Source organism: Klebsiella sp. 10-1, assembly GCF_009758445.1.
Lineage (GTDB): Bacteria > Pseudomonadota > Gammaproteobacteria > Enterobacterales > Enterobacteriaceae > Klebsiella > Klebsiella scottii.
Map to the genome: position 1 here is coordinate 1 of NZ_WQRE01000002.1, position 57,671 is coordinate 57,671.

Genomic DNA, 57,671 nt, shown 5'->3' on the forward strand with positions numbered 1-57,671 from the left:
TTCTCCGACAGATAGCGGGAGGTGCGGGCATGCGCCGACTTTTTGCAGAACGGACAGTGCATCATGGCAGCAGCCCCCGCGCTTTCAGGTCAGCCTCGCGCTGACGGATTTTCTCCTGCCAGACTTTACGCTCGCCGGGTGTGCTGGCGGCGTCGTGGTCCATGTGCGGAAGCGCGACGGCCGGGAAGCCAGTCAGGGAGAGCACCGGCTCATCCGCTGGCGTGACGGAGAAGTCGCTCACTTTCCTGGTCAGGAAGGTCACCACCTGATGCATAACCTCTTTCTCCGGCTCGATGTAGCCCTGATGGCCAATGGTGTTGGCGAGCGGGTTTGCCATCACATCCGCTTTCAGCACCATCGCCCGGACCAGTGGCCCGAGGGTGTCGTTCAGCGCGCGGTCGAGCTCTTCCTTCGCATATTCAGACAGTACGGCATGATGCGCCTGGCGGAATGCCCGCGCGGTGCTGTTGCAGGCGACTTTCAGCAGGTCACGTTCAAAGGCCAGCACGTCGGTCAGATTGTCACATTCCTGCGCCAGCTCCCGGCGGGCCACGCGTTCGATATGGCCGCTTTTCAGCTCATCGGTCAGCATGGCACCCCCGGCACGGAAAGCGGCGCGCCATGTGCGGGTGTCGCTGCCGTTGTCCTGCTCCAGCTCCGCTTTCTGCTCCTCTGCGCGGGTGATGGCCGTCAGGGTGTCCTCCATCAGGCGGGCCTGTTCAAGGTGGGCCGCTCTGGCGGCGGCCAGTCGCTCCAGCGCCGGTTTCAGGTAATCAGGGATAAAGGTGGTGTCGGTCATGGCAGGTTTCCTCGTGGTTTCAACATGAGGTGATTCTGCCGGGGCACACACAACAAAACGACCTGTTGCGGTTGTGGCAGTGCTGGCACAAACAGGACATCAAAACCCGGCTTGCCAGAGAAAGGTCTCAGGAAAAGCATACTCACCGTTTGTTTTTTTACATATAACTGTTCACTACTGTTCACTTCAAATAAAAGAATAAATAATACAGTAAGTTAAGAGGTGAACAGTTGAGGATGGAAGTGTTCACCGACTGTTCACTACTGTTCACCTTTCTTTTTTTACGAAGCCTTGCTCCTTTAGTCTTTTTTGCGATTAAAAATGAAGAATATATAAATAAAAGTAATCAGTAATGGGCCACCAGTTTGCCAACGTTTACCAAAAGATGGCCAACGTTTGCCACTGTCTAAAAATCGTTCTGTTGTGTGGTGGGCCACTACAAAATGACTTGTTGCCCTAGGGGAAAATATTCACAAAATAGAGAGCTACCCGAGGCCGGACGGACACGACCGGCACTGTATGGACTTTATGAGGTAGCCCGATGCACACCGCTTTTTCTTCCCCGTCTTCTGCCCCTGCCGCGCCGCTGATGCCGGTTTCTGATGCCGTTCAGGAGCGTTTTATTCGCCTGCCCGAAGTGATGCATCTGTGCGGGCTGTCCCGCTCCACGATTTACGACCTCATCAGCCGGGAGGCTTTCCCGAAACAAATCTCCCTCGGCGGGAAAAACGTGGCGTGGGCACAGTCGGAAATCACCGGGTGGATGGCCGACCGTATCGCCGAACGCAACCGGGGCTATGACGCATGATGATGCCCGTTCTGGAAAAAGCCCCTTTTTCTGGCTTGCTTCCCTTCGCCGTTTCCAGGTATAGTTTTATCGCTGTCGCAAAATCGGCAGCCGGGCGTAGGAACCCGAGTTACTCAATGGCGACACCAGACGCGCCATGCGTCTTTTTTTACGTCGTTGCTCAGGCACACCCATTTTTCGGGCTGTGGTGTTTGTGCACGCACCGCAGCTCCGGCAAGATAATGGTGGTCCGGGCGGGGCAGCCTTCGGGCTGGCCGGTACCCATTGAGGCCGGTATTCCTACCCCCGTCCGGGTCACCACCCATGAGTGTAGGAACTCCGGTGGTGACAATAACCGCTACTCAATGGAGGCTGCCATCATGGCTACTATCCTCACCCCGTCACACCCGCAATTTGTCTTTGTGTTTGCCGCCGTTCGTCGCGCAGACCGTAAACCCCGTATCTGTATGCTCCGCGCCGTCGCCGGGGATGAACACGCCGCACGCCTTTCCCTCGTCCGCGATTACGTCCTCTCGTTTGCCGGGCGTCTGCCGGTGGCGGAGGTGCGCGCATGAAACAGCCCGCCATCACCGTCAAAGACCTCGAATGCCTGGAGCACCTGCGTAACGTCGGCCAGTTCGTCGGCGAGCTGATGCAGGTGCAGGACTGTACTTCCCTGCGTCGTGACCCGACCCAGCAGTTACAGCTCACTTCCGTGATTTACCTCATGACCGCCCAGCTCGACGGCGTGGTCGAGCGCTGCAACCACCGCTGGTTCACCGGGGAGGGCAACGTATGAAAACGCCTCTGCCACCCGTATTGCGTGCCGCCCTGTATCGCCGCGCTGTCGCCTGTGCCTGGCTGACCCTGTGCGAACGTCAGCACCGCTATCCCCACCTCACCCTCGACGCGCTGGAAAGCGCAATCGCCGCCGAGCTGGAGGGCTTCTACCTGCGCCAGCATGGCGAGGAAAAAGGCCGCCTGATTGCCTGTGCATTACTGGAAGATTTGATGCAGGCCGGGCCGCTGAAAGCCGCCCCGGCGCTGTCCTTCCTGGGGCTCGCCGTGATGGATGAGCTCTGCGCCCGCCATATCACATCGCCTGTACTGCACTGAGGGAGAAAACCATGAAAATGAACGTAACGGACACCGTAAAACAGGCGTGCGGCCACTGGCCGCGCATTCTCCCGGCGCTGGGCATGAAAGTGATAAAAAACCGGCCTCAGGCCTGCCCGATTTGTGGCGGTGATGCCCGTAGCGACCGCTTTCGCTTTGATGACCAGGAAGGGCGCGGCACATGGTACTGCAACCGGTGCGGCGCCGGTGACGGCCTGAAACTGGTTGAGAAGGTGTTCGGCATATCGGCACCTGAGGCCGCCCGGAAGGTGAACGCCATCACCGGCCACCTGCCGCCGGTGGCCCCGGGGGTGATAGCAGCCGCAGAGGCTGAGACTGAAGCCGACCGCAAAGCAGCGGCCGCGCTGGCCGTCAGGCTGATGGAGAAAACGCGCCCGGCCACCGGCAACGCCTACCTGACCCGCAAGGGCTTCGCAGGTCGTGAGTGTCTGACGCTGACCGCGCCTCACAAAACCGGCGGCGTGGCCTACCGTGCCGGTGATTTAGTTGTACCGCTGTATGACGAGTCCGGCGCGCTGGTTAACCTCCAGTTTATTAATGCTGACGGTCTCAAGCGCACCCTGAAGGGAGGACAGGTCAAAGGAGCATGTCATCTCATCGACGGGCAGAAACAGGCCGGAAAACGCCTGTGGATAGCGGAGGGCTATGCGACGGCCCTTACCGTGCATCACCTGACCGGGGAAACCGTCATGGTGGCGCTGTCATCCGTGAACCTTCTTTCTCTGGCGAGCCTCACCCGGCAAAAGCACCCGGCCTGTCAGATTATCCTCGCCGCTGACCGTGACCTGAACGGCACCGGCCAGAACAAAGCCACCGCAGCCGCTCAGGCCTGTGAGGGCATTGTCGCCCTGCCGCCGGTATTTGGTGACTGGAATGATGCGATGATGCTGAAGGGGGAAGACGCCACACGGAAAGCCATTTATGCCGCCATCCGGCCAGCAGCACAAAGCCCCTTTGACACCATGAGTGAGGCGGAATTTACCGCCATGAGCGCCAGTGATAAGGCGATGCGGGTGCATGAGCATTACGGCGAAGCGCTGGCCGTGGATGCCAACGGCCAGCTCCTGTCCCGCTATGAAAACGGCATCTGGAAGGTGATAACGCCGTCTGATTTTGCCCGCGACGTGGCCGGGCTGTTTCAGCGCCTGCGCGCCCCGTTCTCATCGGGGAGAATTGCCTCGGTGGTGGAGACCCTGAAACTGATTATTCCGCAGCAGGATGCACCGGCACGCCGTCTGATTGGTTTTCGCAACGGGGTGCTCGATACCCGCTCAGGTATATTCAGCCCGCACAGCAAATCACACTGGCTGCGCACGCTGTGCGACGTGGATTTTACCCCACCGGTGGAGGGCGAAACGCTGGAGACCCACGCGCCGAACTTCTGGCGCTGGCTCGACCGGGCGGCCAGTGGTAACCCGACAAAACGTAACGTGATTCTGGCCGCGCTGTTTATGGTGCTGGCGAACCGCTACGACTGGCAGCTCTTTCTCGAAGTGACCGGGCCGGGCGGCAGCGGAAAAAGTATCCTCGCCGAAATCGCCACGATGCTGGCCGGAGAGGATAACGCCACGTCGGCGGATATCGACACGCTGGAAGACCCGCGCAAGCGCGCCTCCCTGACAGGCTTCTCGCTCATTCGTCTGCCTGACCAGGAGAAATGGAGCGGTGACGGTGCGGGGCTCAAGGCCATCACCGGCGGCGATGCGGTGTCTGTCGACCCGAAATACCAGAACCCGTACTCGACGCATATTCCGGCGGTGATTCTGGCGGTCAACAATAATCCGATGCGCTTCACCGACCGCAGCGGCGGCGTGTCACGTCGCCGGGTGATTATCCACTTCCCGGAGCAGATAGCCCCGGAGGAGCGCGACCCGCAGCTCAGGGATAAAATCGCCCGCGAGCTGGCCGTGATTGTGCGCCAGTTGATGCAGCAGTTCAGCGACCCGATGAACGCCCGCGCACTGCTCCAGTCGCAGCAGAACTCCGATGAGGCGCTCAGCATCAAGCGCGATGCTGACCCGACGTTTGATTTTTGCGGCTATCTGGAAGCGCTGCCGGAGCCGGACGGGATGTATATGGGAAACGCCAACATTATCCCGCGCCAGCCGCGCCTGTATCTGTATCACGCCTATCTGGTGTACATGGAGGCCCACGGCTACAGGAACGCGCTCAGCCTGACCATGTTCGGCAAGGGGCTCTCAGCCATGCTGAAAGAGTACGGTCTGAATTATGAGAAGCGCCGCACAAATCAGGGCATGCAGACCAATCTCGCTCTCAGGGAGGAAAGCAACGCCGACTGGCTGCCGAAGTGCGATGAACCCACCGCGACATAACCTACCCGGACCGGCATTGCCGGTCTTTTTTTACCTGCACACCGGCCAGAGTGAACAGTAAAGTGTTCACTGTTCACCGAGCATTCACCAGATAACATTATGAAAATAAACAACAAAAAAACCGAGTGAACAGTGTGAACAGTTTTTCCAGAAAAAACTTTTTACCCTCCAAAGTGATCAGACCGCTCAGTGCCAGAAGCGGACGGTAAAAAGGTTAAGAACACTATACTTGGCGCAGCCAATGAAAATTAATGAGCGATAGGAAAAATAAGTTTATTAAATACGGTTTATATTTTATTTACATCTTCACTGCGGCTAATAGTCTATAAGTGCTACAACACAGCCTTATTATGAGCTAACGAGGTAATTATATATGATTGTTTCATTTATTAGCCCCAGAGAGACAATTAAGGCTGACTGGAAAATAATCTTAGCGTAGGGTGTTTTCAGTTTCCTGAGGGCACCTATATTCAAAGCGAACTCTATTATAGATAATGTTTCGGCCTTAATAATTAAATAATTCACCTTAAATTAATTTACAGATACCTCAAACCACGAGGTATCTGCCTCACTTTCTTTTTATAATCGATGAGTAATCAACCAAATGGTTTTTCCAGCCAGTTTCTCAAGTCATTCAGTCCTTGGGAAAAGAAATCATTAGTTGCGTTGAATGGGTCATTAATAAACTTGCGTGCATCACCATGAATTTGTAGAAAATCTAAAACATCATCACGAATTTTTGGTATAAGAGCATCATCCCCCCCAAGAGGTTTTCCATTGTAAACTTCACCTAAGTCAACATGAGCAGCTGCCATATTACCAGTCAGAAGAATAAATGGTAGCATAGCTATTCCCATCGCAATATCACTCATTTTATTCGCATCACCAATCCAATCTGGCACAGCCACTGTATCACATTTATCTTGGGCTTCCTGGGCTTTGATTTTGCTAGCATCTTTCATTTCATAAATTTTTTTCAATAAAAGCACTAGGTTTATTACTGCAACCCCACCTTGAATAGAATACCTAGTCGGGTCTCGTCCTGCTGCCACTTCTGTATCTATGAGTTTTTGAGTTTCGTTAATTCGTGGGTTATAAAATTTTTCAATATTCTCCAGAATTTTATCACCATAGGCTTTGCATTGTGAATTTGTTATTGTCATTCCACTTTCCTCTTCAAATGTACTTATGTGAAAAAATCTTTTACCAATGAGGCCAATCTATTACGATTGGAGGAAATGTTATTTTTGGCACTGGTATGTTATTGATTATATCGTCAATCACTTTTCTAGTTGTGTTTACTGGGTCAGAAATTATTTTGGCTACATCACCAGAAATTTGTAGCGTACTAAGTACATCATCTCGGATTTTTGGTATTACTGCATCGTCGCCACCAAATGTCCTTCCTTTGTAGATCTCATTTAGATCAATTTTTTCAGCCGCATAATTATTCGTAAGCAAAACATATGGTAGTATTGCTATAGCCATTGCACAATCTGTTACTTTTTGAATGTCGTTAATCCATTCGGGTGCAGCTTCTGTCAGACATTGGGCTACCCTTCGTTCAGCTTCATGTAACGCAGCATTCTTAGCTACATTAGTATCCTCAATTAGTTTGAGGTAATTGATTGTCGCTATTCCTTCGACTTGAACATTAGCAGGATCTAACCCTTGGGCTATTGCCTCTTGCTTCATTTTTTCAGCTTCACTTAATTGATGTCCGTAGAATTTTTCAACCTGCGAACGAATAGTGTTACCCCAATCAGTACATTGTGATTCAGTTGCAGTTGTCATAATAATCACCTCATCAGAAACGAATGCCTATGGATTCCAATGCTTTTCTAATGTCGTTGTTTTCGCCAAGTCCTTGTGTTATATCACTCCAGGAATTTCTTAGTATTTTAAGAATATCATTGTTATCCCCAGGCCCATTCGCGATATCATTCCAAGCAGTACGAAGTGCTTTTACTATTTCTCCATTCGGACCAAATGGTTCTTTCGAATCAAGTTCTTTTATTAATTGATCTAGTGCAATAAGAATGATACCTGTAACTGGATCTACTGAAGTACATGCGCCAGAATTGCATATTACACCTACGGCTTCGCTCATGATAACCCTCTGTATTTTATCAGTTAACTGTTCGAATTTCTAAATGTATAATTTATAGATAATTAATGCCTATTTAAAAATAAAATGATTACAGATTCAATTAATTGAGTCTCACGCTAGAAGCTAGTTTTGACTTCTATCAGAGTAATCATAGTTGAGGCAACGTTAACGTCAACCAGTACACCGTTGCAACAAACAGTGGCTTAGTTGAATAAATTATATTTGAGGTGAATCTTTCTGTAACAGGTCACAGTGTTCTGCTCCTCGTTGATTAACACGCCGCAATGTTAGTAATGCGACTATTTGGCTGTAAGATCAACTGCGAACTTCCGCTCCTCGCTCACAGCAGACTATAACGCCTGTACCTGTAGCCTGCTGAGGTGAACAGTAAAGTGTTCACTGTTCACCGGGTGTTCACGCCCTAATACATTGAAAATAAATAATAAAAATCAGAAGTGAACAGTGTGAACAGTTTTCACCAAAAAAACTTTTTACCCCCGCCATCATCATCATCGTATTGTGGTAATTGTCGCCGAAAACAGGCCAGAGATGCGCTAAGGTGAAGAGTTGACTGTTCACTCTTCACCAACTAATCACCATCTATCATTTTGATATTAAAAAGAAAAATAAGGAGGTGAACAGTGTGAACAGTTTTTCTAAAAAAAAGTTTCTTCCTTGATGTGAACTGTTCAGAAACAGGTCTGTTTAACTAAAAGAAGGAATGCAACAAACCACCATTGGTATACGCTTAGGTATACCAATAAAAGTTGAATTAATAAAAACACAATAAAAACATGCCATTAATTATTTTATTCAGACTCCGCCAGCCCAAAATTCTCCATCGGTGATTACCAGAGTCATCCGATGAAGTCCTAAGAGCCCGCACGGCGCAAGCCCTGCGGGCTTTTTTGTGCCCTCAATTTGTCTCGCGAAGTCCGAAGAGAACTAATTAAATCCGAACCTTTTAGGCCCATTGATAGGCCCAACGAAAAGCTCAATTGTTTTCGTTGGGCCTAAATGCATGGAGACTCCCCATGGCAAGAAAAACCAAGCCGTTAACCGATACGGAAATCAAAGCCGCCAAACCTAAAGATGCCGATTACCAGCAGTATGATGGTGACGGAGTGACAGCCTCAGAGATGCAAATAGCCAGGCAGTAATTTGCCAAGAAATCTGCCATTAGACCTTGAACGCCGCTTCTGGCGTTTAAGGTCTAATGTCTTGCGAACCATGAGTTAGATGCTACGCCCTTCAACGGCAGAACATTTTTCTCTTACCCTAACAATTAACACATCCATGCAGACAGGCCGCACTTCTTACCGGAATTGCGGCCTGTCTGCATTTATGCCGTAAACCACAAAGGAGTATTCATAATGAAATTAGCCAGCCCCTGCGGGCGGATTAACCAAATTCGCCGCGACCGTCCACTGACAAACAAAGAGCTGATGGCCCATGTACCCAGTGTATTAAACTAGTCAAATATGGTTCAAAAATTACCTGTAGATATTTGTATGGGTAATCATAAAAACTCATCGGCGCTCAGCACGTCTGGCAAAAAAAGAGGAGGCATCGGCCTCCTCCTGATCAAGCCAGCGCGAACCGCAGGCCTGTATCTGTATAATATTATTTAGTAACTATGTATTGAGCGACTGTGTTTTTCGCCCCGTTTTCCAGTAACGATAAATAGGCTTGGGTGATTTTCCCGACAAACTCTGCTACATGCGGCAATTCTTTGCCAAAAATAGCCTCAATGCCAAGGAGTGCTTTCACGCGAGCTTCGCCTTGCTCACTGCGGGATACCGCCTCTCTAAGCACAGGAAGCAGTGGGTCGCTAACGTCAATACTGTTTCCTCGTTCATCTACGCCGCCGACATAGCGCATCCAGCCCGCAATGCCCATCGCCAGCAGATCGAAACGACTGTGGTGCGCCAGGTGCCAGCGAACGGAATCCAGCATACGCTGCGGAAGTTTCTGGCTACCATCCATCGCGATCTGCCAGGTACGGTGACGCAGCCCCGTGTTGCTGTAGCGCTCAATCAGCAGATCAGCATAGCGTGTCAAATCGACGCCTTTAACGTTCAGCGTTGGAGCCTGCTCGTTCAACATCAGCGCGTGTGCGGCAAGGCGGAAGTTCTCATCATCCATGCATTCATTGATGTGCTGATAGCCCGCCAGATAGCCCAGGTATGCCAGGAAAGAGTGGCTACCGTTCAGCATGCGCAGCTTCATCTCTTCAAATGGAAGCACGTCGGAAACCAATTCGGCGCCTGCTTTTTCCCACTCCGGGCGGCCTGCCACAAAGTTATCTTCAATTACCCACTGGCGGAAAGGTTCACAGGCTACGCCTGCCGGATCGCGCACGCCGGTGATCTGTTCAATCTTGTCCAGCGTATCCGGGGTAATGGCCGGTACGATACGATCTACCATCGTGGAAGGGAATGTCACGTTTTGTTCAATCCAGGCCGCCAGCTCCGCATCAAGCGCGCGGGCATAAGTACCAATAACGTTACGTGTGACGTGCCCGTTTTCCGGCATATTGTCGCAGGACATGACGGTAAAGGGTGGCAGACCGGCCGCTTTACGGCGCGCCAGGGCTTCCACAATGACACCCGGTGCGGATTTTGGCTGATGCGGGTTTTGCAGATCGGCGCTAATAAACGGGTGATCCAGCATTAACTGGCCTGTAGCGGGCGAATGACAATAGCCTTTTTCGGTGATCGTCATTGAGACAATGGCTACCTGCGGCTCGCACATGGCTGCCAGCACCGTCTCCAGCCCGTCCACCTGCGCATGAAGCGCACGTTTAACCACGCCAACCACGCGGGCAGTCCAGGCGTCTGCCGACATTTCTGCAACCGTGAAGAGATGATGCTGGTTATTCAGATCGGCAATCTGCTGCTCGCCACCAATCAGATTAACTTCGGTGTAGCCCCAGTCACTGCCATGTTCCGCAGCCAGAATATCGGCGTAAACCGCCTGATGTGCGCGATGAAAAGCGCCAAATCCCAGATGAACGATACGCGAAACCAGTTTGTCGCGATCCCAGGCTGGAACGGTGGCGTTTGCCGTTAAAAGCGTATTTTGCATGTTCTACTCGCTAAATAAAAAGAGGGTCGGCAACAGACGGATTACGATCTGCTGCCGATGAGGGTTATTCGTTTAACACGGAGCCTGGGTTATTCGACTTTACGTGCTGAGCCGGTGCCGGATTCCACAGTTCGTCATAGGAATAACCGGTAAGATCTTCCACAACATGTCGGGCCTCTGGCGTCACATTTTGCTTGTGGCCATTAGCTTTGAGGCGCTCAATTTCATCGACAAAAATCTTGTGCGTGCGCTTGTTCAGATGGAAGGTCAGCGCCTGCCACAGGGCGATCATCAGCAGCGCGGCAGTGCCCACGAATAGCAGCATGGCGATGGTGTCGATGGCTTCCTGCGGCTGAACCTGGCTCCCTTTCACGAAACCGCCACTTTGCAGAAGCAGACCCACCGCAAAGGTAGCAATCGCGACCGTTGTCTTACGGGAGAAGGTCATTACCGCAGCAAACAGCCCTTCGCGACGCTGACGCGTAATCATTTCGTCGATATCCGGGATAAACGGGAATACGTTCCACGGGGTAAACTCCAGGACGCAGCGACCTACCTGATAGATCCCGGCGAGGATCACCAGCAGCATCACCTTATTGTCTGTCGGGAACTGATAGACCAGGAAGAACCCGCCGAGACACAGCATCATCAGAGTGTAAGCGAAGACATAAAGACGGGACGGGCCGTATTTAATGATCGCCATCCCTGCCGCCAGTGTGACCGGCAGCCCGACAATACTCATCGACAGCAGCGTACCCGCCAGTGAGGAGGAAACATTCAGGCAGTAGACGCAGAAAAATACGAAAACGGTGTTGTAAACGTCCTTGGCGGTAAAGGAGAAAAGATAGATTGCCAGGTGTTTACGGAACGCGCGAACCTTCAGTGTTGAGGCATACTCCTTAAACAGATTGCCAAAGGCGGCCAGTTTCTCAGCGGTAGTTTTTGCCTGTGGCTCTTTCTCAATCTCCGCCAGCATTTCCGGCGTTAGCTCACGTTCCCAGGTCACTTTCCAGGAGATAAATACGCAGACGGTGAACATCACGGCAAACACCACACCGTTGATCAGATAAGCATCGGCATTGTTTTCGCCCAGCCAGCCAATCAACAGGCCCGGAATAAAGGTCGCAAGGAACGTCCCGGACGCCGACAGGAACATGCGGCAGGTGGACAGTTTAGTTCGCTCGTTGAAGTCTTTGGTCATCTCGGAAGGCAGCGTTTCCCACGGGATCAGTACCATTGCGGCGATAACCTCAAAGGCCAGATAAACCGCAAGATAGAACCAAAAATTCATCCCGTTCAGCCACAGCATGATGTAAACCAGCATCAGCGGTGCACCGATCAACAGGAAGAAGCGGCGACGACCAAATTTCTTACCCAGTTTATTTTTATAGAAATGATCCGTAAAGCTGCCCATAAACAGGCTGACGATAGCATCGACAATACGGGCGATAGCGACGATTGAAGCGGCTTCAATCGGTGACAGACCCACAAATGTGGTGTAGTAAAAAAGCAGCCATGCACCGATAACGGTAAAGGCTCCGCCACCCATAATATCTGTCAGACCGTAGCCGATACTGACAGGAATGGTGACTTTTCTCTTTTTAAGCGACATGGTTTATCCCTGTATCAGGCCTGAGCAAAACGGAAATAACGACGTGCGTTGTCTACACAGATGCCACGGATCATCGTGGCAAGGATCTCTTCGTCATTCGGGACTTCGCCTTTTTCTACCCAACCGCCAAGCAGATCGCAGAGGATCCGGCGGAAGTAATCGTGACGGGTATAGGATACGAAGCTGCGGGAATCGGTGAGCATGCCAATAAAGTTGGCCAGTAAACCCTGATCGGCCAGCGCGTTAAGCTGGTTGACCATGCCGCGACGGGTATCGTTAAACCACCAGCCGGAACCAAATTGCAGCGGGGATTTCACGCCCTCTTCACCACTCTGGAAATTGGCGATGGTAGACGCAACCACATCGTTGTAGCCGGCGTTGAGGTTGTAGAGGATGGTTTTTGGCAGGCCGTCGTTTTCAGCCATGGCGTTGAGCAGGGCATTTAGACTTTCCGCGAGATGCGTCTGATCGCCAATCGAATCAAAGCCGCAGTTGATACCTACTTTGTGGAACATAGGTTTGTTGTTGTTACGGATCGCGCCAAAGTGGATTTGCATCGCCCAGTTTCGCTGCTTATACATTCTGGCGAGTGCGACAAAAATAAGGCTATCCCATGCCTGGAGTTCATCTTCCGTCAGTACCTCACCGCCCAGTCGGCGCTGGAATAGTACATCCTGCGCGGTTGCATCAATGTGGCAATAACGTACCGCCAGCGGCCCGTGATCGGAAATACGGCAGCCTGCGCTGTGGAAGAAATCGATGCGTGATTCCAGAGCTGCCAGGAACTGTTCCAGCGACACGATCGGCGTTTCGGTTTTTTGAGCCAGTCGTGAGACAAAGGTCAGGAAGCGCTCCGGATCTGTATCGAACAGTTCATCCGGGCGGAAGGTTGGCAAAACGAGGGTGGAAAAGTCATGGTTTGCTGCCAGTTGCAGATGGAAGTGCAGATCGTCGAGCGGGCCATCGGTGGTACACAGCGCTTCAACATTTGAACGACGGATTAATGCTTGAGGTAAAAAATCACTCCCGTGTAATTGTTCATTACAACGCTGCATAATTTCACGCCAGTTTTTGCTATTTAGCGTGTCGTCGATATCAAAGTAATGTTTAAGCTCGAGGTGGGTCCAGTGGTAGAGCGGGTTGCCAAAACTGGCTTCAACGGTTTGCGCCCAGGCTTCGAATTTTTCTTCTGCACAGGCATCACCGGTAATTTTCCGTTCAGGAATACCATTCGCACGCATCGCACGCCATTTGTAATGATCGCCTTCCAGCCATAGCTGGCTGATATCAGCAAATGGTTTATTTTCCCAGATAGCCTTTGCATCAAGGTGGCAATGATAATCAATAATGGGTAACGTTTTAGCCAGTTCAGAATAGAGTTTTTCACCCGTTATGCTATTGATCATAAAACTATTATTTATTAGCGGCATACATTCTCCACGAAAGCATTTGTCGTAGGCTAAACACCGTCTTGTTGGCAAGAACAGGTCTCTAACGCAGGGTTGATGGCATAAACATTAAACCTCTCCCGGCTCAGCAGCCTACTACCATACAAGTATAAATAAACAAATTGTGACTTGATTCATATTATTTAGATCTTATTTCCATTCGTTAAAACCATCATGAAATGTATTTATTCCGATCATTTCAGCGTGAATTTCATGCCATATTGTTACATAAGGATCTCCTTATTTACTTAATTCACAAAAAAACAACACATAACGGAAGCTCTATTTCCGGTTTGAGTTTTCCAAGCAGAGCATTACAGAGTTACACGGACAGAGGGCTGCAACTTATTTTTGTAACGGAGGGTTGATCTCAGGAAAATTACTGAATATGCTTTTTGATACTAGTATGGTACTAATTCAAAAAGTGAAAATGCAACGGTAAAGGCGGATGTAAGAATGCAGATGACAATGCGATGGTTTGGGCCGCAGGAAGATAAAATCCCTCTGGAATATATTCGACAGGTGCCTGGAGTGGAAGGTGTGGTGGGTGCTCTGTATGACGTTGCACCTGGAGAAGTCTGGCCGGTTGATAAAATTAAGGCGCTGGTGGAGCAGGCGCATACTGCGGGCCTGACGATGGAAGTCATTGAAAGCGTCAACATACATGATGACATCAAAATCGGTACGCCAGAGCGCGACCGCTATATTGAAAACTACAAACAAACCATCCGTAATCTGGCCGGTTTTGGCGTAAAAGTTATCTGCTATAACTTCATGCCCGTCTTTGACTGGATGAAAACCGACATGAACTATGTCCTTCCAGATGGTTCATTGACTATGGCTTTCGAAAAGCATGGTATTGATAAAACGCTGGAAGAGGTGGTGAAAGAAGTCCTGGATAATTCTAACGGTTTCGCCTTACCAGGATGGGAACCAGAGCGTCTGGCAAAAGTACAAGAATTATTTTCCCGTTACGGCGGCGTTGATGATGACAAGCTGCGTGAAAATCTGTTTTATTTCCTACGTGAAATTATTCCGGTTTGCGAAGAAGTGGGTGTGAAAATGGCAATCCACCCGGACGATCCACCGTACTCTATTTTTGGGCTGCCGCGCGTTGTGAAAAACCATGCCGATCTGGCAATGATTTGCGATGCGGTTGATTCACCCGCCAATGGTATTACTCTATGTACCGGATCGATTGCTGAAGATCCCGATAATAATGTGTATGAGATTCTGGCGGAATTTACCCGTCGTAAGCGTCTCCATTTTGCTCATGTCCGTAATATCAAACTGATTAAGGATAAAGATTTCTACGAATCTGCTCATCCTTCACAGTATGGTTCTCTGGATATGTATCGTGTGATGCAGGCTCTGCATGATAACGGCTTCGACGGCTATATTCGCCCGGATCATGGTCGCTTTATCTGGGGTGAAACCGGGCGTCCGGGCTATGGCCTTTACGACCGCGCATTAGGTGTTACTTATCTGATGGGGTTATGGGAAGCACTGGAAAAGAAAAAGCAATAATCCCCTGAACCGGGGAATAATGTTCCCCGGTAATCATATATTTAATTAACTCAATAATTATATAGCCAATTTCGACTCCACCAGCCCACCAATCGTCTCCATCGGTGATTACCAGAGTCATCCGATGAAAGAGGTCGCTCTCAGCGCCGTCGACGCCCCGGCGCAGAAAATGCATAAATTCAGCTTTTCTGAGGCGAACCGGTACTTACTGCGCGTAGGTGTTATTTCACCCTCTGAGCGATGGTTTTTGGCGACACCGGACGGCCATACTTTTTATAAAGATAGAAGCGTGGTTCCACGTAGATATCGCGGATGGCTACAGAGTTCTGTAACGACGCGCTGCCGCTAAGACGCTACCCCGCGGCATGAACGCGACTGAATCCGAATCGCTTAGACGCAGCCGCGGACCCAACGCCCCTCGCCAGGCCCCTTCAGCCATCCCACCCCACCCGCTAAAGGCCCACGGTGAAAATGGACTTTACGTGCCCTCCCCGACGGGGATTCCTTCTAAAAAGTCGCCTTATTTGTTATATTGTGCTTATTGATCACTCACCTCTGCGGTGCCAAAAAGAATAATATTCACCGCGACCCAGGAAGATGAAATGCTAGATTACCGCTTCCCGACAGCTTTGCAGATGGTTCTCAGCGTAGCGATGGCGGAGCAGTTGGGTGAACGTTCGACCAGCGCGATCCTCGCCTATGGCCTGGAAGCCAATCCGAGCTTTATCCGTAAACTGATGGTTCCCCTCACGCGCGACGGCATTATCGTCTCGACGCTGGGGCGCAACGGCTCCATCCACCTTGGCCGCCCGGCTGATAAAATTACCCTGCGCGATATCTACGTCTCCGTGATTGAAGACAAAAAGCTGTGGGCTTCGCGTCCTGACGTCCCGGCCCGCTGCGTGGTCAGCGCCAACGCCTGCTGGTACTTCAAGTCCATCGCCGACGAAGCCGAACAGGCATCGCTGAACGTGCTGGCTCGCCATACCGTGGCGAGCGCGCTGGAAAAGGTCAAAAAAGGCGATATCAGCGGCTGCCTGCCGCTGCCCGAAGCTGACGTTCTCGCCAAAAAAGCGCACTAAATCCGGCGCTCTGGCTCCCTTAAATAGTAAAAAACCGCCTTCAGTGAAGGCGGTTTTTTTATGCTACGAAGGTTGGGTCAGTACGTCAGGAGGGCTGAACCTCCGCTACCGACTTGCCGCGCGTCACGAACTTACGCAGCGTAACGTAAAACACCGGCGTCAGGAACAGGCCGAACAGCGTCACCCCTAGCATCCCGGAGAACACCGTGATCCCGGTAACGCCGCGAACCTCCGCCCCCGCTCCGTGGCCCAGAATCAGCGGGATAGTCCCGGCGATAAAGGCAATCGAGGTCATCACAATCGGGCGCAGACGCAGGCGACAGGCCTCCAGCGCGGCCTCGATAATCCCTTTCCCCTGCATCTCCAGCTCGCGGGCGAACTCGACGATCAGGATGGCGTTCTTACAGGCCAGCCCCATCAGCACCACCAGCCCTACCTGCACGAACACGTTATTATCCCCACCGGTTAACCAGACCCCGAACAGAGCGGATAGCAGGGTCATCGGCACGATCAGGATCACCGCCAGCGGCAGCGTCCAGCTTTCATACAGCGCCGCCAGCACCAGGAACGCCAGCAGCACCGCGACCGGGAAGACGATCATGGCCGTGTTGCCCTGAGTGGCCTGCTGGTAGCTGAGGTCCGTCCATTCAATATTCATCCCGTTCGGCAGCACCTGCTTAGACATCCCGGCCAGCGTCGTCATCGCCTGAGCGGACGACAGCACGCGGGGATCGGCATCGCCGATAAGATCCGCCGCCGGATAGCCGTTGTAGCGGATCACCGGATCGGGCCCGTAGGTGGTGGTGATATTCACCATGCTGCCGATCGGCACCATCTCGCCCTGGCTGTTGCGGGTGCGTAGATTACCGATATCCTCCACGCTGTCGCGGAACGGCCCGTCGGCCTGGGCCATCACGCGCCAGGTGCGGCCAAACTGGTTGAAATCGTTCACGTAGGACGATCCCAGATAGGTCTGTAGCGTCCCGAACAGATCGGTCAGCGACACGCCCTGAGCCTTGGCCTTATCGCGATCTACCTGCACATCCAGCTGCGGAACGTTGGCCTGATAGGTGGAGATCGGGAAGTGCATTCCCGGCGTCTGCATAATCGCCCCCGACATGGTGTTAACCGCGGTTTGCAGCGCGCCGTAGCCCAGCCCGGCCCGGTCCTGAATATAGAGCGAGTAGCCGGAACCCTGGCCCAGCCCCAGAATCGGCGGCGGCAGGATCGAGAAGCCGAACCCCTGCTGCAGCTGCGCGATCTTCGAGTTAATCTCGGCGTTAATTTCCGCCGCGGTGTGCGTACGCTGATCGAACGGCTTCAGGCCGAAGAAGACCGTACCGGTGTTCGGCGTATTGGTAAACTGCAGCGCGTTGAGCCCCGGGAACGCCACCGCATAATCCACGCCTTCGGTGTTCATGCCGATTTCGCTCATTTTGCGGATCATCGCATCGGTTCGCGCCAGCGAAGCGCCTTCCGGCATCTTCACGCCGCCAATCAGATACAGCTTATCCTGGGTCGGAATAAATCCACCGGGCACGGCTTTAAACATCACCCCGGCGGCGCAAAGCAGCAGCACATAAACCAGGAACACCGCCCCGCGTCGGCCCAGGGTTTTCGCTACCAGTCCCTGATAGCCGTGGGAGCTGCGGTTGAAGAAGCGGTTAAACGGTCGGAACAGCCAGCCGAACAGTCTGTCGATAAGCCGGGTCGGCATATCTTTCGGCGCGCCGTGCGGCTTCAGCAGCAGCGCCGCCAGCGCCGGGGAGAGCGTCAGCGAGTTAATCGCCGAGATCACCGTCGAAATAGCGATAGTTACCGCAAACTGCTTGTAGAACTGCCCGGTGACGCCGGAGAGGAAGGCCATCGGTACGAATACCGCGCACAGCACCAGGGCGATAGCAATAATCGGCCCGGAAACCTCGCGCATCGCCTGGTGCGCCGCCTGCAGCGGTGCCAGCCCCTCTTCAATATTACGCTCGACGTTCTCCACCACCACGATGGCGTCATCCACCACGATCCCGATGGCGAGCACCAGCCCGAACAGGCTCAGGGTATTCAGCGAGAAACCAAGCAGGTAGAGGATGCTGAACGTCCCCACCACCGACACCGGCACGGCAATCAGCGGGATGATCGACGCGCGCCAGGTTTGCAGGAACAGAATCACCACCAGCACGACCAGCACCACCGCTTCCAGCAGGGTTTGCACCACCGCGCGGATCGAGTCGCGCACGAAGACCGTTGGGTCGTACGGCGCCGCCCACTTCATATCCTCCGGGAAGCGCGTCGACAGCTCGCTCATCTTCGCGCGTACGGCGTTAGAGAGGTCGATGGCGTTCGCCCCCGGCGACTGGAAGATACCAATCCCGACCGCGTCTTTATTATTCAGCTGCGAGCGCAGGGCGTAGCTGCCGGAGCCCATCTCAACGCGCGCCACGTCGTGCAGGCGCACCACCGATCCGTCCTGGGCCGTTTTGAGAATGATATTGCCGAACTCCTCCTCGGTATGCAGGCGCCCCTGGGCGTTAATCGAGATCAGGAAATCGCTCTCTTTCGGCAGCGGCTCGGCGCCGAGCTGGCCGGCGGAAACCTGTACGTTTTGCTCCTGCATCGCCGCGACGACGTCAGAAGCGGTCAGGCCGCGCGCCGCCACCTTATTGGGGTCCAGCCAGACGCGCATGGCGTATTCGCCGGAGCCAAAAATCTGAATCTGCCCGACGCCCGGCAGGCGCGCCAGCTCATCCTTCACCTTCAGCGTGGCGTAGTTGCGCATATACAGCGAATCGTACTTGCCATTCGGCGAGAACAGATGCACCACCAGGGTGAGCGTGGGAGACTGCTTCTGGGTGGTGATCCCGAGGCGGCGCACGTCCTCAGGCAGGCGGGCTTCGGCCTGCGATACCCGGTTTTGCACCTGAACCTGCGCCTGGTCGGGATCGGTGCCCGGGCGGAAGGTCACGGTGGTGACCAGCACGCCGTCGGAACCGGCGACGGATTTCATATACATCATGTTTTCAACGCCGTTGATCGCTTCCTCCAGCGGCGTGGCCACGGTTTCCGCGATAACCTTCGGGTTGGCGCCCGGATACTCCGCGCGCACCTGCACGCTCGGCGGCACGACGTCAGGATATTCGCTGACCGGCAGCAGCGGAATCGCGATCAATCCGGTGACGAAAATCAAAATCGACAGCACCGCGGCAAAAATCGGCCTGTCGATAAAAAAGCGGGAAAAGTCCATACGACGGATTCTCTGGTAAGGGATCAGTTAAGGGCGGTGCTGGCGGTCATGGCGACGGTTTTCGCGTTAACCGGCATGCCCGGCATAAACACTTTTTGTAAGCCGTCTACGATGACTTTATCGCCGGGGTTGAGCCCCTGCTGCACGATGCGCAGGCCCGCCGCCAGGCGGCCAGGCGTGATATCCCGACGCTGCGCTTTACCATCTTTATCAACGATATAAACGTATTTTCGATCCTGATCGGTTAATACCGCCTTGTCGTCAATCAGCATGGCGTTGAACTCGGCGCTGCCCGGCAGGCGCACGCGGGCGAACAGTCCCGGCGTAAACAGGCGCTGGGCGTTATCCAGCACCGCGCGCATGCGGATCGTGCCGGTACTCGGGGTGAGCTGATTGTCGAGGAAATCCACTTTGCCCTGATGGGGATAGCCCTCCTCTCCGACCAGGCCAATTTCCACCGGCAGGGCCAGATGACTGCTGGACGCCCCCTGCCCGCTGCGGGCAAGGTTTTGGTAGTGGAGATAGGTTGATTCATCCACGTCAAAGTAGACGTAAACCGTCTTCTGCGACACCAGAGTAGTGAGCACGCTGGCGCTGTCGCCTGCGGTGACGAGGTTGCCGCTGGTGATCAGCGCGCGGCTGGCGCGGCCGTCGATAGGCGCGGTCACTTTGGTAAAATCAAGATTCAGCTGCGCCGCGTCAACCGCCGCCTGCGCCGCCCGCATATCGGCCTGCGCCTGAACGGCGGCCGAACGCCGCTGCTCCCACTCTTCTCGGGAGACCACGTTGGTGTTCACCAGCTTGTCGGTACGGCCGGCTTCGCTGCGGGCCAGGCTGGCCTGGGTTTTGCTGCGCGAGAGCTCCGCCTGCGCCTGTTCGAGCGCGGCGCGGTAGGTTCTGTCGTCGATGGTGAACAGCACCTCGCCTTTTTTCACTTCCTGGCCATCGGTGTAGTTCACTTTATCGATATAGCCGGAGACGCGCGGACGCAGCTGGACGCTCTCTACCGCTTCGATTCGGCCGTTAAAGCTATCCCACTGGCTGACGGGTTTGACCACCACGTCGGCTGCGCTGACGGCAGGCGCCTGAGGGGCGGCATTTTGCGCGATGCCGTTGTCGCATCCGGCAAGCAGCGCCGCGAGCAGCGCCGTCCCCAACAAACGCCGATGAAAGTTAACCCAAGGTTTTTGCAGGCTCATTATTTTTATTCCGCTGGTTGTTGTTGCCGCCGAACAAGACGCTGCGGGGGACGCTGCGCCACTTCCTTTGTCCGGGCTGGCTGAAGGCCATTTGTGTCGCTCATCGCCACAAAATATGTATCAATTACGAGTACACTATCGCGGGGATTGTAGGGAGGCGCTAAATTAAGTGCAAGAATAATTGTTGCACTTTATGTGCTATTCGCGGAGGTGAAGTATGACCATTTGTTAAGGCTCGTTGTTTTTTCTGACTTTACCGCCCCCATAGCGCCCCGGCGGCGCATCTTTCGGCGCCAGCCCGCCTTAAATGCGCCATCGGGAACGACCGGCGTCATTAGGTGAATCCCTAAGAGCCCGCACCGCGCATGCCCTGCAGCTGTTTTGTACCTGCATTCCTGCGGGACAATTTCCCTGATTCCAGTTAACCTTGTTACCCATTCCAGAAAACATCGCACTTACTGAGCTATGTCATGATTTTGACCCGGATGGAACACGATGACTGTCCCGTATTATCAGTACGAAAAGCGTCTGAAATAAGGTATAAAGCCGCATGAAAATCCCAAACAGAATCCAACCTCTGGTCGATGACGGCCTGATAGACGAAGTGCTTCAACGGCTGAAAAGCGGTAAAGAAGCCGACGTTTACACTGTTTTATGCGGTGATAAGATCCAATGCGCCAAAGTGTACAAAGAGGCGGCACAGCGCAGCTTTAAGCAGGCCGTGCAGTATCAGGAAGGGCGTAAAGTCCGCAATTCGCGTAATAACCGCGCGATGCAAAAAGGCTCAAAGTTCGGACGCAAGCAGCAGGAAGAGACCTGGCAAATGGCGGAGGTCGATGCGCTGTTCCGCCTGGCTAACGCCGGGGTTCGCGTACCTCAACCCTATATCTGCATTGACGGCGTGTTATTGATGGAGCTTGTCACTGACGCCGAGGGCGCGGTCGCCCCGCGCCTTAGCGATGTGGCCTTGACGGAAGAGGAAGCCGTTGCTGATTTCGCTACCATGATCCGCAATATCGTGCGCATGCTGTGCGCCGGTCTGGTACACGGTGATTTATCGGAGTTCAACGTCCTGCTTGATGCGCAGGGGCCGGTGATTATCGACCTGCCGCAGGCGGTAGATGCCGCGGCAAACAACCATGCAAAATCCATGTTCGAGCGTGACGTGAATAACATCACCTCCTACTACGGCCAGTTCGCTCCGCAGCTATTAAAGACGCGCTACGCGAAAGAGATATGGATGCTGTATGAAGACGGAAAATTAACCCCGGAAACGCCGCTAACCGGCCTCTTTGTCGAAGAGGTCCATGACGTCGATATGGACTCGCTGATGGATGAGATCATCGCCGCGGAAGATGAATTTTACGAACGCCAGCGCGCCGCCAAAGAACGCGACAATGAGTAGATTTACGCCTTTGAGCGGCCGTACGGTAGCGTAGGCTGAGGGGCAGAAAGCGCGCTTAACCGCGAGAAACCCCGCTCATCCCGCAGCAGAAGGGCCTGCAGCCCGAACAACCCCGGGCTGCGGCAATCTCCCCGGAGCAAGATCCGCCGACAGCAACCCTCAGCTTCATCCCCAGGCCCGAAGAGATCCCTTCCCTCCCCCGCTCAATGCATACTTTTGAACATCAAGTTAACGCTTGAATGCTCATTATCACGCCGCATCACGGCCCCACCTCTCCCGCCCGCCAAACGGTAAAGAAAAATTATCTTAAATAAAATCAACAGCGACATGCGCAGAGTCGCCGTTTAGAGCAAAGTGCGATCGGCGTCAAGGTTATGACATTACGAACGTTCTATGTTTGTTCATATGTTCAGATATCATTAAAATGTTCACAGCCAATGAAGCGCTTCCTGCACCTGGCGTAACCACGTAGCCCATACCTTAACCCCGCTCTTTGAGGAGGCAGTGATATGACAGTAACGACCGAATTGTATCCTTCAGCACACATCGCCGAGCTTTTTTTCCCGCTAGCCGGCGATGAAAACGCCGTTCTACAGGTCATCCACGAAATCGCCGGCATCGGCTATTACCGGGGATTTGAAACCGGCATTATCCATCGGCCGGAAATCGCGGCGAATATCCGCAATCTCGCTGAACAGCAGCGCCTGAATGTCACCCAGTGGCTGACCTTCGAATTGCTTAAAGACCATCTCAACCTCAGCAGCCTCGACCCCGAGCTGCGGGAGAAATCCATCCGTCGCGCCTGCGAGCTGGTCCACCTGGCGGCCGAATGCGGCACCAGTAAACTGTCGCTGGTGAGCGGCGGCGATCCCGGCGACGCGCGCCGTGAAGAGGCAAAAAAGGGGTTTGGCGAAGCGCTAGTACGTATTGGCGAAGTCGTTGGCCAGTATGAGAATATGCTTTTACAGGTCGAGCCTCTCGACCGCTTCGCGCATAAATGTCAGCTGATTGGCCCGACGGACGAGACCGTGGAGTGGATGAAAGCGCTGCGGCCGGACTGCCCTAAACTCTATCTCGCCTGGGATAGCGCTCACGTCTCGCTGAATCAGGAAGATCTCGCGGAATCGCTGGCGCTCGCCGCGCCGCTGATTTCGCAGCTGCATCTGGCTAACGCCATCCTTGACCCGCAGGCTCAGGGTTACGGTGATTATCATATGAAATTTGGCGAACCAGGGTTCCTCACCACGGAGTCAGCGGCGCATATTATCCGAACCGCAATGAGCCTTGAGCTGCCGAAAGAGCTCGGCCCAATCTCCCTTGCCGTCGAAATGCGCACCACCGAGCAGGACGATCTGTGGGATAACGAACGCCAGTGCCGTGAATTTCTGCAGAGTGCCTGGCGCGAAGCGCAAAGCTAATCGCGAGGCCCGAATAGCACAGGACTAATGCCCGCGAGTTAAACAACCGGCGGGCATTTTTTTGTCTCATCCGCAATAAAGACCGGCGCTGCCGCAATGACCCACGAGCGGTGATAAACAGGCGTAAGGCGGGGCCTTCACGCCCGCTGAAATCGGCGTACCGAAGGGGCTGACCGCCAGAGAGATGGCGGCGAGAGGCGAATAGAGACAGGAGCAAGCCCCGGAGATGGGCCGACCGCAGGCTGAAGGCAGGAAGAGGTTCCCTGCGAGAGAGCGAGGATTGTTAAGGGGGAGACGGTTATCTCCCCCTTAACCCGGTCATCTGGCGCCGATGCCGTGCGTTCGGCATAACGCCAGCAGGCAATACGCTGACATCACGCCGCTGGTACCGGCGTCAGCAGCGGCTTACCGGCATAAAACGCCGCGATATTATCGATAACCAGCTTCGCCATTGCCGCACGGGTTGCGCGGGTGGCGCTGCCAATATGCGGCGTCACCACCACGTCATCGCGGTTCAACAGCGCCTGCGGAACGTGGGGCTCGTTAGCAAAAACGTCCAGACCCGCACCGCCAATTGTGCCGAGGGTGAGAGCTTCCGCCAGCGCCTCCTCATCCACGACGCTGCCGCGAGCAATATTAATCAAAATCCCCTGCGGCCCAAGGGCGGCGAGCACGTCGTGATTAATCAGCTTCTGGCTCTCCTTCCCCGCGCTGGCGCATACCATCAGCACATCGCTATTTTTCGCCAGCTCCAGCAAATCGGGATAGTACGTCACCTCGCTGCTTTCCACGGGATTGCGATCGAAGCAGGCAATGCGCATCGCAAAGCCCTGCGCCCTTTTAGCGACGGCCCGGCCAATGCGGCCAAAGCCAACAATGCCCAGACGCCCGCCGCTGACTTTGGTTGACTGCGGGTAGGTGCCGGATTGCCAGCCGCCGCGCTCAATAAACTTCTGCGCGCCGTTAATGCGCCTTGATACGTTCAGCATCAGAGCGATCCCAAGGTCGGCAACGTCATCGGTTAAAATATCCGGCGTATTGGTCACCTGGACACCTCGTGCGGCGGCGGCGCGAATATCCACGCCGTCATAACCCACACCAAATACGGCGATTAATTTTAATTGCGGCAATTGATTAATCAATGCGGCTTCAACCTTCGACTCCCCACTGGCTAATATTACCTGGACTTCCCCGGCGATGGCATGCAATTGTTCAGCAGACAATTTACTGTATTCATACAACGTGTGGGCGAGCGCTAACTCATCCGCTAACACCTGCGGTACTTTATCCACTCGTAATATAACTGACATATCAGCATCCTGTATTTAATAGTGATTCAGCCACAGTACTAAGCGGCTATTTATTTCTGGTATGACAGCTGGCCGTTTTTCAGCGGTAATTTATTGAAGTTAATGCACAGCGTCCCGACGGTGTAGAACCCGGCGCAGACGGCGAAATAGACCAGCACGCTTTCAAAGCTACCGGTGGCTTGTAAAATAACGCCCACCAGAATCGGTACCAGTATCCCCGCGCAGCTGTTAGCCATATTCATCAGCCCGCCAACCAGACCCACGCGGTCTTTCGGCGCCAGAATGGCCGGGAAGCTCCAGTACAGGCTGCCAAACATCATAAAGAAGGCGGCGACGGAGAGCAGGCCAACCGCCAGGTCCGGATCGGTAACCGTCGACAGCGCGTACAGCACGCTCAGCCCGACGATGCCGGAGATAGACAGCAGGCTTTTCAGCGATACGTTATGGCTGACGCCTCTCTTCACCAGGAAGTCGACGAAGAAGCCGCTAAACAGGCATCCCAGCGTACCCATAATAAAGATGATAAACGTCGAGTTGCCGATAGAGGCCAGCTGCAGACCCTGCGCCTGCGCCAGATAACTCGGCCCCCAGGTCAGCAGCCCCCAGTACACCATGCCCCAGGAGGCGCGGCCAATCATGATCGCCGCCATAGTAAACCAGCTGATCCCCAGGCCCTTGGTCGGCGCGGCGTCATCGGCGTCGGTCGCGCCGTTGACGTTGCCGGCGGCAATATACGCCACCTCCTGCGGATCCACTTTCGGGTGTTCAGACGGGCGGTCGCGCAGAATTCGCCATGCCACAAATCCCAGCAGCATCGTAAAGAGGCCCACCACCACGAAGGTGACGCGCCATGAGTCCAGCAGCACGATTAAATGCGCCACGATGATCCCGCCAATCGCCACGCCCAGCGGGCTGCCGGAGTCCATGATAACCGCCCCGCGGCCCCTTTCAGATTGCGTCAGCCAGGTCGAGCTCAGCTTCGCGCCGCTGGGTGAAACCGGCGCTTCCATGACCCCTAAACCGATACGGGAAAGAATCAGGCTAATCCCGCCGCTCGCCAGACCGATAATGGCCTGGAAGAACCCCCAGCCAAACAGCGCGCCGGTGATCACTTTACGCGGGCCGTAGCGGTCGAGTAACCAACCCCCCGGCACCTGCAGCAGGGCATAGGACCAGAAGAAGCTGCTAAGAATCAAACCTTGAGTTGTCGGTGAAAGATCAAACTCTTCTTTTATATACGGCATCCCGATCGATAAGGTAATACGATCCATCAGGTTAACGGCTAATAAGAAGAACATCGTGGCAAAGATAACCCAACGGTAGTTGGTGGGTTTCTTTGTATTTGGTAATGGAGTGAGTGTAGAGTCAGACATAATTAACCTTCGATTTTAAAAGTCGTTAAAAAAATAAAACGAAATTAATCTATGAGCGTTAAGTACCCGGTGAACATTAGTTACGCTTTCTGATTACCATGAACAAAAGAGCGGCTGATGAACTTATGTTACATACATAACAACATATACGTCAGAAAGCGTGTGCGACCTTAATCACATAACATGGAAATATGCTTATAATCATTTTTATAATCCCCACAAAAAAATATCAAAAATGATATTTAGTTCATTCTTAACGATAAATAAGAACAAACCTTGAAGTTAAAAATAAAATAAATTGCGCCAGCAGCTCATACTCTTTATCTTGAATTTCAGCGGCGACGCATTTTTATTTATCAAGCGTCGACAGGGTAACCCAACCATTTTTCCAGCATCTGCCGGGACTGGATCAGCACCTCCAGGCTATACGCCGGATCGACGGGTGAAGCTCCGCGCACCGGATAGCTATCGCGCTGGCGATGCATGCGTAAAGGAATTTCCAGGCTACAGGGAATAGCGCGCGCCTCCAGCTCTTTTAGCATTGGCACATAGTTCAGCTGGCCATAGCCCATCGGCGTGAAGTGCACTTCCCCGTCGCGGACCTGCAGATCCTTCAGATGGCAATGCTGAGCCCCCGGCAGCATGGCGATCGCCGCCTCAACCGGATCGACGTCCGGGCACAGCGAAACAATATTGCCGGCATCAACGTTGAAGGCCACCGCCGGACTATCGATAGCGTCCAGCAGCGCAAAGCCGTCGTCGGCCAGGCGGAAGACGTCATAATTCGGATCGCCGCCGTTTTCCAGACAGATCGTGCAGCCGTGTTCATCGGCAACCGCCGCCAGCTCGCGCAGATTATCGATAATACGCGCGCGATCGGCGCTTCTGCCGACGCAGACGTTGATCCATTTTGCGCCAATCATACTGGCAAAGCGGATGCGCTGGCTGAACTGCTCCACGGCATCCACGGCGCCCATATTCATCGTCGCCCCCAGCGAATGCGTGCCCAGCTGGTGTTTTTCCAGCAGCTCACGAATATGCTGCGCGTTTTCTGCACCAAAGAGCTCGGGCGGCATATCGCCCACGTAGCCCTGGTTATAGGCCAGCTCAACGTAATGAAACCCGGCTTTTTTTATTGTGCTAAAGGCGACGTCGGTATCAAGACCGTCGAACATCGCGGTATTTACGCCAATCACAAGTTTACTCATGGCCGATCCCTTCCTTTATGTAACAGAGCTGCCAGCGCTATTCTTGTCAGAATAGCCGATAAGCCAGCTCGCGTTTATCAGACCCGAACCTACGCCAGCAGCGCTTTCGCCTTAGCGACAACGTTCTCAACGGTGAAGCCGAACTCTTCGAACAGCAGCTCGGCCGGCGCAGACTCGCCGAAGCTCGTCATGCCGACGATAGCGCCGTTCAGGCCCACGTATTTGAACCAGTAGTCGGCGATACCCGCTTCCACCGCCACGCGAGCCGAAACCGCTTTCGGCAGCACCGATTCACGGTACGCCGCATCCTGCTTGTCGAACGCGTCGGTGGACGGCATGGATACCACCCGCGCCTTCACCCCTTCCGCAGACAGCTGGTCCCACGCGGCAACCGCCAGCTCAACTTCTGAACCGGTGGCGATGAAGATCAGCTCCGGCTGGCCGGCACAATCTTTCAGCACGTAGCCGCCGCGGGCAACGTTCGCCAGCTGCTCTGCCGTACGCTCCTGCTGCGCCAGGTTCTGACGCGACAGGATCAGCGCCGTCGGGCCGTCGTGACGCTCAACCCCGTATTTCCACGCAATCGCCGATTCCACCTGGTCACACGGACGCCATGTGCTCATGTTCGGCGTCACGCGCAGCGAAGCCACCTGCTCGACCGGCTGGTGCGTCGGGCCGTCTTCCCCCAGACCGATGGAGTCGTGGGTGTAGACCATCACCTGACGCTGCTTCATCAGCGCCGCCATACGCACCGCGTTACGGGCATATTCCACGAACATCAGGAAGGTGGAGGTGTACGGCAGGAAACCGCCGTGCAGGGAGATACCGTTGGCAATCGCGGTCATCCCGAACTCACGCACGCCGTAATGGATATAGTTACCCGCGGTGTCTTCGTTGATGGCTTTCGAGCCGGACCAGATAGTCAGGTTCGACGGCGCCAGGTCAGCTGAGCCGCCGAGGAATTCAGGCAGCAGCGGGCCGAAGGCTTCAATCGCATTCTGCGACGCTTTACGGCTGGCAATTTTCGCCGGGTTAGCCTGCAGCTTCGCGATGAACTCGTTCGCTTTCGCGCCGAAGTCGGCCGGCATCTCGCCTTTCATACGACGGGTGAATTCAGCCGCTTCCTGCGGGAAGGCGCTGGCGTAGGCCGCGAACTTCTCGTTCCAGGACGCTTCTTTTGCCTGACCGGCTTCTTTTGCATCCCACTGCGCGTAGATGTCAGACGGGATTTCAAACGCCGGGTGATGCCAGCCCAGCGCCTCGCGGGTCAGCGCGATTTCCGCGTCGCCCAGCGGCGCGCCGTGGGAGTCGTGGGTACCGGCTTTGTTCGGCGAACCGAAGCCGATGATGGTTTTGCACATCAGCAGGGACGGTTTGTCGGTCACCGCGCGCGCTTCTTCCACCGCGCGTTTGATGGCGTCGGCGTCATGGCCGTCCACGCCGCGCACCACGTGCCAGCCGTAGGCTTCGAAACGTTTAGCGGTATCGTCGGTGAACCAGCCTTCAACGTGACCGTCGATGGAGATGCCGTTGTCGTCATAGAACGCCACCAGCTTGCCCAGCTTCAGGGTACCGGCCAGGGAGCACACTTCGTGAGAAATGCCTTCCATCATGCAGCCGTCGCCCATGAACGCATAGGTGAAGTGGTCAACGATATCGTGGCCCGGACGGTTGAACTGCGCCGCCAGGGTTTTTTCGGCAATCGCCATCCCGACCGCGTTGGCAATCCCCTGGCCCAGCGGGCCGGTGGTGGTTTCAACGCCGGCGGTGTAGCCGACTTCCGGGTGGCCCGGGGTTCTGGAGTGCAGCTGACGGAAGTTTTTCAGTTCTTCAATCGGCAGGTCATAACCGGTGAGATGCAGCAGGCTGTAAATCAGCATCGAGCCGTGGCCGTTGGACAGCACGAAGCGGTCGCGGTCAGCCCAGGTCGGGTTGTTCGGGTTATGATTCAGGAAATCACGCCACAGGACTTCGGCAATGTCAGCCATACCCATCGGGGCACCCGGGTGGCCGGATTTGGCTTTCTGTACCGCGTCCATGCTCAGCGCACGAATAGCGTTCGCCAGCTCTTTACGCGATGGCATTGTCAGCCTCCTGTTTTTCCAGCAGCTCGCTGAGCATCACCTCCAGCTTTTGCTGGTCCTGAGCAAACAGGCGAATGCCTTCCGCCAGCTTATCGACCGCCATCGGGTCCTGATTGTGTAGCCAGTAAAACTCGGACTCAGTCAGCGGCGATGGCGGCACCTCGCCGGCCTGCGGAGGAACCAGCGCGACGGTAAGATCGCCCTCCATTCGGCTGAGCTCCTCCAGCAGCGCGGGGGCAATCGTCAGGCGATCGCAGCCGGCCAGCGCAATCACCTGCGCCGTTTTACGGAAGCTTGCGCCCATGATCACCGTCGGGTAGCGGTGCTTCTTATAGTAATCGTAAATATTGCGCACCGAGACGACGCCCGGATCGTTCTCCGCCGCGTCGTCTTCCAGCAGATTACGTTCGCGATACCAGTCGTAAATTCGCCCGACAAACGGCGAAATCAGCCATACTCCCGCTTCGGCGCAGGCGCGCGCCTGGGCAAATGAAAAGAGCAGCGTCAGGTTGCAGTGAATGCCTTCGCGCTCCAGCTCTTCCGCCGCCTTAATCCCCTGCCACGTCGCCGCCAGCTTGATCAGCACGCGGGAGCGGTCGATTCCGGCCTGCTCATACAAACGAATCAGCTTGCGCGCTTTCGCCACGCACAGCCCGCGATCGTAAGAGAGGCGGGCATCAACCTCCGTCGACACTTTTCCCGGTACCTGGCTCAGCAGCTCGAGGCCAATATTCACCGCCAGCTTATCGCCGGCGTTAATCAGCCGCGTTTGCGCCGTGCCGCCCTGTTCGCAGGCCCAGGCGATGGCCTGCTCGATCAGCGGGCGGTAAAGCGGCTGCGCGGCGGCTTTCAGTATCAGCGACGGATTGGTCGTTGCATCCTGCGGATGGTATTCACGGATAGCGGTGATATCACCGCTGTCCGCAACGACGGTGGTCACTTCTTTCAGTTTTTCCAGAATGGTCATCGTGATGACTCCTTTATTCATCTGCGCGGGTCGCACCGTCCGGGTGAACCAGCGTTTCGTAATAATCGATACGCTGCACCTTCGGCCCGGAGCGCCCGGCTTCAAACTCGGCAGCAAGCCAGGTATCGACCAGCATCAGCGCCAGCTCGCTGCCCACCACCCGCGCCCCGAGGGTCATAATTTGCGCATTGTTACTTTTGCGGGCGCGATCGGCGGAGTAAACGTCATGACACTGCGCGGCGCGAATGCCGGGCACCTTATTCGCTACAATCGCCATCCCGATGCCGGTACCGCAAAACAGGAGCCCGCGCTCAAAGGTGCCTTCGCGGATAGCCGAAGCCAGGTTAAAGGCGATATCCGGATACATCTGCTCATTTCCCGCCACGTCGTGGCTAAAATCAACGACCTCGATGTCCCGCTGCTGAAGATGTTCCTTTACCAGATTTTTAAGTCCGGTCGCAGCATCATCCGCACCGATTGCGACTTTCAACATTTCTCTTACCTCATAAATGACAGCGTTAGTATCAAACTTATGTTCAGAAGCCGCTCGTGTGATGGATTCAGGCTGGAATTCCCGGCCGCTCAACTGAACTAAAGTTCACTAGTTGTTCGTATGTAATAATGTTTAGCAAGAAAATGACGGCTTAAAAAGTGGGTATTGCACAAAAAATAGCTTTATTAAGCAAATCACGACCGCGATCACATATCCACCTACTGAACATTTGATTGAATCATGTGATCTGATAGCGTTCATTTGTGATGGTACAAATGGCCAGAAACTGGCGGCTGGGAAACTAAATACAAATCATCTGGAGAAGACAAAATGAGCTGGATTTTTAACCGACCGTCAGACTTCGCAAAAGAAATGGTGGCGGGCTTCGTCAGCGCGCACGCGTCAATGGTGCGCCAGGTCCCCGGCGGGGTCGTGCGTAATACGCAAAGTCGGCCGGGCGGCGTGGCTATCGTCGTTGGCGGCGGATCCGGACACTACCCCGCCTTTGCCGGGCTGGTAGGCCAGGGCCTGGCTCACGGCGCGGCAATGGGCAATCTTTTCGCCTCCCCTTCCGCGCAGCAAATCTGCTCCGTCGCGCGGGCGGCCAATAACGGCGGCGGCGTGCTGCTGATGTTCGGCAACTACGCCGGCGACGTGCTTCATTTCGGTCTCGCCTGCGAACGGCTGCGCGCCGAGGGGATCCCCTGTGAAACCATGGCCATCACCGACGATATCTCCAGCGCGCCGCTGGCTGAAAAAGAGAAGCGCCGCGGCGTAGCCGGCGATCTGGTGGTGTTTAAAGCCGCCGCCGCCGCCGCAGAGCGCGGCGACTCGCTGGCCGAAGTGCTGGCTATTTCCCGCCGCGCCAACGAGCAAACGCGCTCGCTAGGCCTGGCCTTTAGCGGCTGTACCTTCCCCGGCGCGGAGCATCCGCTCTTTACCATTCCGGAAGGGAAAATGGGCTTTGGCATGGGGATCCACGGCGAACCGGGCATTAGCGAACTGGATACCGTTTCGTCGAACGAGCTGGCGAAAATGCTTACCGGCACTCTGCTGGAAGAGCGTCCGCAGGCTATCGCGCAAACCAAAGGCGCGCGTTTGGGCGTTATCATTAACGGTCTTGGCTCGGTGAAGTATGAAGAGCTGTTCGTGTTCTGGCATGACGTGCAGCCGCTGCTGCAGGATGCAGGCGTAGAAGTGACCGATATCCAGATCGGCGAGTTTGTCACCAGCTTTGATATGGCCGGAATGTCGATGACTTTCGTCTGGTTTGATGAAGAGCTGGAAGCCCTGTGGCTTGCCCCTGCCACCACTCCCGCCTTTAGCCGCGGCTCCGTCCTGCCGCACAGACCTCTCGATCCGCAGCAGCTGGTGCAGAGCGGCGAGGTCAATATCCCCCAGGGCAGCGCGGAATCGAAAGAAGTGGCCGTCAAGGTGATGCGGATAATTGACGCCGTCGCGCAAACGGTGATTGATAACGCCGAAGAGTTTGGCCGTATCGACGCGATCGCCGGCGACGGCGACCACGGCATCGGTATGGAGCGCGGCGTCGTAGCCGCCCGCAGCGCGGCGAAAAAGGTGCTGGAACGGGGTGCCGGAGCCGGTACCCTGCTACAATTCGCCGCTGACGCCTGGGCAGACGAGGCCGGCGGCACCTCTGGCGCCATCTGGGGCGTGATCCTCAATACGCTGGGCATCACCATCGGCAATCAGGAAAAGCCTGACGCCGCGCGGGTGGCGCTGGCCATCTCCCAGGCCAACGCCGGGGTGATGCATTTTGGCAAAGCCAAACCCGGCGATAAAACCCTGGTCGACGTGCTGCTGCCGTTTAGCCAGGCGCTGAGCGCGGCAACGGAAGAAGGACTCTCTCTCGTGCAGGCCTGGGACAAAGCCGAGCGCGTCGCCCGCCAGAGCGCGCAGGATACCGCCCAGCTGTTGCCGAAAATCGGCCGCGCCCGCCCGCTTGCGGAGCGCAGCCTCGGCACGCCGGACGCCGGCGCGGTCTCGCTGGCGATGATCATCGCCGCGGTGGGCGCCTGCATGAGCGATAACACTGAAACTGAAGAACCCCGGGAGAACGTATGCCCCTAAGCCCCATCGTCGGCACCAGCCATAAAACCTATTTTGGCTATGGCCAAACCCAGGAATGGTGCCAGCAGGTTGCCGAGCTGCTGCGCCGGCAGCCGGCAGAGCAGACGGCGCGGCTGCAGCTGTTCACCTTTCCGGCGATGCCGGCGGTCGCGGCGGCGCTGCGCTGCTTTGAGGGAACGGCGATGGCCACGGGAGCGCAGAATATCTGCGCCGCCCCGCCCGGCGCCTGGACCGGCGAAAGCAGCGCCGCCATGCTGCAGGAGATGGGCTGCCGCTACGTCGAGCTCGGCCATGCCGAACGGCGCCGCCACTTCGGCGAAACCACCGGCATCATCAACCAGAAGATCGATATGGCCTATGCAAGTCATCTCACCCCGGTCATTTGTATTGGCGAAGACCAGCAAATGAGCGCCGAAGATGCCGCCGCTTACGCTATCGGCCAGGTGCAGGAGCTGCTGGCGCACCGCGGAAACGGCGCGCTGCCGCCGACGATTTTCGCCTGGGAGCCGCAGTGGGCCATTGGTGCGCCAAAGCCTGCCAGCGACGACTATATCCGCCACGTCTGCCGCGAGCTGCGTACGCATTTGCGGCAAAATTACGGCCCACAGTTTCAGGTTATCTACGGCGGAAGCGCGGGCCCCGGCCTGCTCAGCCGCCTGTGGCCCGACGTTGACGGAATTTTCCTCGGCCGTTTTGCCCACCAGCCTGAAGCCTTTGCGTCAATTCTTGCCGAAGCACAGAAGATAGCGGCCGACCGCCCGGAGAGCTAGCCGCCCTTTCTGAAACGCGACGGGACTCACGGAGGACCGTCGCGCTTACCCTGCTTGAGCTAAAAACGTTTCTGATATACTTTCAGCAAATGTTCACCCCCTAAACATTAATCTATCGCGTGGAGAAAGCAGCCGAATGGAAAAATCGAGCGCGTCCCAGGAATATGAGCTACTGACCGAGATTGCCGTAGCCTATTACTGTGATGAGATAACGCAGGAAGAGATTGCCAACAAATTTGGCTTCTCGCGTATTAAGGTCGGACGTCTGCTAAAACGAGCAAAAGAAGAAGGGATCGTCGAGATCAACGTCCGCTACCACCCGATCTTCAGTACCCAGCTTGAAAAGCAGCTCAAAGATCGTTTCCCCATCAGCCGCGCGCTTATCGCCCTCGACCATAACGATGAAGAGGAGCAGCGTCGCCAGGTTGCCACCCTGGTCTCCAGCCACCTCAACAATATGCTGAAAGATAACGTGGTGGTGGCGGTGGGTCAGGGTCGCAACGTGGCGGCGGTCGCGGAATTCTCCGGCACCATCCAGGCGCGCGACTGTCGCTTTATTTGCGGCATCGGCGGCACCCATCGGCCGGGCGATATCATCAACGCCGATCATATCAGCCGCCTGCTGGCGAAGAAATTTGGCGGCAGCAGCGAGTCGCTGTACGCACCGGCCTACGTCGAAAATATGCAGCTAAAAGAGCTGCTGCTGCAGAACGGCACCATTAAAGAGACGCTCGACCGCGCGCGCAAGGCCGATATTGCCTTGGTTGGCATCGGCGATATGAACGAAGAGAGCTACATGGTGAAGCTGGGCTGGTTCACGCCGCAGGAGATCAACGACGCCAGCATTAACCAGGGCGTTATCGGCGACGTAGCCGGTTACGACTTCTTCAACTCCCGCGGTGAGCACGTCAACACGGTGATGGACAACCGCGTGATTGGCCTGAGCGTTGAAGAGCTCAAGCAGATCCCCTGCGTGATTGCGATTGCGTCTGAAAATACCAAAGCGATGGCGATTATGGGCGCGCTGCGCACCGGGGCAATCGATATCATCGCCACCAGCGCCCGCAACATTCGCACGATTTTAAGCATGAGCCAGTAATCCGTCGGGCTGCCCGCTAGCCCGACATATTACGCTTCCGGGTCATCAGAACAGGCGGAAGCGGTATTCAACGATCGCTTCTGAAGCCAGCGTGTGGGTTCGGGTGTAGCGGCCGTCGGTCAGCACCGGCGTTTTTCCGCTGCTTTTGTACGACCAGCCCGGACCAAACATCACCCATACCGTCAGGTTCTTAAACAGCGGGTCGGAAGGAACCCAGCGGCTGAAGGCGTTAATTTCACCGCTGCGCACGTGATTGCCCCGGTAGTTAAACCGGGCAATGTTGCCGGCCAGGCCGATCGCCAGCTGCGGAGTAAGCTGGTAGTCTGAGATATTCGCCAGCACCAGCTCTCCGTCGCGCATGTAGTCGTCGCCCGCGTAGGCCATTGAGATAAACGTGCCGCGAGAGTTTTTGCTCATATGCCGCGGGTAAAAACCCACCTCGTTCGCTTTTTTAGCGTCGGTATAGCCGATGCCCCATTTGCTGCTCCAGCGCTCCGCTTTCCACGTGGCGTCAAGGGCAAAATGGCGGGCGTTATTATCGAAGTCACGCCTGTTCGCGGGCATCGCGCGATATTCATCAAGAGCATGGGTCGCGTATATCTGCGTACCGATATTCAGAGGCGCTATCGGCCTGAGATTGGCAAACAGCAGGTGGCGGCGCAGATAGTTATCGCTTTCGCCATAGCCATACTGCAGATCCAGATAGCGGCTTTTCCACAGCAGCTCGCCGCTGGCCAGGTGGTTAATCTCGCGCCCGGCGTTGGTCTGGAAATGCTTCTTGTCAGGCGAGTTGCGATCCATCGAGTTTTCCACGTACGCGCCGCGCAGCGTCAGGCCGTCATAGCTCAGAGAGCCGCTCCAGCCGGAGTAGGTGGTCGGCGACAGCCGCGTCGAGGTCGAGATGACGCCATAGTTTTTCAGCACCTGCCAGCCCCAGCGGGCGTTAAGCCGCATATCTGCGATGCTATACTTCAGCTTCAGGTTGCGCTGGCCAAATTTGGAGAAGCCTTCGGCATTACCTTTATTATTACCGGTACCGTTATTGTAAAGCACGCCGCGCGAGTTAAAGTAATCGCTGGCTCCCAGCTTGACGGCGCTATAATAGACAACATCGGCCCCAAGCGTATCGTAAAAATAACCCGACTGATAATCGACGGCGACTCCCTGCCCCCACGCATTATGTACGTGCTTAGGATTTGAGTTCTCTTCCTTAAGATATTTCCAGTAGTTTTTTAACGATAACGTCATTTGTGAATCACGAAAAAACGGTTCGTTAATAAGGTCGTTTATTGCCTTGAAATGCTGCGTCTCTTCATTATTATCGACGCCCCAGGCGGTAGCTGAAGCGCTAAGCGCGATAAGCGCTGCGGTAACGCGAGTCAGATTCATATGATATCCCAGAGTAGGGCCGCACCCCGTCCTTACCGATTCAGGGTAATAATAAGTGGGCGGCCAAAAAAGCGTGCCGTAAGCGTTATTTTATTTTTCGTCGAGCGCCTTTTTTCCGGCCTCAACGTATTTTAACGAACCGATGTCAGCTACCCGATAGCGGCCGTTCTGATAGGTAATTTTGACTACCGCCGCGTTGGCTAAAGGCTTATTTTTTGCCGGATCGTCAGTCAGGTCGGAGATCATTATCTGCATCGCCGTTCCGGATGAAATCGCCAGAATATTTTTATCACCGCTGGCTTTCGCCTTCGCAAGAATGGTCGCCAGCGCCGCCTGGACGCGACTCTTCACCTGGTCGTAGTTCTCCGCCATCCCCTTGGGATCGGCGCTGGCGAGAGCGTTCTGGCTATCGCGCACCGACAGCGTACCGGCCTTCATCTCCCGGTACAGCGCCGCAGCGTCGGCCAGCCCCAGCTGACGGGCTCCCGCCGCGGCCATATCCCGATTCAGGCCGCCCTCGAACCCGCCGAAGAACGCTTCGCGAAGCCCCACCAGCTCGGTCGGTCGATAGTTGGCGATCCCCGCCTGCGTCAAAATAACCGCCATCGTTTCGCGCTGCCGCCCGGCATCGCTGGTGTAGAAACTGTCGAATTGAATCCCCCTGAGCCCTTCGCCTAAATAACGCGCCACCCGCAATCCGTCCTCGGTTAGCGGGGAGTCGGCCCATCCCTGAACGCGGTCAAAGGTATTAAGCAGCGTTTTCCCATGACGGGCAAAATAGATATTTACCGTATCATCCTCAGCGACCGGTGTTTTATTTTCCGCAGCCGAGGTGACGCTACTGGCAACCACTATTAAAGCTAACAGCCATCTTTTCATGTTATATCCCTTCGTTATCCATACCTGTAATGAAAACAAAAAAACCTACGTTCAATAGCGAAAGTGATGATCACCGCTTCCGCTATCTGACGTAGGTTTTGCCTGTATACACAGTAACAATCCAATTATGGCGACAATATCATCAATGCGGAGTAACGCCACTCTCTTTTATGGGGCAAATTAATAAATGTGATCGCACGCATATCCAGCAGGCTTAGCGCAATATATTTAATCCAATATTCATACATCGACTAATAAGCCCCATACAGAAACATAACCTGCCGCAGAAAATCCCCTGTGGCGAACATCGTTAATAACAGCTTTATTTATTGAAGCCGCTCACAAAAAATAGTCTTTCCCTGGACGATGGCCGCATCCTGGCGTATTTTCGTGGCTATCCGGGATTGTTACTGAACGCAGGCAAAACCTAAGATACTTGTCGCAGCAGCGCTGCGGGCAGGAGTCTTAGGTTTTTTTTTGCGCCCGATTCAGGCCCTTCCATCAAATGCAAGGATACAAAGTGAAAACAATAATCCTCACCGCCGCTCTGCTCTCCACCGTCGCCTTCGCCGCCGAAGCGGCCCGGCCCGCGCTGAAAATACTGATCGTCAACGACGACGGCTGCGAATCGCCGGGCAGCACCTCGCTGCAGGACAAACTGGCAGCCAAAGGCTACGACGTCTGGATGGTCGCCCCCGCCACCAACCAAAGCGGCATAGGTTCCGCCATCACCTTTAAAACCGGCAAGATCTTCGACTTACAAAAGGTCGCCGACAGGCGCTACTGCTTCCCCGGCACCCCGGCGGACGCCGTTGACTTTGGGCTTCGCGGCCTGCTGAAGGACGCTCCGCCGGACCTGGTTATCTCCGGAGTTAACGACGGCCCCAACACCGGCATGGCGCAGGTGAATTCCGGTACCGTCAGCGCAGCCGCCCGCGCCGTGCGCTACGGCATCCCGGCGATTGCCGCCAGCATCGGCTACATCTTTAGCGCAGAGGAGATGAAAAACGGCTGGCCGGCCACGCATCAATACTGGCCGGAGTCGGTCGATTACGTCGTCGGCGTGGTCGATACCCTCAGCGCCAAACGTACCCCGGACGCTCCCGTCTTACCCAAAGGGTCCGGGCTGAGCATTAACTATCCGCCGCTGGCAAAAGCCGAGATCAAAGGCGTGCACTACGTCGATAACGAAGCGTTCCCGACGCCGCAGATCGGCTATGAGCTAACGGCCGATGGCAAGGCGAAACAGACCCTAAACCCGGCGGCGCTCGCTCCAACCCTGGACGACACCGACTCCGGCTGGCTCAACAAGGGCTATATCACCTATACCCTTTTTGACGGCTCGTGGAACGCCCCGCAGTTTACCGCCCGCTACCAGGCGCTGTTAGGCCAGTGACGACCGTCATCACCGCCCGCCCTGGGCGGAAAAAAGCTCGATAGGTTAAAAAACAGCGGAAAAGGAGCACGAAGTGAAGAGGAAGTTATAAATACGGCACTTACCATATTGTTTTTCAATATATAACGTGGTGCTAATGTCTGTACTCAGAAGCTTTCTCTTCTTCCTCGGCGCGGCCTTCGCCTCCGCCGTCGCGGTGCTCTGCCTGTGGATGGACGTGCGGGTCTTTGATAACAATATTGCGGAAATATCGCTCACCGAAATAGTGCAGGAACTGGTGCTGATGACGATCGTGCTGATTCACTTCTGGCTGGCGAAGAGATATACGCTTCTGCGCTACTGTAATATTCTCGTCGGCGGCTTTTTCCTCGCGATGCTGATTCGTGAACTGGATGCGGCCTTCGATCTTATTTCCCACGGTAGCTGGGTCTGGTTTGCCCTGTTCTCCACGCTCTGTACGCTTATTTATCCGCTAATCCATTTCCGTCAGACCCTCGCGCAGCTGGCGCAATATACCCGCACGCCCTGGTACGGGATGATGCTCAGCGGCCTGCTGGCGGTGCTGGTCTTCTCGCGTCTGTTCGGCATGCACGGCCTGTGGTTCGCCATCCTTGCCGAGGATTACGCCCGGGCCGTGAAAAACGCCGTCGAAGAGGGCAGCGAGTCGTTTGGCTATATGCTCTGCCTGACGGCATCAATCGGCTACTACTGCTATTTTCGCTATCTCGCCCGCACTTCGGCAACGGCCAGCGCCTGATCGCGCGCGTCCCCGGGGCAACGCCGCAATGCCCCGGCGGCCCTTAATAGTTCCACTTCGGCCTGGCGACGGTATTCTTCTTCAGTAAATTACGAAACTCTTTCAGATAGGGCTCGTTGCTGCGCCCGCGTTTGCAAATCGCCGAGAACGGCGACTGGAAGCCGAACTCGTTGGGCAGCAGCACCCGCAGCCGGTTCTCCTTGATCCACGGCCAGGCGTAGTGTTCCGGGAGATAGCCGATATATTTCCCCGACAGGATCAGCAGCAGCTGCGCATCGACCGTCTCCACGGTGGCGCTGCCTTTACTGAAACCGCGCCGCCGCAGATCGCTGGTATTCCAGTAGCTGCGGGTCACCAGCGGGCACTGGCTGATGTGCTCTTTATCGAGCTGGCGGCTGAAGAACATCGGGTGCAGGTCGCTGCAGTAGAGCCAGTGCTGCTCGCGATAGAGCGGCTCGCTGATGATGTTATGCACCTGGGAGTTGTAGCTGCCGATAGCCAGATCGATATGGTTGTTGAGCACGCCGTTCAGCTGCTCCGCCGGAGTGCGGATAATCAGTTTGATATGCACGTGGGGAAACTTATCGCTGAAGCTGCGCAGCACCACCGGCAGCGACAGCGCGGTTTCGGTTTCAATCGAGTCGAGCGTCGAGATGCAAATCGTGCCGCTGTGCTCGCCCTTCAGCAGCGCCGACTGGCGTTCCAGCTCGTTCAGCTCGCTTAGCACCCGAATCGCCTGCTGTAAAAACTGCTGCCCTTTCTCGGTCAGCGCAAAGCCGCCGCGCCCGCGCTGGCACAGGCTAAACCCCAGCTGGCCTTCCAGCTGAGACATCGCGTTGCTGATCGCCGACACGGAAATCCCCAGCTCCTGCTGGGCTCTGCCGTAGCTTTCCAGGCGGGCCACCGCCTCAAAAATCTGCAGTTGGCGAATGTTAAGGCTGCCGTCGTTGAGCATGATTAGTTCACCATTAAATGAACTAAGTATTTACAGCAGACGATTTAAAGTCCAGCACATCTTTCGCACTATCACCTTATCGAGCATTTGTGTGTCAGATTCAGGAGCTGAAATGGATAACGTCTTTCATCAACCGCAGGGTGGCAACGAGATGCCGCGTTTCGGCGGCCGCGCAACGATGATGCGACTGCCTTTTATCGAAGATTTACAGGGGCTTGATGCGGCTTTCGTTGGCATCCCGCTGGATATCGGCACGTCGCAGCGCTCCGGCACCCGCTACGGACCGCGCTATATCCGCGCCGAATCGGTGATGATTCGTCCCTACAACATGGCAACCGGCGCGGCGCCTTTTGAATCGCTATCGGTGGCCGATATCGGTGACGTACCGATAAATACCTACAGCCTGCTCAAATCGGTGCAGATCATCGAGGATTACTACACCGGTTTAAATAGTTTTCCGCTCATCCCGCTGACCCTCGGGGGAGACCACACCATCACCCTGCCTATTCTCCGCGCCCTGACCAAAAAACATGGCCCGGTCGGGCTGATTCATGTGGATGCCCACACCGACACCAACGATGACATGTTCGGCGAGAAAATCGCCCACGGCACCACCTTCCGCCGCGCCGTCGAAGAGGGGCTGCTGGATCTTAAACGCGTGGTGCAGATTGGCCAGCGCGCCCAGGGTTACGCCGCCGGCGACTTCCAGTGGGGCGTCGACCAGGGCTTTCGTCTGGTGCAGGCGGAGCAGTGCTGGCACCGGTCGCTGGCGCCGCTAATGGCGGAGGTTCGCCAGCAGATGGGCGCAGGCCCGGTCTATCTCAGCTTCGATATCGACAGCCTCGACCCCATCTGGGCGCCCGGCACCGGCACCCCGGAAGTCGGCGGCCTGACCTCCATTCAGGCGCTGGAGATCGTCCGCGGCTGCCGCGGCCTGAACCTGATTGGCTGCGACCTGGTTGAGGTCTCCCCGCCTTACGATATCAGCGGCAACACCTCCCAGCTGGCGGCCAACCTGCTGTATGAAATGCTCTGCGTCCTGCCGGGCGTGAAATATCCATAGGGGATTCAGAATGCAGCCAACCATGCAGCTCAAGGTTTTTCGCACCCTCTGGGGCGTGACGACCCCGTGGCAACAAACCCTCAGCGAGCTAAAAAGCGTCGGCTGCTGCGGCATCGAGGCGCGGGTCCCGCTGAGCGCCGATGAGCGGCAGACGCTGGCCCGGCGCCTGCAGGAGTCCGAACTGGAGTATATCGCCATCCTCTTCAGCGGCGGCGGCGTGATCCCGGCGCAGGCCGAAACGCCGCTCCAGCATCTGGAGCGCTTAAAAAGCCGCTTTGCAGAGGCAAAGACGCTGAATCCGCGCTTTGTCAATCTGCTGGCCGGCAACGACCGCTGGCCGCTGGCGCAGCAGGTGGATTTTCTCGGCCGGGCCCACGAGCTGGCCGCCGCCAGCGAACTGATCTGCAGCTTTGAAACCCATCGCGCCACCTCGCTGTATAGCCCGTGGCTGACTCTGGAAATTATCCAGCAGCTGCCGCAGCTGCGCTTTACCGCCGATATCAGCCACTGGCTGGTGGTGAGCGAGCGTCTGCTGGATGACCCCTGCGATGATTTCAGCGCCTTTATCGACCGCGTGCACCACGTCCAGGCCCGCGCCGGCTACGACCAGGGGCCGCAGGTGCCGCACCCGGCGGCGCCGGAATATCAGGCCGCGCTGCAGTTTCAGCAGCGCTTCTGGCAGCAGGTCTGGCAGTCGCAGCGCCGGCGCGGGTATCAGCAAACCACGTTGACGCCTGAGTTTGGCCCTGACGGCTATCTGCACCACCTGCCGTTCACCAACGTCCCGGTGGCCGATCTGTGGTCGCTGAATGCATGGATGGCGAAACATGAACAGCAGCATTTCGCCGAGTTTTTATCGCTAACCGAAAAGGATCTGTCGTAATGAGCGTCGCAAAAAGTTCTTTCACTGAGTTACCGACCATCGATATCAGCGATCTGGCCAGCGACAGTCTGGCAAAACGCCAGGCCGTCGCCGACACCATCGGCAAAGCGGCGCGGGAAGTCGGCTTTTTCTACATCACCGGCCACGGCATTGCCCCTGAGCTGATCGCCGGGATCCGCACGGCGGCCAAACGGCTCTTCGCCCTGCCGATGGATCAAAAGATGCAGTACTACATCGGCCACTCCCGCAGCCACAAAGGCTACGTCCCGGAAGGGGAAGAGATCTACGGCTCCGGTAAACCGGACCACAAAGAAGCGTTTGATATTGGCTTTCAGGCCGCGGATGACCACCCGTTTGTGCTGGCCGGCACGCCGCTGATTGGCGCCAACGAGTGGCCGCAGCTGCCCGAGTTTCAGTCCCGGGTGCTGGCCTACTATGAAGCCGTATTTGCCCTCGGCCATCGCCTGTTTGACGCCTTCGCCCTCGCCCTTGGCCTGCCGGAAGGGTATTTCAAGGCGATGGTGACCTGCCCGCCGTCGAAGCTGCGCCTGATCCACTATCCCTTTGACGCCAGCGCCGAAGACGTTCCCGGTATTGGTGCACACACCGATTACGAGTGCTTCACCCTGCTGCTCGCCGACCAGCCGGGCCTTGAGGTGCTGAATGAAGATAGCGCCTGGATCGACGCCCCGCCGGCGAAGAGCGCCGCCGGAGAAGAGGCTTTCGTGATCAATATCGGCGACATGCTGGAAGTGCTAAGCGCTGGCACGTTTGTTGCTACAGCCCACCGTGTCCGCAAGGTGCCGCAGGAGCGCTACTCCTTCCCGCTGTTCTTCGCCTGCGATTACCACACCCTGATCCGCCCGCTGCCCAACTTTTTAACCGCCGGAGAGGCCAGCGACTATCAGGAACTGAGCATTGGCGAGCATATGTGGAGCCAGGCGCTGCAGACCTATCGCTACCTGCGCGAGAAGGTCAACAAAGGCGAGCTGCAGCTCCCGGAACGCGCCCGAGGCACCAACACCTTTGGTCATCTGAAAAAACAAGCCCAGCAAAAAACCGTAACTAACCCGTGAGGATACATGATGAAAAAAACGCTCCATAAGCTCTCGCGCCGTGTGGCTTTGGGCATCGCCGTCGCCGCCTGCTTTTCACCGCTGACCCAGGCGGCAGAACTGCTGACGGATGGCGTATTTAAAGTCGGGATGGAGGTGACCTATCCGCCGTTTGAATCTTACGACAGCAATAACAACATCGTCGGCCTCGACCCGGAATTCGCCGCGCTGATTGCCGAGCAGCTGAAGGCCAAACCGCAGCTGATCGATACCAAATTTACCAGCCTGATCTTAGGGATTGGCAAGAAATACGACGCGGTGATCTCCGGAATGTACATCACGCCGGAGCGCCTTAAACAGGCCGACGCGGTGCCTTACGCCTTATCCGGCGCGTCAATTATCGCCCTGAAGAGCGGCGAGATTCAGCCGAAAACGGAAGACGAACTATGCGGCGTCAAGGTCGGGCTGCAGCAGGGCACCAGCTGGGTCGCCAGCCTGAAAAATCACTCCGACGAGTACTGTCTGAAAAACGGTAAGCCGGCGATTAGCATTCAGGAGTTCCCGACCGCCCCGGAAGTCTCCCAGGCCCTGATATCGAAAAATATTAGCGCGCAGTTAGAGATCGCTCCGGCGGCGCAAATTCTTGTCGATAAGAGCCGCGGGCGGCTGGCGATTAGCTCCACGCGGCTGGTCTATCCCCTGCCGCTGGGGATTTATGTCAGCAAAGGCAATAGCGAACTGGTGGAGGCGATTAAATCGACGTTAGCCACCTTAAAAGCCAACGGCAAATATGACGCCATCATCAAAAAATACAATTTAGAACGCATCGATTAAATACGATCAAGCCAATGCGCAACAGGAGTCGGTATGGAGTTCGATTGGGGATACTTTTTCTCGTTATTTAGCATTGGGGCATTCTGGCAGGCGTGCGTTACCGTCATCGTCGTCAGTTCATTGTCGTGGTTTATTGGCCTGGTATTAGGTTTTCTTTTAGCCTGCGCGAAGCTCTCCGGCCCGCGCTGGCTGAAGGTTCCCGTCGAACTCTATATTTGGTTTTTCCGCAGCGTGCCGCTAATGGTGCTGCTGGTGTTTGTCTATAACCTGCCGCAGCTGTTTCCGGCCACCCAGCCGCTGCTCGGCATTCCGTTTATTGCCGGCCTGGTCTCGATGACCGTCACCGAGGCGGCCTATATGGCGGAAATTCATCGCGGCGGTTTAATTTCAGTGGCGAAAGGACAAAGCGAAGCCGGCCACGCCTTAAGCTTCAGCTTTATCGGCATTCAGCGCCTGATTATTATCCCGCAGGCGTTCCGCATCTCGCTGCCCACGATGATTAATGAATACATCACCATCATTAAACTCAGCTCGATTTTGTCGGTGATCTCTTTACCGGAACTGCTGCTCACCGGCCAGCGGCTGTACGCGCAGAACTTCCTCGTGATGGAGACGCTGCTGGCGGTGGCGGTGTACTACGTAATGGTGGTGACGGTATTTACCTGGCTGTTCCGGGCGCTGGAAAACCGGCTCGATATTCAGCAAAAGCGCCCGCAAACCTTCAACGACGCCGAATGCGAGACCCTGCGCCAGAGCCTGAAAGCGCCGCCGCAGGCGGCGAAAGCCGAACCCGCCAGCGGCAACCCGCCGGCTCTCGATCTGCGGGCGATCGAAAAATCCTGGGGCCAGCATCAGGTGCTGAAAGGCATCGATCTGAAGGTCGATAACGGCGAGGTCATCAGCATCATCGGGCCATCCGGGTCGGGCAAAACCACCCTGATCCGCACCATCAACGCCCTGGAAAGCATCGATGGCGGGGAAATCATTCTCTACGGCGAAGATTACCTGAAAGGCGCGGCGATCGTCGATAAGCCGCAGATGCGCGCCGGCGTGCGCCGTATCGGCATGGTTTTCCAGGGCTTCAACCTGTTTCCTCACCGGTCGGTGCTCGACAACGTCATGCTCGCCCCGCTGTATCACAAGCTGGTCGATCGCCGCGTGGCAAAAGAGCAGGCCCTCTATCTGCTGGACCGCGTCGGGCTGCTGGCCCACGCCGAAAAATACCCCTGGCAGCTCTCCGGCGGCCAGCAGCAGCGCGTTGCCATCGCCAGGGCGCTGGCCTTAAAACCGGACATCATGCTGTTTGACGAACCGACCTCGGCGCTGGACCCGGAGCTGGTTGGTGAGGTGCTGAAGGTGATTCAGTCTCTCGCCCGCGAAGGGATGACGATGCTGATCGTGACCCATGAGATGGACTTCGCGTTATCCATTTCCGACCGGGTGGTGATGATGGAAAACGGCGTGGTGGTGAGCGATGTGCCTCCCCGGCGCATTCGCGACGGCGCCAGCGATCCGGCACTGACCCGCATCCGTGAATTTATGGGAGTACAATAAATGGCTACTGAACGTGAACTGCGCCAGGATCTGGCCGCCGCCTACCGCCTGGCGGCGCTGTTTGGCTGGGAAGATACGCTCTATACCCACTTTTCGGTGCGCCTGCCGGGCGACGGCGAACCGCGGTTTCTGATTAACCCGTTCGGCATGATGTTCGATGAAGTGACCGCCAGCAATCTGATTGTCGTCGATATGCAGGGCAAGGTGGTGGAAGGCCACGCCCCGGCTAACTCGGCCGGTTTTACCATCCACAGCGCGGTGCATATGGCGCGGGAGGATGCCCACTGCGTGATCCACACCCATACGCTGCCGGGGATGGCGGTCGCCGCCTGTCAGGATGGCCTGCTGCAGCTTAACCAGATCAGCACCGAATTTTATCAGCGCGTCGGCTATCACCCGTATGAAGGCGTGGCGTTTGACCTCGACGAACGCGAACGTATTCAGCGCTCGCTCGGGGATAATATCGCCATGATTTTGCAGAGCCACGGGCTGCTGTCGGTCGGGCGCAGAGTCGCCGATGCGTTTTGCATCATGTACTACCTCAACCGCGCCTGCGAAATTCAGATGGCCGCCGCCCAGCTCGCCCAGCTCAGCCCGATTCACCTCATCCCGGCGCACCTGAGCCAGCACGCCTGCGAACAGCTGATGGGCGTGGAGCACGAGCGCCAGCAGGTCTGGCAGGCGTGGCTGCGCCGCCTTAACCGCCTCGACACCTCTTATAAAGACTAACGCCTATGCCGAACCTGACTATCGTTGTCGACTGCAACGACCCAAACTACGCCCGCGAGATTTGCGACGCGCTGCAGCTTTTTCCCCACGTGACGGCGGTCCTGCCCGACCATCCGGCGGCAGGTCGCGCGGAGTATGCCAGCTGCTGGTTTCCCGACCCTCAGCTGCTGGCCCGCTCGCCGGAGCTAAAACTCATCCAGGCCGCTTCGGCCGGGGTCGACCATCTTCCCGAAGAGGTGTTCGCCAGCCAGGTTCCGCTATGCCGGGTGGTGGATGAAGATTTTCGTCACGGGATGTTCGAATATGCGCTGTGGGGCGTGCTGTGGTTTCAGCGCCACTTTGACCGCGCGCTGGCGCATCAGCGCGAGCGGGTGTGGCAGGCCTACCCGCAGCGGGCCGCCGGCGATTTTCGCGTCGGGGTGATGGGGCTCGGTGAAATCGGCGGCTACATCGCCGCTCGCCTTGCCGGGCTGGGGTACTGCGTCTCCGGCTGGGCGCGAAGCGAAAAGCGCCTGGCGGGCGTGCGCTGCTACCACGGCGATGCGCAGGCCGCTGATTTCCTGGGCGAACTGGACGCGCTGATCAACGTGCTGCCGCTCACCGAGCAGACCCGCGGCATCCTCGCGCAGCCTCTGCTCGACCAGCTCCCGGCCGGAGCGGTGCTGATCAACTGCGGACGCGGCGAGCATATGGTGAATCACGATGTGCTGCAGGCGCTGGACAGCGGCCGGCTGGCGGGCGCGGTGCTGGACGTCTTCCCCGTCGAACCGCTGCCGGACGCCGATCCGCTGTGGTCGCATCCGCGGGTGGTCATCACTCCGCATATCGCCTCCATCGCCCCGGCGCAGGTGATCGCTCGCCAGCTGCTGGAAAATATTCAGCGCCTGCAGCAGGCGCTGCCGCTGAAAAATCTGGTCAATAAACAGATGGGCTATTAACACCTTGCAACCTCTGTCTCCGCCCGGTGCGGGCGTCAGCTGCTACGCTTAATGGTCTGTTGCTCACACAATAAGGCCAAGGTTATGAAGATTGATTTATCGGGGAAAGTCGCGCTGGTCACCGCCTCCACGGCAGGCATTGGTTTTGCTATCGCCAAAGGGCTGGCGGCCAGCGGCGCGGAGGTGGTAATTAACGGGCGCAGCGAACGCAGCGTTAACGCGGCCATCTCCCGCTTACAAAACGAAGTTCCTGGCGCCAGAACGCGTCCGGCGGTCGCCGATCTGAGCGGCGCGCAGGGCGTGAATCAGCTGCTGCAGGCGCTGGTCGGCATCGATATTCTGGTCAACAACGCCGGCATCTATGGCCCGCAGGATTTCTATGAAACCGATGACGAGACCTGGGAAAACTACTGGCAGACCAACGTGATGTCCGGCGTGCGCCTGGCGCGCGCCCTGCTGCCGGCGATGGTGCAAAAAGGCTGGGGCCGGGTGGTGTTTATCTCTTCGGAATCGGCGCGCAACATTCCGGCGGACATGATTCACTACGGGGTGACCAAAACCGCCCAGCTGTCGCTGGCGCGCGGGCTGGCGAAATACGTCGCCGGCAGCGGCGTCACCGTCAACAGCGTGCTGCCTGGCCCCACCCTTTCCGACGGCTTTGCCGAAATGATGAAAGAAGAAGTCGCCAGGACCGGGAAACCGCTGGAGCAGCTGGCGAAAGAGTTTGTCATGGCCCATCGCCCCGCGTCGGTGATTCAGCGCGCGGCATCGGTGGAAGAGGTGGCGAATATGGTGGTGTACGTCTGCTCGACCCAGGCCTCGGCGACCTCGGGTGCGGCGCTGCGCGTTGACGGCGGCGTGGTGGACGATATCGTCTGATAACGCGACGCCCGTCCGCCGGCTAGCGGTCGGGCGTTTTTGACGACTCTTTTACGGTGGTCATTTCGTACTTACCCTCAGGATCCATCGCGTTGACCGCTTTTTGCAGCTCCGCCAGCGCAAACTTGAGGGAAGCAACCTCCTCTCGCAGCGCCTGCACTTCCTGTTCCTGAGTGGTACCCCGGCTGGTTTTGGGGAACGCTTCGAAGACGTCCTCTTCGAAAAACATACGAACCTGACGATTATCAACGTTGACCAGCTGGTACTTCAGCCGGCCGCTGTTGATCGCGTTATAGATAGTTTTACGACTCACCATCGCTAACTCTATGACGTCGCTGATTCGTAACATCTTGTCCCTCTTCGCTTCCGGCATCACCGTATTGAGCTCATCAATTTATCTTACTGCGTGACGATGGCATCGGTGAACACTTTTGCAATCTCCTCTGGCGTCATTTTAACGATTTCGTTAACGCGATCGCTATCGGCCAGTAAGGCGAACAAGGATTGAATAATTGCCACCTTTTCGCAAGTTTTATCAATTGCCATCATCACCACGATCTGCGGAACTACCGCCTCCTCAGGCTCATCGGTACGCTGGAACTCGACGCCCGCGAGGTTGATGCCGATGGCAAAACCGGTGCGGTTGACGTGCTCAAACTCGGTATGCGGGATGGCGACGCTGTGGGTCTCCATAAAAATCCCCGTCGGATAGACCTTTTCCCGCTCCAGCACCCCTTCGCTAAAGCTCGGCTTGACCAAACCATCGGCCTGCAGGCTTGCCGCCAGGCGGGTCAGCAACGCCATCCGGCTGACCGCCTCGGTGAACTTCACCACGCGCTGTGCGCTAAACATCATTTGCCCACCTCTGCGTTCGCTTCAGCTATCTGCCCGTTTTCCTGCGCCAGCTTGCGGCGGTTCCACAGCACCAGGGCGATGGTGCACAGGGTCAGGATCCCCACGCCAATCTCTTTTAAATGGAAGCTCTGGATGATAGCCCACGGCAGCATCGCTCCGGCGTAATCCACGCTGCTGATGCTGGTGGTACCCTGCGGCAGAGAGAAGCCGGTACTCACCGCCGTGCTGGTGACGATCGGCGCCAGGTTGGTGCCGATCAGCAGCGCCAGGCTGAGCGTCAGCAGACCGGTAAGCAGCGTGCGGAACATATCGCCACGGCACACCGCGGTAACCAGCACAAAGGCAAACGGCAGACCGGTTAACGAGGCGAAGGGCAGGAACTGGTTGCCCGGAATAATCGCCGCCAGCACCAGCATAATGGGGATCATCAGCATCGATACCGACAGCGTCACCGGATGACCAACGCTGACCGCCGAGTCGAGACCAATGGCGATTTTACCGAACGAGCCGGCGCGCGACTGGGCAATTTCCTGAATACGCTCGCTGATCGGATAGACCCCTTCCATCAGCATTTTAGCCATTCGCGGAATAATGGTCATCACCGCCGCCATAGTAATCGCCGTTTGTAAAATGGCCTTCACTTCAATACCGGCAATAATTCCCAGCAGCGCCCCGATAATTGCGCCAAGCGATGCCGGATCGCCGAGAATAGATAGCCTTTTCTGAATAACCTCGGTATCAATTTTAATATCGCGAATCACCGGAATACGATCGACAATCGCATTGACCAGCCATGCCGCCGGAACAAATGATGCGGAGAAACCGTGCGGCACGGAAATAGACGGCAGGTTCAGGTATTTTTCGACATCGCCGCTGGTACGGTCGGCAATAACCATCGTGATAATACAGTTAATCGCAGCTGCGAAAATACCCAGCCAGAGGCTATCGGTAATAATCGTGACCAGCGAACCGGTAAACGCGTGGTGCCACAGGTTCCAGATATCGACGTTCAGCACCCGGGTGGTTTTGCTGTACAGCATCAGCACGTTAATAGCCACGCACACCGGAATGACCAGGGCGCCGACCCGCGTCCCCATTGCCACCGCCGCCGCAGCGGGCCAGCCCACGTCCAGCACGGTGAGGTTCAGGCCAAAGCGTTCCACCAGCGCGTGGCTGACCGGCGTCAGGGAGTCGATCATCAGATTAACGGTAATGCTTAATCCGATAAAACCAATCCCCACCATTAAACCAGCTTTAAGGGCTTTGCTGAGCGACAGACGTAATATCAGTCCGAGGATCATAAATATTAGCGGCATCATCACTGAAGCGCCCAGGCCCACAATATAATCAACAATAAACATGGCTTAACCCTCGGCGAGAATTAATTCTTTCACGCTGCTGAAAACTTTATCGGTGCCCATGCCGGTCAACAGCGGCAGAGCGTTAATAACCGGAACGGAAAGCGCAACGGGTGAAGTCGAGACAATAAAATCAATATCATCACGCGTTTTAGCTTCCGCCACGGTGCCCTGCGAAATACGCACCTTGTCGAGGAGATTTTCTTTTTTCAGGAACTCCTGCAGCTTGTTTAATGCAACGGTGCTGGTTGCTACGCCAGCGCCACAACAAATCATCATGTGTTTCATGAGTATTCCTCTCCGTTTTGGTTGAGAGGATTAAATCATGACGGCGGGTTAAGAATTGTGATCAGTGTGTAATTTTACACACTGAGTACACATAGAATGAGATTAAACACATAACACATTGATAGTAATTAATATTTATTTAAAGCGTCTCTTCTACCCCTTCACGCCGGTGGCCTGGATATAGCGCTGGGGCGAAACGCCCAGCTTTTTGCGAAACATGGCGATAAACGCGCTGGCGCTGGCGTAGCCCAGATCGTTTGCCAGGGTGCTCACCGCCACGCCGCGGGCCAGATTACACACCGCCTCCAGCAGGCGAATTTGCTGGCGCCATTCGGAAAAACTCAAATGCGTCTCTTCGCGAAACAGCCGCGCCAGGGTCCGCTCGCTGGCCCCTACCTTTTGCCCCCACCAGGCAAGGGTCGCCGCGTGATCCAGCTCGCGACAAAGCGTATCGCACACCTGACGCACCCGGCGGTCGCTGGGCAGCGTCACGTGGCACAGGGCGCAGGCAGGCAAACGCGCAAGCTCGTCGCTCAGCAGGGCGTAAACCAACGCCTGCCGCTCCGCCGTCAGCCCCTCTTCGAAGCCAGCGGCGATAAGCGCTTGCAGCAGCGGCGTAGCGGACAGGCCGCGGCAGCGGTCGCCGAACTGTCGGGACGCCGGAGGCGTTAAATAGAGATTTTGCGTTACCACGTGGTCAACCGCCTGCAGGCCGTGCGGCAGGCCGCCAGGCAGCCAGATGGCGCGCCCCGGCGACAGCAGCCAGATATGCTGCGGGGTAACAATTTTCGCCACCCCGCGCAGCGGGTAGATCAGCTGCCCCTGTTCATGTTGATGAACCGGCTCTTCGCTGCCCGGGGTGTACTTCAGCTGGCGCAGCCCTTCAATCGCATGCTGGGTTGTCATCTTCACCTGCCCTTTGTCTGATTCTCACCATTTGTGCTTACTGCTGCGTTTAGAGACAACTTTTGTCCGAATGGCGACATCCAGGTGACCAGTGGCGCCATTCTGCCACGGACGGTCTTCTCTTTTAAAGGTGAATAATTATCATTTCCATCCAATTCTAATAACAGTCGGAAATGCTATGAGACAGATTGGCAAGCTTTTCAGGGATAAACCGTTGAAAGTACTGGCATGTACGATCATCGCAGGATACAGCGGACAGGCCTTCACTGCGGATAACGGGCAGGATAGCACAAAAGAACAGACGATGGTGGTCACCGCCGCTCCCGACGTCCAGGGGCAGGATGACGAAAGCAATATCGTCCCCCATAGCGCGACGGCGGCCAGCAAATCCAGCCAGCTGATTAGCCGCACCGCGCAAAGTATTGCGGTCGTCACCCAGGCGCAAATTGAGGCCCAGGCGGCGAAAACGATCCCGGAAGCGCTGCGCTACGTCTCCGGCGTCTCGTCGGAAAGCTCCGGACCGGATACCCGTTTCGACACCATTATGGTGCGCGGATTTGAAGCCGATGAGTATCTCGACGGCCTGCGTCTGCCGCGCGAAGCCTGGTGGAGCCGGCCGGCGTGGGACCCGTTCCTGCTGTCGCGCATCGAAGTCGTCAAAGGCCCGGCCTCGGTGCTTTACGGCCAGGCTAACCCCGGCGGGATCGTCAACATGGTCAGCAAGACCCCGCAGGCCGAACCCGGCGGCCAGGTGTACGTCACCGCCGGCAACAATAACCTGTTTGGTACCGGCTTCGACGCGACCGGGCCGCTGAATGATGATAAAACCCTGCTGGGCCGCGTCGCGGGCACCTTTTTCGATACCGAAACCCAGGTCGATCACACCCGCTATCAGCACTATGCCATCGCCCCGTCGTTAACCTGGCAGCCGAGCGATCGCACCAGCCTGACGCTCCTGGCGCAGCTGCGCAAGGACCCGGACAGCGGTTTCTACAACCAGATGCCGGTCTCCGGCACGCTGACGCATAATCCGAACGGCCAAATATCCTCCAGCTTCTACGGCGGCCAGCCCGGCTTCGATAAATACGAGCGCAAGCAGGGCAGCATCGGCTATCAGTTCCGCCACGACTTCAACGATACGGTCACCTTCCGCCAGAACCTGCGCTATATCAGCAGCACCGGCGACTACCTGATGGTCTATCCGTGGGGCGCGCACGCCGACGCGCCGCTGATTGACCGCTACTCGATGAACCTGAAAGAGACGATGGTCAACTTCGCGGTGGATAACCAGGCGGAGTTCCATCTGCAAACCGGCCCGCTGAAGCACACCCTGCTGGCCGGTATTGACCGCATGCACAGCTCGGTGCGCAGCCAGTCCGGCTACGGCGACGCCAGCCCGATCAACTATCGCGATCCGGACTACAGCACCCCGGTGGAAAAGCCGCCTTTCGACAGCAGCACCCACTCGACGATGGATCAGACCGGCCTCTATTTGCAGGATCAGCTGGAGTGGAACAGCTGGATCATGAGCCTTGCCGGGCGCTACGACGCGGCGAAAACCAAAAGCACCAACCTGATCACCGACGCGCGCAGCGAGCGTAACGACTACGCCACCACCGGCCGCGCCGGGCTGCTCTACCACTTCGATAACGGCCTCGCGCCCTACGTCAGCTACTCCACGTCGTTCGTGCCGAGCAGCAGCAGCGATTTCTACGGACGCGCCTTTAAGCCCACCGAAGGTAAGCAGTCGGAGATTGGCCTGAAGTACGATCCGGTCGGCCTCGACGCCCTGTTTATCCTCGCGCTGTTTAACCTGCGCGAAACCAACGTCGCTACGCCCGATCCCGATCACGCCAACTTCAGCGTGCAGACCGGCGAGATCCGCTCCCGGGGGATCGAGCTGGACGGGAAAATCAACATCACCCCGGCCTGGTCGGTGCTGGCATCCTGGGCCTTAACCGATCCGCAGGTCACCAGCGCCAACGACGGCAGCGAAGGCAAGCATCCGGTAGGGATTGCCCGCAACAGCGCCAAACTGTGGACGCAATATGCGCTCAGCGGCCCGCTGGACGGCTTCTCAATCGGCGGCGGCGTGCGCTACGTCGGCAGCAGCTACGCCACCACCGATAACAGCCTGAAGGTCCCGGCCGCCACGGTGTACGATGCGCGATTGGGCTATCAGTGGCGCGAGTGGGGCGTGGCGCTTAACGCCGCCAACCTGACCAACAAAACCTATCTCGCCTCCTGCCAGGATAACGGCTGCGAATATGCGATGAAGCGCCAGCTGGTAGCCACCGTGAACTACAAGTGGTAACCATGCTTTCACGACGCAGGTTGTTAACCGCCGCTCTGCTGGCCCCCGCGCTGTCGTGGGCCAGCGGTACGCCGGTGCCGCAACGGCTGGCGGTGCTGGACTGGGGGCTGGCGGAGACGATCCTCGCCCTCGGCGTGACGCCGGCCGGCGTTTCGGCGCCGGCGTGGTATCGCAAACTGATCCCTACCCCCGCCCTGCCGCAGACGGTGCAGGACCTGGGGCTGCTGTTTCAGCCGAACCTCGAAACCCTCTACGCGCTGCGTCCTGACCGCATTGTGGTCACTCCCCAGCACGTCCTGCTCAAGCCAGCCCTCGAAAAGATAGCCCCGATCCTGACGCTTCCCGCCCACGGGCTGGGCGCGTTTATCGAATCCACGCGCCGGCTCGGCGCCACGCTGCAGCGCCAGGCGCAGGCGGAGAGCCTGCTCGCCCGCCTGCATCAGCAAATCGCCCGCGCCCGCGGCTACGCGCAAACCCTGCGCCAGCCGGTGATATTCGCCGCCCCGGTCGATGCCCTGCACCTGCAGCTCTATACCAGCGGCAGCCTGCCGGGCGACGTGCTGGCGGCCTGCGGCATGCGCAACGGCTGGCCCGGCGGCGGCGGGGCGGAGGGGAACGTGCTGATGGAGCTAACCCGCATCGCCACCCTCGACGCGCGGCTGATCCTGCTGGTGGCCGAAGATCGGCGCGACGCGGTGGCCCGCTGGCGGCAAAGCTCGCTCTGGCTGCGCCTGCCGCTGACCTCACGTTACCCGATCGGGCTGATCGAGCAGCCCATCAGCGACGCCGGGGCGCTGATCACCGCCGGGCGTTTTGCCGATATTTTCAGCCAGCTGATGGCGGGGTGGCGCGATGCCTGAATCCTTTTCCCGCCGCCTGTCGTGGGGCGTTATCGCCATCCTGTGGCTGATTTCCCTGCTGCTGGCGGTCAGCGACGTACTGCATCAGGGCGGATTTCATGCGCTGTTCAGCGCGCAAAACGCGCAGCCGACGGCGATTATCCTGCACGGCATGTGGCTCCCGCGTCAGGGAATGGCCATCGTCAGCGGCGCAACGCTCGGGCTGTGCGGCTGGCTGATGCAGCGCGCGCTGCGCAATCCGCTGGCGGAGCCGATGACCCTCGGCCTGACCTCGGGAGCGACCCTGGCGATGGGGCTGGCGTCGCTGTGGCTGCCGACGCTAACGGGCGGGCCGCGGATGGCGGTGATTATCGGCGGCGAGCTGGCGGCGCTGCTGCTGGTGCTGCTGCTGAGCTGGCGCCAGCGCCTCTCCCCGCTGGTGATGATTCAGGCCGGCATGATGATCAACCTGTGGTGCGGCGCGCTGACGATGCTGATCGCTATCGTCAACGACCGCTTTCTGCTGACCGTCCTGATGTGGGGCGGCGGCTCTCTGGCGCAGGAAGATGGTCATCTGCTGCTGACGCTGCTGCCGTGGCTGGCGCTGTGCATGCTCCTGCTGGCCCTGCTGTTCCGCCCGCTGGAGCTGCTGCAGCTGCCGGAAACGATGGTCAGCGGCCTCGGCGCCTCGCCGCTGCGCATTCGCGGCGCCGCGGTCGCGCTGGCGCTGGCGATGAGCGCGCTGATTATCAATGCCGTCGGGGTGATTGGCTTTCTCGGCCTCGCCGCGCCGCACCTTGCGCGCTTTGGCGGCGCCCGCACGTCGCGCCAGCTGATGCTGCATAGCGCGCTGACCGGCGCCGGCCTGCTGTGGTTTACCGACCTCTGCGTGTCAAAGGTTTCTCTGTTCAACGGCCAGCTGCTGCCGGTGGGGATGCTGACCGCGCTAACCGGCGGGCCGCTGCTGATCCTGCTGGCGCGCCACGCCCGCCAGCACGGGATTGATACCTCCCCGCCGCCGCTGGTTTCGGCGCGCTCCGCCGGCCGCTGGGTGCCGTGGGCGGCGGCTCTGACGCTGGCGGCGGCAATAGTGATTTCGCTGTTCCTCGGCCACGGGCTAAGCCACTGGCACTGGGCAACCCGCGGCGAACTGGCGCAGCTGCTGCCGCTGCGGATACCTCGGCTGCTGGCGGCCATCAGCGCCGGCGCCCTGCTGGCCGCAGCGGGCGTCCTGATGCAGCGGGTCAGCGGCAACCCGCTGGCCAGCCCGGAAGTGCTGGGCATCGGCGGCGGCGCGGCGATGGGAGTAACGGTCTATATTCTGCTGTTCCCCGCTCAGGGAAGCGGTTTTCTGCTGCTCAGCAGCCTGGCCGGGGCGCTCATCAGCCTGCTGCTGACGATGTGGAATAGCCGCCGCAGCGCCTTTAATCCGCAGCGGGTATTGCTCAACGGCCTGGCGCTGAACGCCCTTTGTCAGGCGGCGGTGAGCATCGTGATGCTCAACAACCTTGCCGCCAGCTCGATACTGCTGCCGCTGATGACCGGCAGCACCTACTACATCAGCGCCCCGCTGGCTCAGGTTTTATTTATCGCCACCCTGATCCTGCTGGCTCTGACGCCGCTGTTTCGCCGCTGGCTGGTACTGCTACCGCTGGGCAGCGTCGCCGGCTCGCTGGGCGTTTCCCTGCCCCGTGCCCGCCTGGGCGTGCTGGCGCTGGCGGCGGTCATGACCGGGCTGGCGACCCTGCTGGTGGGCCCGGTGTCGTTTATTGGCCTGCTGGGGCCGCATCTGGCGCGCCGGCTCGGGGTCAAGGGGCCGCTGGCTCAGCTGTACGCCGCGGCGCTGCTGTCGGCGGGCATTATGACGGTCGCCGACTGGCTAGGGCGCAATGCGCTCTATCCGCGCCAGCTGCCGGTTGGGCTGGTGGCATCGCTTATCGGCGTTCCGCTGCTGGTCTGGCCGCTGATCCGCTCCAGGGCCCATCGTCAATCCGCATAACGCGTTGTGAGCAATGAATAAGGAATTTCGCATGTCGGTGTTGTTGATTTTATTTCGAATGGTCGGCGGCTGGCTGCTGCTGGCGGTGGTCGCCGGGCTGATTAGCGGTTTTAGCAACGCCTCGCTGCTGGCCATGATTAACCACAGCCTGACGCTGCCGCAGACCGAGCGCTGGCTCGGGCCCGGCGTCCAGTTTGCGCTGCTGGCGCTGCTGATGCTGGCAGCCCGCGTGATCTCGCAGACTACCTTTATGTATCTCGGCCAGAAGGTGAAAGCCCGCCTGCGCGGCGAGCTGACCCGGCAGGTCAGCGAAACCCGCTGGCTGCAGCTGGAGAAGTCCGGGATGAGCAAAACGATATCGGTGCTCACCCAGGACCTCGACACCCTGGTGGTGTTTTTCGTCAGCCTGCCCAACCTGTTCATCTACGGCGCGGTGATCGCCGGCTGCCTGGTTTATCTCGCCACCCTCTCCGCCAGCGTCCTCGGGCTGGCGCTGGCGGCAATCGCCCTCGGCAGCCTCGGCTATCGCGCCGCGCACGGTCGGGCGATGGGGCTGCTGCGCCAGTCGCGGCAGCGGGAAGATACCCTGATTCAGCAGTGCAAAAAGCTGTTCGACGGCGGACGCGAATATCGGCTTAACGCCGACCGTCGCCGTCGGTTTGTCTCCGGCGAGCTGGCCGATAATATCGAGGCCGTGCGCCGGCAGCGTACCCGCGGCTACGTGCTGTACGGACTCGCCACCAGCTGGGGCAGCATTTTGTTCTTTGCCTTTATCGGCCTGGTGCTGTTCGGCCTGCGCGATCTGCTGCTGCTGGAGCCGGCGACCATCACCGGCTACGTCATGATATTTCTGTATATGATTGTGCCGGTGGAGGGTGTGCTGTCGTCGCTGCCGACCCTCGCCAGCGCCAGGGTCGCGCTGCAGCGGGTGCAGCAGCTGCGCGACGATCTGCCGCCGGAGCAGCCGCAGCGCCCCTTGCCTGTTGAACCCTTTCGCTCCCTGGCGCTGGAAGAGATCCGCTATCGGTACCAGGGCGAAGATGGGGAGCGCTTCACCCTCGGCCCGCTCGATATGCGCTTCTCCCCGGGCGAGCTGGTGTTTATCGTCGGCGGCAACGGCAGCGGTAAAACCACCCTCGCTAACCTGCTGGTGGGACTCTATCCGCCGGATAGCGGCGCGATTGTGCTTAACGGCCGCGCCGTCGCCGGCGACCAGCAGGAGGG

At 57.0% G+C, this 57,671-nt stretch carries 50 protein-coding genes and 2 pseudogenes (1 of these 52 running past the window's edge); 28 read left to right on the forward strand and 24 right to left on the reverse strand.

Going from position 1 to position 57,671, the window contains the following annotated elements; all coding sequences use genetic code 11:
- A partial coding sequence (locus tag GO007_RS08080) for an ogr/Delta-like zinc finger family protein (RefSeq protein ID WP_189339852.1) occupies positions 1–65 on the reverse strand: 65 nt, incomplete at its 3' end.
- Positions 62–799, reverse strand: a complete 738-nt coding sequence (locus GO007_RS08085; protein ID WP_095098161.1) for a glycoprotein 3 — start codon at positions 797–799, stop codon at positions 62–64. The genes GO007_RS08080 and GO007_RS08085, both read right to left, overlap by 4 nt.
- 541 nt (positions 800–1,340) lie before the next feature.
- Between GO007_RS08085 and GO007_RS08090 the strand changes: the two genes are divergently transcribed.
- From GO007_RS08090 to GO007_RS08110, 5 genes are read left to right on the forward strand one after another with little or no spacing between them, the layout of a single operon-like run.
- Positions 1,341–1,607, forward strand: a complete 267-nt coding sequence (locus GO007_RS08090) for a helix-turn-helix transcriptional regulator (RefSeq protein WP_004132554.1) — start codon at positions 1,341–1,343, stop codon at positions 1,605–1,607.
- On the forward strand, positions 1,604–2,161 hold the full coding sequence (locus GO007_RS08095; RefSeq protein ID WP_095098164.1) for a host cell division inhibitor Icd-like protein: 558 nt from the start codon (positions 1,604–1,606) through the stop codon (positions 2,159–2,161). Before GO007_RS08090 ends, GO007_RS08095 begins: the two co-directional genes overlap by 4 nt.
- The gene (locus GO007_RS08100; RefSeq protein WP_004098168.1) at positions 2,158–2,385 is read left to right on the forward strand and encodes a hypothetical protein; all 228 of its coding nucleotides are present in this window, start codon (positions 2,158–2,160) and stop codon (positions 2,383–2,385) included. Before GO007_RS08095 ends, GO007_RS08100 begins: the two co-directional genes overlap by 4 nt.
- Positions 2,382–2,702 (forward strand): DUF5375 domain-containing protein, encoded by a 321-nt coding sequence (locus tag GO007_RS08105; protein WP_064160169.1) that lies wholly within the window; start codon positions 2,382–2,384, stop codon positions 2,700–2,702. Before GO007_RS08100 ends, GO007_RS08105 begins: the two co-directional genes overlap by 4 nt.
- 11 nt (positions 2,703–2,713) lie before the next feature.
- Positions 2,714–5,056 carry a primase-like DNA-binding domain-containing protein gene (locus GO007_RS08110; RefSeq protein WP_095098167.1) on the forward strand — a complete coding sequence of 781 codons (2,343 nt, stop codon included), beginning with the start codon at positions 2,714–2,716 and terminating at the stop codon, positions 5,054–5,056.
- A gap of 596 nt (positions 5,057–5,652) precedes the next feature.
- On the opposite strand, the gene GO007_RS08115 is transcribed toward GO007_RS08110, so the two are convergent.
- Genes GO007_RS08115 through GO007_RS08125 form a run of 3 tightly spaced genes read right to left on the reverse strand, consistent with a single transcriptional unit; the run spans position 5,653 to position 7,166 of the window.
- The gene (locus GO007_RS08115; RefSeq protein WP_095098170.1) at positions 5,653–6,219 is read right to left on the reverse strand and encodes a hypothetical protein; all 567 of its coding nucleotides are present in this window, start codon (positions 6,217–6,219) and stop codon (positions 5,653–5,655) included.
- Positions 6,220–6,259: 40 nt separating this feature from the next.
- Positions 6,260–6,850 carry a hypothetical protein gene (locus GO007_RS08120; RefSeq protein WP_095098173.1) on the reverse strand — a complete coding sequence of 197 codons (591 nt, stop codon included), beginning with the start codon at positions 6,848–6,850 and terminating at the stop codon, positions 6,260–6,262.
- 13 nt (positions 6,851–6,863) lie between these two features.
- Positions 6,864–7,166 carry a hypothetical protein gene (locus GO007_RS08125; RefSeq protein WP_143350153.1) on the reverse strand — a complete coding sequence of 101 codons (303 nt, stop codon included), beginning with the start codon at positions 7,164–7,166 and terminating at the stop codon, positions 6,864–6,866.
- Between the two features lie 1,034 nt (positions 7,167–8,200).
- Between GO007_RS08125 and GO007_RS29095 the strand changes: the two are divergent.
- Together GO007_RS29095 and GO007_RS08130 are read left to right on the forward strand one after the other, a co-directional pair.
- Positions 8,201–8,296 (forward strand): annotated as a pseudogene (locus tag GO007_RS29095) (hypothetical protein); the annotation flags it as partial.
- Between the two features lie 243 nt (positions 8,297–8,539).
- Positions 8,540–8,632: pseudogene (locus tag GO007_RS08130) on the forward strand (DUF932 domain-containing protein); the annotation flags it as partial.
- A gap of 157 nt (positions 8,633–8,789) precedes the next feature.
- Here the strand turns inward: GO007_RS08130 and GO007_RS08135 are convergent.
- From GO007_RS08135 to uxaC, 3 genes are all read right to left on the reverse strand, one after another.
- Positions 8,790–10,253, reverse strand: coding sequence for a mannitol dehydrogenase family protein (locus tag GO007_RS08135; protein WP_095098176.1), 1,464 nt, complete (start codon positions 10,251–10,253; stop codon positions 8,790–8,792).
- A gap of 64 nt (positions 10,254–10,317) precedes the next feature.
- Entirely contained in the window at positions 10,318–11,865 is a 1,548-nt protein-coding gene (locus tag GO007_RS08140) for an MFS transporter (protein WP_095098179.1), read from the reverse strand.
- 14 nt (positions 11,866–11,879) lie between these two features.
- On the reverse strand, positions 11,880–13,295 hold the full coding sequence (gene uxaC / locus GO007_RS08145; protein ID WP_095098182.1) for a glucuronate isomerase: 1,416 nt from the start codon (positions 13,293–13,295) through the stop codon (positions 11,880–11,882).
- Positions 13,296–13,769: 474 nt separating this feature from the next.
- On the opposite strand from uxaC, the gene uxuA reads away from it, so the two are divergent.
- Complete coding sequence (uxuA, locus tag GO007_RS08150; RefSeq protein WP_095098185.1) at positions 13,770–14,840, forward strand: mannonate dehydratase; 1,071 nt, start codon at positions 13,770–13,772, stop codon at positions 14,838–14,840.
- Positions 14,841–15,442: 602 nt separating this feature from the next.
- Positions 15,443–15,922, forward strand: a complete 480-nt coding sequence (locus GO007_RS08155) for an RrF2 family transcriptional regulator (RefSeq protein ID WP_095098188.1) — start codon at positions 15,443–15,445, stop codon at positions 15,920–15,922.
- An 85-nt stretch (positions 15,923–16,007) separates the two neighbouring features.
- On the opposite strand, the gene oqxB is transcribed toward GO007_RS08155, so the two are convergent.
- Positions 16,008–19,160, reverse strand: coding sequence for a multidrug efflux RND transporter permease subunit OqxB (gene oqxB, locus GO007_RS08160; RefSeq protein ID WP_095098191.1), 3,153 nt, complete (start codon positions 19,158–19,160; stop codon positions 16,008–16,010).
- A gap of 23 nt (positions 19,161–19,183) precedes the next feature.
- Positions 19,184–20,359 (reverse strand): efflux RND transporter periplasmic adaptor subunit, encoded by a 1,176-nt coding sequence (locus GO007_RS08165; RefSeq protein ID WP_095098194.1) that lies wholly within the window; start codon positions 20,357–20,359, stop codon positions 19,184–19,186.
- Positions 20,360–20,909: 550 nt separating this feature from the next.
- Here GO007_RS08165 and GO007_RS08170 point away from each other — a divergent pair.
- Both GO007_RS08170 and GO007_RS08175 read left to right on the forward strand, forming a co-directional pair.
- Positions 20,910–21,764 (forward strand): PA4780 family RIO1-like protein kinase, encoded by an 855-nt coding sequence (locus GO007_RS08170; protein WP_095098196.1) that lies wholly within the window; start codon positions 20,910–20,912, stop codon positions 21,762–21,764.
- A 509-nt stretch (positions 21,765–22,273) separates the two neighbouring features.
- Positions 22,274–23,182: a sugar phosphate isomerase/epimerase family protein gene (locus GO007_RS08175; protein ID WP_095098199.1), complete on the forward strand. Its 909-nt coding sequence runs from the start codon at positions 22,274–22,276 to the stop codon at positions 23,180–23,182.
- 374 nt (positions 23,183–23,556) lie between these two features.
- Here the strand turns inward: GO007_RS08175 and GO007_RS08180 are convergent, their stop codons facing one another.
- The 6 genes from GO007_RS08180 to GO007_RS08205 all read right to left on the reverse strand — a co-directional run bounded on the left by GO007_RS08180 (position 23,557) and on the right by GO007_RS08205 (position 30,617).
- Positions 23,557–24,492 (reverse strand): 2-hydroxyacid dehydrogenase, encoded by a 936-nt coding sequence (locus GO007_RS08180; RefSeq protein ID WP_095098202.1) that lies wholly within the window; start codon positions 24,490–24,492, stop codon positions 23,557–23,559.
- A 50-nt stretch (positions 24,493–24,542) separates the two neighbouring features.
- Positions 24,543–25,865, reverse strand: coding sequence for an MFS transporter (locus tag GO007_RS08185; RefSeq protein WP_095098205.1), 1,323 nt, complete (start codon positions 25,863–25,865; stop codon positions 24,543–24,545).
- Between the two features lie 356 nt (positions 25,866–26,221).
- Entirely contained in the window at positions 26,222–27,073 is an 852-nt protein-coding gene (locus GO007_RS08190; protein ID WP_095098208.1) for a sugar phosphate isomerase/epimerase family protein, read from the reverse strand.
- A gap of 89 nt (positions 27,074–27,162) precedes the next feature.
- Positions 27,163–29,157 (reverse strand): transketolase, encoded by a 1,995-nt coding sequence (gene tkt, locus GO007_RS08195; RefSeq protein WP_095098211.1) that lies wholly within the window; start codon positions 29,155–29,157, stop codon positions 27,163–27,165.
- Positions 29,144–30,124, reverse strand: coding sequence for a transaldolase (tal, locus tag GO007_RS08200; RefSeq protein ID WP_095098214.1), 981 nt, complete (start codon positions 30,122–30,124; stop codon positions 29,144–29,146). The genes tkt and tal overlap by 14 nt, the downstream gene beginning before the upstream one ends.
- Before the next feature lie 13 nt (positions 30,125–30,137).
- Positions 30,138–30,617 carry an RpiB/LacA/LacB family sugar-phosphate isomerase gene (locus GO007_RS08205; RefSeq protein ID WP_095098217.1) on the reverse strand — a complete coding sequence of 160 codons (480 nt, stop codon included), beginning with the start codon at positions 30,615–30,617 and terminating at the stop codon, positions 30,138–30,140.
- 330 nt (positions 30,618–30,947) lie between these two features.
- On the opposite strand from GO007_RS08205, the gene GO007_RS08210 reads away from it, so the two are divergent.
- The 3 genes from GO007_RS08210 (at position 30,948) to GO007_RS08220 (ending at position 34,577) form a co-directional block, all read left to right on the forward strand.
- The gene (locus GO007_RS08210; protein ID WP_095098220.1) at positions 30,948–32,708 is read left to right on the forward strand and encodes a dihydroxyacetone kinase family protein; all 1,761 of its coding nucleotides are present in this window, start codon (positions 30,948–30,950) and stop codon (positions 32,706–32,708) included.
- Complete coding sequence (locus GO007_RS08215) at positions 32,699–33,478, forward strand: triose-phosphate isomerase family protein (RefSeq protein ID WP_095098223.1); 780 nt, start codon at positions 32,699–32,701, stop codon at positions 33,476–33,478. The genes GO007_RS08210 and GO007_RS08215 overlap by 10 nt, the downstream gene beginning before the upstream one ends.
- 136 nt (positions 33,479–33,614) lie before the next feature.
- Positions 33,615–34,577, forward strand: a complete 963-nt coding sequence (locus GO007_RS08220) for a sugar-binding transcriptional regulator (RefSeq protein ID WP_095098226.1) — start codon at positions 33,615–33,617, stop codon at positions 34,575–34,577.
- A 45-nt stretch (positions 34,578–34,622) separates the two neighbouring features.
- Here GO007_RS08220 and GO007_RS08225 read toward each other — a convergent pair whose 3' ends face one another.
- Together GO007_RS08225 and GO007_RS08230 are read right to left on the reverse strand one after the other, a co-directional pair.
- Positions 34,623–35,966, reverse strand: coding sequence for an OprD family outer membrane porin (locus GO007_RS08225; protein ID WP_095098229.1), 1,344 nt, complete (start codon positions 35,964–35,966; stop codon positions 34,623–34,625).
- 90 nt (positions 35,967–36,056) lie between these two features.
- Entirely contained in the window at positions 36,057–36,845 is a 789-nt protein-coding gene (locus GO007_RS08230; protein WP_095098232.1) for a histidine phosphatase family protein, read from the reverse strand.
- Between the two features lie 520 nt (positions 36,846–37,365).
- On the opposite strand from GO007_RS08230, the gene surE reads away from it, so the two are divergent.
- Positions 37,366–38,241 (forward strand): 5'/3'-nucleotidase SurE, encoded by an 876-nt coding sequence (surE, locus tag GO007_RS08235; RefSeq protein WP_189339846.1) that lies wholly within the window; start codon positions 37,366–37,368, stop codon positions 38,239–38,241.
- Between the two features lie 136 nt (positions 38,242–38,377).
- Complete coding sequence (locus GO007_RS08240) at positions 38,378–38,998, forward strand: transporter (protein ID WP_095098238.1); 621 nt, start codon at positions 38,378–38,380, stop codon at positions 38,996–38,998.
- 43 nt (positions 38,999–39,041) lie between these two features.
- Here GO007_RS08240 and GO007_RS08245 read toward each other — a convergent pair whose 3' ends face one another.
- The gene (locus tag GO007_RS08245; RefSeq protein WP_095098241.1) at positions 39,042–39,953 is read right to left on the reverse strand and encodes a LysR family transcriptional regulator; all 912 of its coding nucleotides are present in this window, start codon (positions 39,951–39,953) and stop codon (positions 39,042–39,044) included.
- A 112-nt stretch (positions 39,954–40,065) separates the two neighbouring features.
- On the opposite strand from GO007_RS08245, the gene speB reads away from it, so the two are divergent.
- The 8 genes from speB (at position 40,066) to GO007_RS08285 (ending at position 47,888) form a co-directional block, all read left to right on the forward strand.
- Positions 40,066–41,016, forward strand: a complete 951-nt coding sequence (gene speB / locus GO007_RS08250) for an agmatinase (RefSeq protein WP_095098244.1) — start codon at positions 40,066–40,068, stop codon at positions 41,014–41,016.
- 22 nt (positions 41,017–41,038) lie between these two features.
- Positions 41,039–41,899 carry a sugar phosphate isomerase/epimerase family protein gene (locus GO007_RS08255; RefSeq protein ID WP_095098247.1) on the forward strand — a complete coding sequence of 287 codons (861 nt, stop codon included), beginning with the start codon at positions 41,039–41,041 and terminating at the stop codon, positions 41,897–41,899.
- Positions 41,899–42,975 (forward strand): isopenicillin N synthase family dioxygenase, encoded by a 1,077-nt coding sequence (locus tag GO007_RS08260; RefSeq protein WP_095098249.1) that lies wholly within the window; start codon positions 41,899–41,901, stop codon positions 42,973–42,975. Before GO007_RS08255 ends, GO007_RS08260 begins: the two co-directional genes overlap by 1 nt.
- Positions 42,976–42,984: 9 nt before the next feature.
- On the forward strand, positions 42,985–43,788 hold the full coding sequence (locus tag GO007_RS08265; RefSeq protein ID WP_095098251.1) for an ABC transporter substrate-binding protein: 804 nt from the start codon (positions 42,985–42,987) through the stop codon (positions 43,786–43,788).
- A gap of 33 nt (positions 43,789–43,821) precedes the next feature.
- Positions 43,822–45,342 carry an amino acid ABC transporter permease/ATP-binding protein gene (locus GO007_RS08270; RefSeq protein WP_095098254.1) on the forward strand — a complete coding sequence of 507 codons (1,521 nt, stop codon included), beginning with the start codon at positions 43,822–43,824 and terminating at the stop codon, positions 45,340–45,342.
- Entirely contained in the window at positions 45,343–46,071 is a 729-nt protein-coding gene (locus tag GO007_RS08275; RefSeq protein WP_095098257.1) for a class II aldolase/adducin family protein, read from the forward strand. It abuts the gene before it with no gap.
- Between the two features lie 5 nt (positions 46,072–46,076).
- A complete protein-coding gene (locus GO007_RS08280) occupies positions 46,077–47,009 on the forward strand; it encodes a 2-hydroxyacid dehydrogenase (protein WP_095098260.1) in 933 nt (310 codons plus the stop codon).
- Between the two features lie 84 nt (positions 47,010–47,093).
- Positions 47,094–47,888 carry an SDR family NAD(P)-dependent oxidoreductase gene (locus GO007_RS08285; protein WP_095098263.1) on the forward strand — a complete coding sequence of 265 codons (795 nt, stop codon included), beginning with the start codon at positions 47,094–47,096 and terminating at the stop codon, positions 47,886–47,888.
- 22 nt (positions 47,889–47,910) lie between these two features.
- On the opposite strand, the gene GO007_RS08290 is transcribed toward GO007_RS08285, so the two are convergent.
- From GO007_RS08290 to GO007_RS08310, 5 genes are all read right to left on the reverse strand, one after another.
- Positions 47,911–48,237, reverse strand: a complete 327-nt coding sequence (locus tag GO007_RS08290; protein ID WP_095098266.1) for a MerR family transcriptional regulator — start codon at positions 48,235–48,237, stop codon at positions 47,911–47,913.
- Positions 48,238–48,287: 50 nt separating this feature from the next.
- Positions 48,288–48,743, reverse strand: coding sequence for a PTS sugar transporter subunit IIA (locus tag GO007_RS08295; RefSeq protein ID WP_095098269.1), 456 nt, complete (start codon positions 48,741–48,743; stop codon positions 48,288–48,290).
- Positions 48,740–50,104, reverse strand: a complete 1,365-nt coding sequence (locus GO007_RS08300; RefSeq protein WP_095098272.1) for a PTS galactitol transporter subunit IIC — start codon at positions 50,102–50,104, stop codon at positions 48,740–48,742. The genes GO007_RS08295 and GO007_RS08300 overlap by 4 nt, the downstream gene beginning before the upstream one ends.
- A 3-nt stretch (positions 50,105–50,107) precedes the next feature.
- A complete protein-coding gene (locus GO007_RS08305; RefSeq protein ID WP_095098275.1) occupies positions 50,108–50,389 on the reverse strand; it encodes a PTS sugar transporter subunit IIB in 282 nt (93 codons plus the stop codon).
- Positions 50,390–50,542: 153 nt separating this feature from the next.
- A complete protein-coding gene (locus GO007_RS08310) occupies positions 50,543–51,295 on the reverse strand; it encodes an AraC family transcriptional regulator (RefSeq protein WP_095098278.1) in 753 nt (250 codons plus the stop codon).
- A 214-nt stretch (positions 51,296–51,509) separates the two neighbouring features.
- Between GO007_RS08310 and GO007_RS08315 the strand changes: the two genes are divergently transcribed.
- The 4 genes in view from GO007_RS08315 to GO007_RS08330 are tightly spaced (at most 31 nt apart) and all read left to right on the forward strand, a layout consistent with a single transcriptional unit that may run on beyond the window.
- A complete protein-coding gene (locus GO007_RS08315) occupies positions 51,510–53,609 on the forward strand; it encodes a TonB-dependent siderophore receptor (protein WP_223261770.1) in 2,100 nt (699 codons plus the stop codon).
- 2 nt (positions 53,610–53,611) lie between these two features.
- Positions 53,612–54,469, forward strand: coding sequence for an ABC transporter substrate-binding protein (locus tag GO007_RS08320; RefSeq protein WP_095098284.1), 858 nt, complete (start codon positions 53,612–53,614; stop codon positions 54,467–54,469).
- Positions 54,462–56,447, forward strand: a complete 1,986-nt coding sequence (gene fhuB, locus GO007_RS08325; RefSeq protein WP_095098287.1) for a Fe(3+)-hydroxamate ABC transporter permease FhuB — start codon at positions 54,462–54,464, stop codon at positions 56,445–56,447. Before GO007_RS08320 ends, fhuB begins: the two co-directional genes overlap by 8 nt.
- Before the next feature lie 31 nt (positions 56,448–56,478).
- Positions 56,479–57,671 carry the 5' portion of a cyclic peptide export ABC transporter gene (locus GO007_RS08330; protein ID WP_095098290.1) on the forward strand. It continues 400 nt past the right edge of the window, so 1,193 of the gene's 1,593 nt are visible here — the first part of the coding sequence; the start codon lies at positions 56,479–56,481; its stop codon lies off the right edge, out of view.

What these genes read in the sequence shown, in the direction of transcription:
- GO007_RS08085 (WP_095098161.1), bottom strand. Translation starts at nt 799, where the DNA reads ATGACCGACACCACCTTTATCCCTGATTACCTGAAACCGGCGCTGGAG.
- GO007_RS08090 (WP_004132554.1), top strand. Translation starts at nt 1,341, where the DNA reads ATGCACACCGCTTTTTCTTCCCCGTCTTCTGCCCCTGCCGCGCCGCTG.
- GO007_RS08095 (WP_095098164.1), top strand. Translation starts at nt 1,604, where the DNA reads ATGATGATGCCCGTTCTGGAAAAAGCCCCTTTTTCTGGCTTGCTTCCC.
- GO007_RS08100 (WP_004098168.1), top strand. Translation starts at nt 2,158, where the DNA reads ATGAAACAGCCCGCCATCACCGTCAAAGACCTCGAATGCCTGGAGCAC.
- GO007_RS08105 (WP_064160169.1), top strand. Translation starts at nt 2,382, where the DNA reads ATGAAAACGCCTCTGCCACCCGTATTGCGTGCCGCCCTGTATCGCCGC.
- GO007_RS08110 (WP_095098167.1), top strand. Translation starts at nt 2,714, where the DNA reads ATGAAAATGAACGTAACGGACACCGTAAAACAGGCGTGCGGCCACTGG.
- GO007_RS08115 (WP_095098170.1), bottom strand. Translation starts at nt 6,219, where the DNA reads ATGACAATAACAAATTCACAATGCAAAGCCTATGGTGATAAAATTCTG.
- GO007_RS08120 (WP_095098173.1), bottom strand. Translation starts at nt 6,850, where the DNA reads ATGACAACTGCAACTGAATCACAATGTACTGATTGGGGTAACACTATT.
- GO007_RS08125 (WP_143350153.1), bottom strand. Translation starts at nt 7,166, where the DNA reads ATGAGCGAAGCCGTAGGTGTAATATGCAATTCTGGCGCATGTACTTCA.
- GO007_RS08135 (WP_095098176.1), bottom strand. Translation starts at nt 10,253, where the DNA reads ATGCAAAATACGCTTTTAACGGCAAACGCCACCGTTCCAGCCTGGGAT.
- GO007_RS08140 (WP_095098179.1), bottom strand. Translation starts at nt 11,865, where the DNA reads ATGTCGCTTAAAAAGAGAAAAGTCACCATTCCTGTCAGTATCGGCTAC.
- uxaC (WP_095098182.1), bottom strand. Translation starts at nt 13,295, where the DNA reads ATGCCGCTAATAAATAATAGTTTTATGATCAATAGCATAACGGGTGAA.
- uxuA (WP_095098185.1), top strand. Translation starts at nt 13,770, where the DNA reads ATGCAGATGACAATGCGATGGTTTGGGCCGCAGGAAGATAAAATCCCT.
- GO007_RS08155 (WP_095098188.1), top strand. Translation starts at nt 15,443, where the DNA reads ATGCTAGATTACCGCTTCCCGACAGCTTTGCAGATGGTTCTCAGCGTA.
- oqxB (WP_095098191.1), bottom strand. Translation starts at nt 19,160, where the DNA reads ATGGACTTTTCCCGCTTTTTTATCGACAGGCCGATTTTTGCCGCGGTG.
- GO007_RS08165 (WP_095098194.1), bottom strand. Translation starts at nt 20,359, where the DNA reads ATGAGCCTGCAAAAACCTTGGGTTAACTTTCATCGGCGTTTGTTGGGG.
- GO007_RS08170 (WP_095098196.1), top strand. Translation starts at nt 20,910, where the DNA reads ATGAAAATCCCAAACAGAATCCAACCTCTGGTCGATGACGGCCTGATA.
- GO007_RS08175 (WP_095098199.1), top strand. Translation starts at nt 22,274, where the DNA reads ATGACAGTAACGACCGAATTGTATCCTTCAGCACACATCGCCGAGCTT.
- GO007_RS08180 (WP_095098202.1), bottom strand. Translation starts at nt 24,492, where the DNA reads ATGTCAGTTATATTACGAGTGGATAAAGTACCGCAGGTGTTAGCGGAT.
- GO007_RS08185 (WP_095098205.1), bottom strand. Translation starts at nt 25,865, where the DNA reads ATGTCTGACTCTACACTCACTCCATTACCAAATACAAAGAAACCCACC.
- GO007_RS08190 (WP_095098208.1), bottom strand. Translation starts at nt 27,073, where the DNA reads ATGAGTAAACTTGTGATTGGCGTAAATACCGCGATGTTCGACGGTCTT.
- tkt (WP_095098211.1), bottom strand. Translation starts at nt 29,157, where the DNA reads ATGCCATCGCGTAAAGAGCTGGCGAACGCTATTCGTGCGCTGAGCATG.
- tal (WP_095098214.1), bottom strand. Translation starts at nt 30,124, where the DNA reads ATGACCATTCTGGAAAAACTGAAAGAAGTGACCACCGTCGTTGCGGAC.
- GO007_RS08205 (WP_095098217.1), bottom strand. Translation starts at nt 30,617, where the DNA reads ATGTTGAAAGTCGCAATCGGTGCGGATGATGCTGCGACCGGACTTAAA.
- GO007_RS08210 (WP_095098220.1), top strand. Translation starts at nt 30,948, where the DNA reads ATGAGCTGGATTTTTAACCGACCGTCAGACTTCGCAAAAGAAATGGTG.
- GO007_RS08215 (WP_095098223.1), top strand. Translation starts at nt 32,699, where the DNA reads ATGCCCCTAAGCCCCATCGTCGGCACCAGCCATAAAACCTATTTTGGC.
- GO007_RS08220 (WP_095098226.1), top strand. Translation starts at nt 33,615, where the DNA reads ATGGAAAAATCGAGCGCGTCCCAGGAATATGAGCTACTGACCGAGATT.
- GO007_RS08225 (WP_095098229.1), bottom strand. Translation starts at nt 35,966, where the DNA reads ATGAATCTGACTCGCGTTACCGCAGCGCTTATCGCGCTTAGCGCTTCA.
- GO007_RS08230 (WP_095098232.1), bottom strand. Translation starts at nt 36,845, where the DNA reads ATGAAAAGATGGCTGTTAGCTTTAATAGTGGTTGCCAGTAGCGTCACC.
- GO007_RS08240 (WP_095098238.1), top strand. Translation starts at nt 38,378, where the DNA reads ATGTCTGTACTCAGAAGCTTTCTCTTCTTCCTCGGCGCGGCCTTCGCC.
- GO007_RS08245 (WP_095098241.1), bottom strand. Translation starts at nt 39,953, where the DNA reads ATGCTCAACGACGGCAGCCTTAACATTCGCCAACTGCAGATTTTTGAG.
- speB (WP_095098244.1), top strand. Translation starts at nt 40,066, where the DNA reads ATGGATAACGTCTTTCATCAACCGCAGGGTGGCAACGAGATGCCGCGT.
- GO007_RS08255 (WP_095098247.1), top strand. Translation starts at nt 41,039, where the DNA reads ATGCAGCTCAAGGTTTTTCGCACCCTCTGGGGCGTGACGACCCCGTGG.
- GO007_RS08260 (WP_095098249.1), top strand. Translation starts at nt 41,899, where the DNA reads ATGAGCGTCGCAAAAAGTTCTTTCACTGAGTTACCGACCATCGATATC.
- GO007_RS08265 (WP_095098251.1), top strand. Translation starts at nt 42,985, where the DNA reads ATGAAAAAAACGCTCCATAAGCTCTCGCGCCGTGTGGCTTTGGGCATC.
- GO007_RS08270 (WP_095098254.1), top strand. Translation starts at nt 43,822, where the DNA reads ATGGAGTTCGATTGGGGATACTTTTTCTCGTTATTTAGCATTGGGGCA.
- GO007_RS08275 (WP_095098257.1), top strand. Translation starts at nt 45,343, where the DNA reads ATGGCTACTGAACGTGAACTGCGCCAGGATCTGGCCGCCGCCTACCGC.
- GO007_RS08280 (WP_095098260.1), top strand. Translation starts at nt 46,077, where the DNA reads ATGCCGAACCTGACTATCGTTGTCGACTGCAACGACCCAAACTACGCC.
- GO007_RS08285 (WP_095098263.1), top strand. Translation starts at nt 47,094, where the DNA reads ATGAAGATTGATTTATCGGGGAAAGTCGCGCTGGTCACCGCCTCCACG.
- GO007_RS08290 (WP_095098266.1), bottom strand. Translation starts at nt 48,237, where the DNA reads ATGTTACGAATCAGCGACGTCATAGAGTTAGCGATGGTGAGTCGTAAA.
- GO007_RS08295 (WP_095098269.1), bottom strand. Translation starts at nt 48,743, where the DNA reads ATGATGTTTAGCGCACAGCGCGTGGTGAAGTTCACCGAGGCGGTCAGC.
- GO007_RS08300 (WP_095098272.1), bottom strand. Translation starts at nt 50,104, where the DNA reads ATGTTTATTGTTGATTATATTGTGGGCCTGGGCGCTTCAGTGATGATG.
- GO007_RS08305 (WP_095098275.1), bottom strand. Translation starts at nt 50,389, where the DNA reads ATGAAACACATGATGATTTGTTGTGGCGCTGGCGTAGCAACCAGCACC.
- GO007_RS08310 (WP_095098278.1), bottom strand. Translation starts at nt 51,295, where the DNA reads ATGACAACCCAGCATGCGATTGAAGGGCTGCGCCAGCTGAAGTACACC.
- GO007_RS08320 (WP_095098284.1), top strand. Translation starts at nt 53,612, where the DNA reads ATGCTTTCACGACGCAGGTTGTTAACCGCCGCTCTGCTGGCCCCCGCG.
- fhuB (WP_095098287.1), top strand. Translation starts at nt 54,462, where the DNA reads ATGCCTGAATCCTTTTCCCGCCGCCTGTCGTGGGGCGTTATCGCCATC.